Here is a 55,056-nt window from a genome sequence, read left to right as displayed (position 1 = left end):
GCGCCCGGGCGGAGGAGCACCTCCGCGCCCTCGTCGGACGCCCCGACGCCACCTTGTACGACGACCAGTGGGCCGCCATCGCCGCGCTGGTCGTCGACCGGCGCCGCGCCCTGGTCGTCCAGCGCACGGGGTGGGGCAAGTCCGCGGTCTACTTCGTGGCGACCCTGCTGTTGCGCGAGCAGGGCAGCGGGCCGACGGTGATCATCTCGCCGCTGCTGGCGCTGATGCGCAACCAGATCGCGGCGGCGGAGCGGGCGGGGATCCGGGCGGTCACGGTCAACTCGACGAACATGGAGCAGTGGGACGAGGTCCACCGTGCGATCGCGGCGGGCGAGGTCGACGTGCTCCTGGTCAGCCCCGAGCGGCTCAACAACCCGGGCTTCCGCGACGAGGTGCTGCCCCGGTTGGCGGCGACCTGCGGGCTGCTGGTCGTCGACGAGGCGCACTGCATCTCCGACTGGGGCCACGACTTCCGGCCCGACTACCGCCGGATCCGGACCCTGCTGCGTGAGCTCCCCGACGGCATCCCGGTGCTCGCCACCACCGCCACCGCCAACCAGCGCGTCACCGACGACGTCGCCGACCAGCTGAACTCGGTGGTCGAGGTGCGAGGAGCGCCAGCGACGAGCCTCGAGACCCTCGTCCTGCGCGGCTCCCTCGACCGGGCGTCGCTGCGCCTCGGCGTGGTGCGGCTGACGACCGCGGAGCAGCGGCTGGCCTGGCTGGCCGACCACCTCGCCGAGCAGCCCGGCAGCGGCATCGTCTACTGCCTGACCGTGGCGGCCACCCAGGAGGTCGCCGACTACCTGCGTTCGCGGGGGCACCGGGTGGCGGCGTACTCCGGCCAGACCGAGCAGACCGAGCGGCTCGCGCTCGAGCAGGCGCTGGTCGCCGGGGAGGTCAAGGCGTTGGTGGCGACCAGCGCGCTCGGGATGGGCTTCGACGCGGCGCTCGGGTTCGTCGTCAACCTCGGCGCGCCCAACAGCCCCGTCGCCTACTACCAGCAGGTCGGCCGCGCGGGCCGCGGCACCGTCGACGACGCCACCGTGGTGCTGCTGCCGGCCACCGAGGACCGCGACATCTGGGCCTACTTCGCCTCGCTCGCGTTCCCGCGTGAGGAGCTGGTCCGCGAGACCCTCGCGGTGCTGGCCGAGGCGGGCCGCGCGCTGAGCACCGCTGCGCTCGAGCCGCGGGTCGACCTGTCTCGCAACCGGCTCGAGACGATGCTCAAGGTGCTCGACGTCGACGGCGCCGTGCGCCGGGTCAAGGGCGGATGGGAGTCCACCGGTCAGCCGTGGTCGTACGACGCCGAGCGCTACGAGCGGGTCGCCGCGGCCCGCCAGGCCGAGCAGCAGGCGATGCTCGACTACCTGCGCAGCGACGAGTGCAGGATGCGTTACCTCCGGCGCCAGCTCGACGACCCGGCGGTGCTGGCCGACCCGGAGTGGCGCTGTGGCCGGTGCGACAACTGCGGGGGTCTCGGGTTGTCGACCGAGGTGTCCGCCGCCGCGGTCGAGGAGGCCGCCGACCGGATCGCCCGCCCCGGCGTCCCGATCGAGCCCCGCAAGCTGTGGCCGAGTGGCCTCGCGGCGATCGGGGTCAGCCGGTCGGGGCGGATCAAGCAGCCCGCCGAGGAGGGCCGGGCCGTCGCCCGGCTCACCGACCTCGGCCACGGGGCGGCGCTGCGCGGACTGTTCGCGGTCGACGCCCCCGACGGGCCGGTGCCCGACTCGCTGGCCCGGGCGATGGTCACGATGCTGCGCGACTGGCAGCCGCGGGTCGACGCGATCGTGGTCGCCGAGTCCGAGCGGAAGCCCGCCCTGACCGCCGACCTCGCCAGCGGCCTGTCCCGCTTCCTGCAGGTCCCGGTGGTCGGCCGCTGGGCCGTGGTCGACCTGTCGGTGGGGCCCGACCGGGGTGCCACCAACTCGGCCCAGCGGGTCGCCGCGGTGAGCCGCCGGTGCGCGCTCCAGCTCGACGACCCGGCCGCGGTCGACGGGCGCCGGGTGCTGCTCGTCGACGACCGGGTGGTCACCGGGTGGTCGCTCACCCTGGCGGCGGAGGCGCTGCACGCAGCCGGCGCCGCGGGCGTCGTACCGCTCGTGCTGGGGGTGAACGGGTAGTTCGCCCGCGCGTCCGCCTCCCGCGATCGGGCGCCTGGCGCCCCTAGAGTCCGAACCATGACCGACGACGCTCCCGCGAACGGCACCCCCGAGCAGCCCGCCGACGGGCCGCCCCCGCCGCCCCCGCCGCCGGGGTCCTCGGCGCCCGAGACCGTCATCCGCCCGCCGGCCTCGGCGATCGTCACCGACCCGGACGACACGGATGCGACGGCCACCGACGACCGTGGGTCCGCCCAGCCGCCCCCGCCGCCGGTCGGCGCCGGCGTGCCGGGCCCCATCGAGCCGGGGGACCCGACCCGTGCCGCGCGAGCGGGTACGACGGCCGGCCTGGTCGCGCTCGGCGCCGGCCTGCTCGGCGCCGCCGTCCTCATCGCGGCGTTCCGCAGCCGCAGCGGCGACGACGGGCTCGACTGGTCCAACTACGGCGTCGGCCTCGGCGCCACCGCCGTGCTGTTCGTGATCGCGATCCTCGGCGCGCTGGCCGCTCGTCGTACCGGCGGCCGGGCGCGCGAGGAGGTCGTCACCTGGCCGGGCGTGGCCGGGATCCTCGCCACGGGCCTGATGATCGCCGTCGGGATCGACCGCGGCGACAGCTGGGTCGCCTACCTGGTCGGCGGCGTGATGGTCGCGCTCGCGGTGATCGGGTACCTCGCCGCGCGCCGCGCCGCCTTCGTGGTGGTCGCCATCCTCGGCCTGGCGCTCGTCTACGGCGTCGCGTTCGACGATGTCGTCGCCGACAGCCTCGGCGACGACCACCCGCAGGTGATCACCGCGGTCCTGGTCGCGCTCTTCGTCGTCGTCGTCACCCTCGTCGGCTGGGCGCTGCCGAGCCGGGCGGTGTCGGGGGTCGTGGTCGGGGCGTTCGGCCTGGTCGGAATCCTCGCGACCCTGGCTTCCTTCGCGGTGATGCGCTTCCTGGGCGGGATCCTCGACGGGTTCTTCGGTGGGATGTCATCGGGGTTCGACGCTGCGTCCGACGATGGCGCGACGTTCGGGTGGGTCAGCGTGTCGCCCGGGTTCCGGGAGGACGACGTGTGGTGGGTGGTCGTCCTCGGCGGCATCCTCGCCGTGCTCTGGGCGCTGGCCGCCACGGTCTCGGGCCACTCCGGGTTCTCCGTGCTCGCGATCGCGATGCCGGCGCTCGGCGTCCCGCTCGCCTCGGTCGCCCTGGCGGCCGAGCACCCGACCTGGTGGGCGGCGATCACCGCGACGGCCGGCGGCGTGCTGCTGCTCGGCGGTGTGGCGCTGGCCCGGCTGCGTGGTCGTCGTGTCGGCCCCACCGGCTAGCGTCCCCATGTGAGCTTCGTTCCCGTCTCCGGACCCGCGACCTTCCGGCCCGGGGATCCCGCGACGATCGAGTTCACCGATGCGGCCGGCGACCGCCGGATCGCCCTGCCCGTCAGTGCCGCGCTGCCGGTGCTGAGCAGGTCGCGCACCGCCGACGACGCCCACCCCAGCGTGCGCCTGCTCAGCGGTGCGGCGCTGCTCGGGCTGCGCCTGGTCGCCGCCGGCAAGGTCGCTCCCGACGCGGGCGGCCGCGCCTGGCGGGTCGAGGGGCTCGACCCGCGCGACCAGGACGCGGTCGAGCGCCTCGCCCGCTCCTTCGATGCCGACGACGAGCTGGTCCGCGAGATGCTCGACGCGGTCGCCGACACCCTGCCGCGCGCGGCGCCGAGCGCGCCACGCAGCCCCGCCCCGGTGGCCGCCGGCACCCCGGAGGAGTTCGCCGAGCGGGTACGACGCCGGCTGGCCGAGCGGCGCGACGACGCCGTGCTGCCCGAGCTGGTCCGGATCTCGCTGCGGGTCGAGGCCGACGAGGAGGAGCTGGTCGCGGGCACGGTGCGGCTGGTGCTGCAGGTCCACGACGAGCGCGACCCGCTCCACGTGTGCGACGCCGCGCTGCTGTGGACCGGCGGAGCGGCCGAGCACGGCTTCGGGCGCCGGGCCCGGGTGCACGCGAGCATCGCGCTGCGGGCGGCTGCCGACGCGTGGCCGGTGCTCGACCGGCTGCTCGGCCTCGCCGTCCCCGACCAGCTGACCCTCGACGGCGCCGAGATCGGGAGCCTGCTCGAGCACGTCGGTGCCCTGCGCGACGCCCGCGTCGACGTGCACTGGCCGCGCGCGCTCGGCCCCGAGCTGACCACCCGCGCGGTACTCGACCGGCGCCGCGAGCGCGGCGGCCCGGCCCGTGGGGAGGAGCTGCCGCTGCAGGACAGCCCGTTCTCGACCGAGGGCCTGTTCTCGTTCTCGTGGCAGGTCTCGCTGCACGGCGAGGCCCTCACCAGCGACGAGATGGCGGAGCTCGCGAAGGCGGCCAGCCCGGTCATCAAGCTGCGCGGCGCCTGGACCGTCGTCGACCCGACCACCGCCGAGCGCGCCCGCAGGCGCCTGATTCGCAAGGCCAGCGGCGCGCAGGCGCTGGCCGCCGCGCTGACCGGCGTCACCGAGCTGCCCACCGCCGGCGACGAGCAGCCCGACACCACCGAAGTCGTCGTCGGCGCGAGCCTGCTGAAGGTCCGTGAGCAGATCCTCGCGGCCGCGACCCGCGCGCCGGTCGCCGAGCCGGCCGGTCTCGCCGCCCACCTGCGCGACTACCAGCGTCACGGCCTGACCTGGCTCGCCGACCTCACCGGCCTCGGCCTCGGGGCCTGCCTCGCCGACGACATGGGCCTCGGCAAGACGATCACGCTGATCTCGCTCCACCTGCACCGCCTCGAGCAGGGCCGCTCCGACGGCGGGCCGACGCTCGTCGTGTGCCCGGCCAGCCTGCTCGGCAACTGGGAGGCCGAGGTCGAGCGGTTCGCGCCCGGCGTTCCCGTCCGCCGCTTCCACGGTGGCGCGCGCTCCCTCGAGGGGCTCGACAGGCCCGGCCAGCGCGGTGGCGGCTTCGTGCTCACCACCTACGGCACCCTGCGCCGCGACGCCGAGACCCTGGCCGGCGTGGCCTGGGACCTCGTGGTCGCCGACGAGGCCCAGCACGTCAAGAACTCCCGTACGTCGACCGCCCGGGCGTTGCGCCGTCTGCCCGCTCGGGCGCGGGTGGCCCTGACCGGCACCCCCGTCGAGAACGACCTCACCGAGCTGTGGTCGATCCTCGACTGGTGCGTGCCCGGGCTGCTCGGCAGCCGGCAGGCCTTCCGCCGCGTGTGGGGTGCGCCGATCGAGTCGGGCGCCGAACCGACGAAGGCGCGGCAGTTCGCCGACCTGATCGGCCCGTTCCTGCTGCGCCGCCGCAAGTCCGACCCCGGCATCGCGCCCGAGCTCCCGCCGAAGACCGAGACCGACCACCTGCTCGGCCTGACCCGCGAGCAGGTCGTCCTCTACGAGGCGTTCGTCAAGGACACCATGGAGCGGATCGAGCGCGCCGACGAGGAGACCCGACGCGGCCTCGTGCTCGCGCTGCTCACCGGCCTCAAGCAGATCTGCAACCACCCCGCCCAGTTCCTCAAGCAGTCCGGCGCGGTCCGCCTCACCGGCCGCTCCGAGAAGCTCGAGCTGCTCGACGAGCTGGTCGCGACCGTGCTCGCCGAGGACGGCGCGGTCCTGGTGTTCACGCAGTACGTCGCCCTGGCCCGCCTCGTCGAGCAGCACCTCACCGCGCTGGGGGTCCCCCACCAGTTCCTGCACGGCGGCACGCCCGTCGCCCAGCGCGAGGCGATGGTGCGCCGGTTCCAGGCGGCGGAGGTCCCCGTGTTCCTGCTCTCGCTCAAGGCGGGCGGCACCGGCCTCAACCTGACCCGCGCCGACCACGTCGTCCACTTCGACCGCTGGTGGAACCCGGCCGTGGAGGAGCAGGCGACCGACCGGGCCTACCGGATCGGCCAGACCCGGCCGGTGCAGGTGCACCGGATGGTCACCCGCGGCACGATCGAGGAGCGCGTCGCCCAGCTGCTCGACCGCAAGCGCCAGCTGGCCGACGCCGTCCTGGCCCGCGGCGACGCCGCGCTCACCGAGCTCAGCAACGAGGAGCTGCGCGACCTGGTCACCCTGCGCCGCCAGGCGCGGGAGGCCGTCGACGCGGAGGTGGGTGACTGATGCGCACCACCTTCACCCGCCAGACCCAGCCGACGCGCGGCGTCCGCTCGTGGTGGGGCAAGGCGTGGCAGCGGGCGGTGGAGGAGGCGGCGTACTCCGACGCCGAGCTGCGCCCCGGCCGCGCCCACGCGCGTCGCGGCGACGTCGGCGCGATCAGCGTCGAGCCGGGCGTCCTGCTCGCCGCCTGCCGCGACGGCGACGACGCGTGGACGGTCCAGGTCGGCGTCCCCCTCCTCGAGGAGGCCGCCCGCACCGCCCTGGTCGAGGCCGTCGCCGCCGAGTCCGGCCGGATCGCCGAGCTGCTCGCCGGCAACCTGCCCCATGACCTGGTCGAGCACGCCGAGGAGGTCGGCGTCGAGCTGCTGCCGTACGGCGGCGAGCTGAGCGCCACCTGCACCTGCCCCCACTACCTCGACCCGTGCCCGCACGCCATCGCGGTGCTGATCCAGGCAGGCTGGCTGGTCGACGCCGACCCGCTGGTGCTCTTCGCGCTGCGCGGCGTGGAGCGCGACCAGCTGCTCGCCGACCTGCACGCACGGACCGCGTCGGTGGCGACCTCGGCGACCGGGTCCGCGGGGCCGCCGAGCACCGCCGACCTGGCCGACGACGTGGAGCTGGTCGTCGACGCCGCCGTGCGTGCCCAGCGGCTGATCGCGCTCTTCGAGGCCGGCGCCGAGCTCCCCGACGGGCTGCTCTGAGCGCGGTGACTCCTAGCGCGGGGTGAAGGCCAGCGCGCGCAGCTCGTCCTGGTAGCCGGCGTACGTCGTCCGCATCGCCGCCGCCGGCCACCCGGCGGGAAGCAGGGCGGCCGGCAGCAGCGGGTCGGTGGCGAGGTGGCGGACCAGGTGCGCGGCGACCGCGAGCCGGGGCGCCGGCGCGGCGGTGCGCTCGAACCGCTCCAGCAGCGCCCGGCCCTCCCCGGCCCAGCCGGCGAGGTCCCACAGCCGGGAGGCGAGGTCGGCGGGGTCCTCGTCGGGCGTCGCCGCGAACGTGCTCAGCACCGCCTCGTCGGCGTACTCCCGCGGGCGGCGGAGGTTGGCGGGCCGGGTCCAGACGCCTTCGCGCAGCTCCGCCATCCGGTACGACGACAGCCGGTCGCGCAACGCCGCCCGCTCGGCTCCGGTGCGGCCCGCGACCACGACGACCGCCATCTCCCAGCTGCCGTCCCAGCCGGTCTCGGCGTCGAGCACGGCCTCGTCCTGTCGGCGCTGGCGGGCGGCGAGGCGGTCCCCGAGGACGTAGTGGGAGTCGTCCGGGGTGCGCCGCAGGTCGCCCGCGGCGACCGCGCGGGTCAGCGCGACCCGGGCGGTGGCGGGCGGGACGCCGAAGTGCTCACCGGCGCGCACCAGCTCGGCCGCCGACATCCGGTCGGGGTGCGAGCCGAGCAGCAGGCTCAGCATCACCGAGCGCGCCGAGAGCGGTGCGAGGTCCTCCACGAGCGACGATGCTACACATCTGGACACGGTTGTCGAGAAAATCGTAACATCGAGGCATGGCTACGCACGAGGTCGTCAACCAGGTCCCGCCGCTCGTCGGCCACGACACCTCCGCCGACCCGGCGCTGCTCGAGGGCATCGAGCGTGAGGGTGCCGGCTGGGCGCTCCCCGAGATCCGTGAGGTCGGCCGCCTCGCCGGCACGCCCGAGGCGATGGACTGGGGCCGGCTCGCGGAGCGGGTGCCGCCGCGGCTGCACACCCACGACCGCTACGGCCGCCGCGTCGACGAGGTGGAGTACGTCCCGGCGTACCACCAGCTCATGGACACCGCCGTCACCCACGGCATCCACGCGGCTCCCTGGGCCGACGACCGGCCCGGCGCCCACGTCGCGCGGGCGGCGAAGTTCTACGCCTGGAACGTCGACGCCGGCCACGGCTGCCCGATCTCGATGACCTACGCCGTGGTCCCGGCCCTGCGCGCCAACCCCGAGCTCGCCGCCCGCTTCGAGCCGCTGCTGACCAACCGGGCCTACGACTTCGGCCTGCGCGACCCCGCCACCAAGCGCGGCCTGATCGCCGGCATGTCGATGACCGAGAAGCAGGGCGGCTCCGACGTGCGCGCCAACACGACGACCGCGACCCCGGTCGCCGGCGAGCCGGGCAGCTACCGCATCGTCGGCCACAAGTGGTTCACCTCGGCGCCGATGTCCGACATGTTCCTCACCCTCGCCCAGGCCCCGGGCGGGCTGTCCTGCTTCCTGCTCCCGCGGGTGCTGCCCGGCGGGGAGGCCAACCCGATCCGGTTCCAGCGGCTCAAGGACAAGCTCGGCAACAAGTCCAACGCGTCGTCCGAGATCGAGTACGACAACGCGATCGGCTGGCTGGTCGGCGAGGAGGGCAAGGGCGTCAAGACCATCGTCGAGATGGTCAACATGACCCGCCTCGACTGCGTGATCGGCAGTGCCTCCGGCATGCGCAGCGCGCTGGTCCAGGCCGCCCACCACGCCCGCCACCGCGCCGCCTTCGGCAAGCTGCTCATCGACCAGCCGCTGATGCGCAACGTGCTCGCCGACCTCGCGGTCGAGTCCGAGGCCGCGACGACGGCGATGATGCGCCTCGCCGGCGCCAACGACCGCGCGATCCACGGCGACGCCGGCGAGGCCGCGCTGCGCCGCCTCGCGCTGGCCGCGACCAAGTACTACGTCTGCAAGCGCGGCCCGGTCCTCGCCAACGAGGCGCTCGAGTGCCTCGGCGGCAACGGCTATGTCGAGGACTTCGACCTGGCGCGGATCTACCGCGAGCTGCCGCTGCTGTCGATCTGGGAGGGCTCCGGCAACGTCGCCGCCCTCGACGCGCTGCGCGCCATCGGCCGCGAGCCCGAGTCCCTTGACGCGTTCTTCGCCGAGGCCGAGCTCGCCGTCGGCACCGACCAGCGCTACGACGACGCGCTGACCTCGCTCAAGAAGGAGCTGACCGACTTCGGCGACATCGAGCTGCGCGCGCGCCGCCTGGTCGAGCAGATCGCGGTGCTCTTCCAGGCCGGCCTGCTGATCCGCTACGCCCCGCCGGCCGTCGCCGACGCGTTCTGCGCGAGCCGCCTGGCCCGCGACTGGGGCAGCGCCTTCGGCACCCTGCCCGCCGGTCTCGACCTCGCCCCGATCCTGGAGCGCACCGAGCCCGGGTTCTGATCACTACCGCACCCCATGCGAACTGGTCGCGATTCGGGCCGAGTCACGACCAAACTGCATGGGGTGCGATGCCGAGTGCGCCGAGCGCCATCGAGGCCAGCAGGTCGCGCAGCGCGGCGTCGGGAATCCCGTGGCCGGCGCGGGGCGTGGAGTTGAGCAGCCCGAACGCGGCCTGGGCGGCGGCGTGGGCGCGGGGCTTGTCGAGGTCGGGCCGCAGGGTGCGCAGCTGGTCGGCCCACAGGTCGACGTAGGCACGCTGCAGCCGACGTACCTGCTCCCGGGCGTCCTCGGGCAGCGACTCCCAGTCGCGGTCCTGGACGATGATCAGCGGTCGGTGGCCGAGGGCGAACTCGACGTGCCAGTCGACCAGCCCGCGCAGCGCGGCGGCCGGGTCCCCGGCGCCGGCGGCCACCCGCTCGCGCCCGACCTCGAGCAGCCGCTCGCTGATCGAGGTGAGCATCTCGGCGAGCACGGCCTGCTTGGAGGCGAAGTGCTTGTAGAGCGCCGGACCGGAGATGCCGCAGGCCGCGCCGAGGTCGGCGACCGAGACGCCGTGGAAGCCGCGCGCAGCGAACAGGTCGGCGGCGGTCGTCAGGATCTGCTCGCGACGGGTCGGTTCGGTCGCGCTCACCCCCGAAGGCTAGGACACGGTGCGCTTTCGTGGGCGGGTACCCACGATGGGGCATGACGCTGCCGGTCCGCCGCTGCTAGGCAGGAGAACGGTGCGGCGCGCGCCACGGACCCGAGGAGCAGACCATGGGCAAGGCAGCGATCAGGATCGGTACGGCGGTGGCGGCGTTCGCCCTCGCAGCGACCGGAGCCCCCGCGGTGGCGGGCGCGACCGGCGGTGCGTCCGGCGGTGAGTCCGGCGACGGATCAGGCGGCGGAAGGGCCGAACCGCGGGTGGTCGCGCCCCTCGACGGTCCTCGCGGCGTCGACGCGCTCGGCCGCGGCCGGACCCTCGTCACGGAGACCGGCGGCGACTTCAGCCTGGTGGTGGAGCGCAGGCACAAGCCGGCCCGGGTGGTTCCGCTCGGGAACCTCCCCACGGACTTCCCGCCCGCGATCGCGAAGGGACGCCACGGCGCCATCTTCTTGCTGACCGGCGCCTCCGGTCCGCCGCCGGAGGAGCGCTCGGCGAACCTGCGCGGCGCGGCTGCCCCGGCTCCCGCGGCCACGCTGTTCAAGTGGAAGCGCGGCTGGCCGGCGCCGAAGCCGGTCGTCGACATCGGCGCCTACCAGGTGACCGACCCGGACCCGTGGGACCAGGAGAACCTGCCCGCGGACAGCAACCCGTTCGGCCTGGTGGCGCTCGACGACGGCACCCTGCTGGTCTCCGACGCGGCCGGCAACGACCTGCTGCGGGTCTGGCCGCGCAGCGGGAAGATCCGGACCGTCGCCCGCCTGATGCCGCGCACCGTGCCGGTCCCGGCCGGGCTGCCCGACGTGCCCCCGCCGATGGGGCCGCTCCCGCCCGCCGGCACCGCGATCGTCTCCGAGGCGGTCGCGACGTCGGTGACGGTCGGTGACGACGGCTACTGGTACGTCGGCGAGCTGCGCGGCTTCCCGGCCACCCCGGGCACCTCGCAGGTGTGGCGGATCAAGCCGGGTACGACGAACGCGACCTGCGACCCGGACCACCCGCGGCGCGGCAAGTGCAAGCGGTTCGCCGACGGGTTCACCTCGATCACGGACCTGGCTGCCGGCCGGAAGGGGATCTACGCCCTCGAGCTGTCGAAGATGAGCTGGCTCGCCTTCGAGCTCGGTCTGCCCGGTGCGCAGGAGGGCGGTCTGTTCCTGATCCGCCACCGCGGTGCCAAGGCGCGGGTGCGTGAGCTGGCCGCGGGGAAGCTGATGAACCCGGGTGGCGTCGACGTCAGCGACCACGTCTACGTGGTCGGGCCGCTGTTCGGTCCGGGATCGCTGCTCAAGCTGCGCTAGGAGACAGGGGATTGCGCGAACAGGTTAATGATCATTAACCTGTTCGCGTGTCCCAGACTTCCGAGCCCACCCTCCGGGACCTGGCTGCCGACCTGCGCGAGCGCCTCGCGCGCGTGCGCCAGGGCGGCAGCGAGGCAGCCCGCACCAAGCACACCGACCGCGGCAAGCTGCTCGCCCGCGACCGGGTCGACCGGCTGCTCGACCCCGGCAGCCCGTTCCTGGAGCTGGCCCCGCTGGCGGCGTACGGGATGTACGGCAAGCCGGGCCCGGCCACCAGCGACGACGCCGACTACGCCGTCCCGGCGGCCGGCGTCGTTGCGGGCATCGGCCGGATCGAGGGTCGCAACTGCATGGTCGTCGCCAACGACGCGACCGTGAAGGGCGGCACCTACTACCCGATGACGGTCAAGAAGCACCTGCGGGCGCAGACCGTCGCCGCCGAGAACGACCTGCCGTGCCTCTACCTCGTCGACTCCGGCGGCGCCTTCTTGCCGATGCAGGACGAGGTGTTCCCCGACAAGGAGCACTTCGGCCGGATCTTCTTCAACCAGGCCAACATGTCCGCGCGCGGGATCCCCCAGCTCGCTGCGGTGATGGGCTCGTGCACCGCCGGCGGCGCCTACGTCCCGGCGATGTCCGACGAGACCGTGATCGTCAAGAACCAGGGCACCATCTTCCTCGGCGGGCCACCGCTGGTGAAGGCCGCGACCGGTGAGGTCGTGAGCGCCGAGGACCTCGGCGGCGGTGACGTGCACGCCCGCAAGTCCGGTGTCGTCGACCACCTCGCCGACGACGACGCCCACGCCCTGCGCATCCTGCGCGGCATCGTCGACACGCTCCCGGCCCCGGTGCCGACGCCCGTCGCCGACGTGGAGGACCCGCTCGAGCCGCCGGAGAGCATCTACGACGTCGTGCCGGTCAGCACCCGCACGCCGTACGACGTCCGCGAGGTGATCCGCCGCCTGGTCGACGGCAGCCGGCTGCAGGAGTTCAAGCAGCTGTACGGCGAGACGCTGGTCTGCGGCTTCGCCCGCATCCACGGCCACCCGGTCGGCATCGTCGCCAACAACGGCATCCTGTTCAGCGAGTCCGCGCTCAAGGGCGCGCACTTCGTCGAGCTGTGCAACCAGCGCGGCATCCCGCTGCTGTTCTTGCAGAACATCTCCGGCTTCATGGTCGGGCGCGAGTACGAGAACCGCGGGATCGCCCGCGACGGCGCCAAGCTGGTCACCGCGGTCGCCTGCTCGGTCGTGCCGAAGCTGACCGTCGTCATCGGCGGCTCGTTCGGCGCCGGCAACTACGGCATGTGCGGGCGGGCCTACGACCCGCGCTTCTTGTGGATGTGGCCGAACTCCCGGATCTCCGTGATGGGCGGCGACCAGGCGGCCAACGTGCTCGCCACCGTCGCCGGCCGCGAGGACGACCCCGATGTGGAGGAGTTCAAGCAGCCGATCAAGGACCAGTACGAGACCCAGGGCTCGCCGTACTACGCCTCCGCGCGGCTCTGGGACGACGGCGTGATCGACCCCGCCGACACCCGCCGGGTGCTCGGCATGGCGCTCGAGGTGGTCTCCGCCGTACCGGTGCCCGCCCCCAACTACGGCATCTTCCGGATGTAGGGGCGCTGCGCGCATGAAGGACATCGAGCGGCTTCGCCGCACTCATCGCTGTTCCGACCAACCAGGCTCGCTTCGCTCGCGGTTGGTCGGGCAAACACTCGCAAGCTCGCGTTTGCAAAGGGGTTGATCCCATGACCATCCAGACCCTCCTCGTCGCCAACCGCGGCGAGATCGCCCGGCGGGTGTTCCGCACCTGCCGCGACCTCGGCATCCGCACGGTCGCCGTCCACACCGACCTCGACGCCGACGCGCTGCACGTCCGCGACGCCGACGTAGCGGTCCGGGTGCCCACCTACCTCGACGGCGACGCGCTCCTCGCCGCGGCCAAGGAGACCGGCGCCGACGCGATCCACCCCGGCTACGGCTTCCTCTCCGAGAACGCCTCCTTCGCCGCCGCCGTCACCGACGCGGGCATCGCCTGGGTCGGGCCGAGCCCGAAGGTGATCGAGCAGATGGGCCGCAAGGACGCCGCCCGCGACCTGGCCGTCGCCGCGGGCGTGCCGGTCGTGCCGTCGTACGCCGTCGACGCGGACCCGGCCACCTTCGCCTACCCGGTGCTGGTCAAGGCCGCCGCCGGCGGTGGCGGCAAGGGCATGCGCGTCGTGCGCGCGGCCGCCGACTTCGACGCCGCCGTCGCGGCCGCGAAGCGCGAGGCCGCCGGCGCCTTCGGCGACGACACGATCCTCGTCGAGAAGTACGTCGAGCGCGGCCGCCACATCGAGGTGCAGGTGCTCGGCGACAGCCACGGCACCGTCGTCCACCTCGGCACCCGCGAGTGCTCGGTGCAGCGCCGCCACCAGAAGGTGCTCGAGGAGGCGCCCGCGCCCGCGCTCGACGACGAACTGCGGGAGCGGCTGCACCAGGCGTCGGTTGCACTCGGACGGTCCGTGGGCTATGAGAACGCCGGCACCATCGAGTACCTCCTCGACGCCAGCACCGGCGACTTCTACTTCCTGGAGATGAACACCCGCCTCCAGGTCGAGCACCCGGTGACCGAGATCCACAGCGGGACCGACCTCGTCGCGCTCCAGATCGCCGTTGCGGCGGGCGACCCGCTGCCGTTCGACCAGTCCGGGATCCGCTTCCGCGACCACGCGATCGAGGTCCGCATCTACGCTGAGGACGCCTTCGGCGGCTTCCTCCCGCAGGCCGGTACGGCGACCGTCGTGTCCTGGCCCGTGACCGCCCGGGTCGACCACGCGCTCGAGTCCGGTCAGGTCGTGAGCACGTCGTACGACCCGATGCTCGGCAAGGTCATCGTCTCCGGGCGCGACCGTGAGGCTGCGCGCCGCGCCCTCGTGGCCGCGCTCGACGACACCGCGATCCTCGGACTCACCACCAACACCGGCTTCCTGCGGGTGCTGGCGGCGGGCGAGGAGTTCGCCGTCCCCGGCGGCATCGACACCGCGTGGCTCGACCGCCACGACGTCCCGGCCCCCGATCCCACGCCGGCGCGGACGATCGCGGCCCGGCTCTGGCTCGACGCCAACACCGCCGCGAGCGGCCCGTTCGCCGCCGACGGCTTCCGCGCGGGTGCCCCCGCCGCCCCCGCCGTCGTCGAGTTCACCGACGGGACCGTGGTGCTGCCCGGATCCCCTCAGATCGTTCGATCGAACGATCTGAGGACCCCGCCGGTCGCTCGGGTGACCCGCCACCACGTCGAGCTCGCCCACCAGGGCCAGCGCTACGTGTTCCACCGCCCCGACGCCAGCGCCGACCACGGCGCGGCGGCGGGGGACGGCACCGTGGTGGCGCCGATGCCGGGCACCGTCCTCGACGTGCGGGTCGCGGTCGGTGACACGGTCGCCGAGGGCGACGTGCTCGGTGTCGTGGAGGCGATGAAGATGGAGCTCGCGCTCAAGGCGCCGTACGCCGGCACCGTCACCGCGGTCGGTGCGAGCACCGGCCAGCAGGTGGCGCTCGGGGCGGAGCTGTTCGTGGTCGAGACCGAGGAGGCGTGATGTCCGCCCTGCCGATGGTGGTGCCCGAGCCGGGACTGCCGAGCAAGGTCACGATCTACGAGGTCGGGCCGCGCGACGGCCTGCAGAACGAGAAGTCCGTCGTGCCCACCGACGTCAAGGCGGCCTTCGTGAAGCGGCTGCTCGACGCCGGGCTGCCGGTCGTGGAGGCCACCAGCTTCGTGCACCCGGACTGGGTGCCCCAGCTGGCCGACGCGGCCGACCTGATGACCGGCCTGACCGCCGACCTCGGCGACGCTGCCCGCCAGCTGCCGGTGCTCGTCCCCAACCGGCGCGGCCTGGACCGGGCCGTCGAGCTCGGCCTGCGCCACGTCGCGGTCTTCGCCTCGGCCACCGAGACCTTCGCCGGCAAGAACCTGAACCGGACCCTCGCGTCCCAGTTCGAGATGTTCGAGCCGACCATCGAGGCCGCCCTGGCGGCCGGCATGGACGTCCGCGGCTATGTGTCGATGTGCTTCGGCGACCCCTGGGAGGGCGCGGTCCCGGTCGAGCAGGTCGTGGCCGTCGGCAAGCGGCTGCTCGACCTGGGCGTCGGCCAGCTCAGCCTGGGCGACACGATCGGCGTGGCCACCGCCGGCCACGTACGGGCGCTGGTCGCCGGGTTCGCCGAGGCCGGGATGGGCTGCGAGCGGCTCGCGCTGCACTTCCACGACACCTACGGCCAGGCGCTCACCAACGTCCACGCGGGGCTCCAGGCCGGCGTCACGACGTACGACGCCTCCGCCGGTGGCCTCGGCGGCTGTCCGTACGCCAAGAGCGCCACCGGGAACCTCGCCACCGAGGACCTGGTCTGGTTCCTCACCGGTCTCGGCATCGAGCACGGCGTCGACCTCGACGCGGTCGTCGGTGCCAGCGTGTGGATGGCGCAGCAGCTCGGCCGGCCCAGTCCCTCGGCCGTGGTCCGGGCCCTCAGCGGCGCGTGATCGGCTCCGCACCCCATGCGTTCCGGTCGTGAATTCACCGGATCGACGACCAGAACGCATGGGGTGCGGTCGCCCGGTCCGATGCCCTGGCGGGCGCCGGTTCCTGACCTCCCTCTAACGTGGGGCCATGAGTGGTCGAGGACGCGCCTGGGGGTGGGTGGCCGCGTTGCGGGCCGGGGCGACGACACCGTGGCTCGACTGGCCGGCCGACGGCTCGGGTGAGGGCGCCGCGCTCGCCGCGGAGCTGCCCGGGGCGCAGCAGCTCGCGCTGCTGCGCCGGCTCAACGCCCATGCCGCCGCGAGCGGCCGCACCGTCCCGGCGGCCACCGCCGAGCGGGTGTTGGCGGCCGGTGTCTCCGGGCGCGGCCGCAGCGAGCTGGCCCTCGTCGGCGTCGCCGAGGCCGGGGAGTCGGGTCAGTTCGGCCCGCGTCCCGTCGATCCTGACGCCCTGGCCGACGACGAGCTGCTGCGGGTCGCCAGCGCGCTGATCGCCGACGACATCGCGGCCGTGGCCGCCGTGCCTCGGCCGGCGCCGGGGATCGTCGACCGGGTCCGTGCCGTGCGCCGGCCGTGGGTGCGTTCGTTCGTGGTCGTCGGGATGCCCTGGCGCGCCGACGCCGTCCGCGCCGACCTCACCGCGCAGGGCCATCGTCCGGGCGGGCGCCGGCCGACGGCGTACCTCCTCGCCGACGACCTCGAGACCGTGCTCGTCCAGGCCTGGACGGCCCGCAGCTTCGACCAGGGCGGCGCGTCCTGGCGCGGGTTCGTGCGCGCCAACGCCGGTGCCGGGCACCTGCCGCCCCGCGCCGACCTCGCGCGGATGGCGCGCTCGGCCGCCTACAAGTACGGCGCCGAGCGGGTCCGCGTCGTCCTCGACGACCGGCTGATGGCCGAGGAGCTCGGCGTGCACCGCCTGGGCGGTCCGCCGCGCCTGGGTGTCCACGCCGTCGACCTGGTCCGCCGGGTCGGCGAGCCGCTCGGCCTGCTCGTTCCCTCCGCGGACCGCCCCCAGCTGCTCCGCGACACCCTCGGCACCCGCCTCGACGGCCTCGGCGGGCCGGCCCCGACCTTGCCGCCGCGGTGGGACGCCTGGTTGAGCACGCAGGCCGAACGCACCCGCCACGACCTCGCCGCCGCTCGCTACCCTGTGCTCGGCGACCTCGACCGGTTGCTGCCGCGCCCCCTCGGGGAGCAGGCAGGCTCCGTGGCTCCGGTCGACGCCGAGGTGCTGGCCCTCGCGCTGGGGTTGCTCCTCGACCCCGTCACCGTGCCCGCGAGGGTCAAGGCCAAGGAGAGATCGTGAGTCGGCGAGTCCTGCTCCACGTCGGCACGCCCAAGACCGGGACGTCGTACCTCCAAGACGTCCTCTACAAGAACCGCAACCGGCTGCTGAAGGACGGCATCCTCTACCCGGCCGACCGGTTCGACGCCCACTTCCTCGCCGCGCTCGACCTGATGCGGCTGCGCTGGGGCGGGCTCGAGGCGGAGGCCGTCGGCGCGTGGGAGAAGCTCGCCGCCGAGGTCCGTGCCCACGACGGCACCGCGATCATCAGCCACGAGATCTTCGCCTCCGCCTCGCGCAGCCAGGTCGCCCGGGCGCTGGCCGCGCTCGGCCACCAGCCGGGTGGCGACACCAGCAACGGCGGCACCGAGATCCACCTGGTCCTCTCCGTGCGCGACCTGGTCCGCCAGATCCCCGCGGAGTGGCAGGAGAACGTCAAGCACCGCGCCCGCTTCGGGTACGGCCGCTTCCTCGAGCTGATCCAGGACCCGGAGCGCGCCCACCGTGTGGGGGCGTGGTTCTGGGGTGTCCAGGAGATCCCCGACATCTTGGACCGGTGGGGCGCCGACATCCCGCCCGAGCGGATCCACCTGGTCACCGTCCCGCCCTCCGGAGGATCGCCCGACCTGCTCTGGGACCGGTTCAGCACCACCTTCGGGCTCGACGGCCTCGACCTCAAGCTCACCACCCGCCGCGCCAACCCGAGCCTCGGCGTCCCCGAGTCCGCGCTGATCCGGCGGATCAACCGGGTCGCCGCGCGGGACCTGCCGCCCCAGCACTACCGGCCGCTGGTCCGCGAGCTGCTCGCTCACCGCACCCTCTCCAAGCGCACCAAGTCGGCCCGCCTGGGCCTGCCGCCGGACCAGTATCCGTGGGTGCACGAGCTCACCGAGAGCTGGATCGCCGAGCTGTCCCGGCGTGGGTACCACGTCGTCGGCGACCTCGAGGACCTGCGCGGTGCTCCCGCTCCCAGCGGCAAGTGGGTCGACCCCGACCACCCGCCGGAGCGCCAGGTCGCCGCGGCCGCGGTCGAGGCGATCAAGGCCCTCCTGCTCGACAACGCCGAGGCGCACGCCGAGAACGACCGGCTGCGCCGCAAGCTCGAGGATGCGCGCCGCGAGCTGGTCCGCGCCCGGACGCCGCGCCTGATGCGGTCGATGGAATGGACCGTGCAGAAGCTGGAGGGCAGCGGCAAGGGCCGCCAGGCGCTCGACGTCTACCGCAAGGCACGCAAGCGCGCGCCCCGTTGAGCCGAGCTCAGGGCCGGCGCGCGGGCAGGAACTCCCGAGCCGCGTAGCGCCCCACCCGGAACGTGCTCCATCCGTCGGCCACCGCGCCGACGGCACCGCCGACGAGCGGCACCTTCTTGCCGACGGTGGTCACGACCCGCTTGCCGAGCACCCGGCTGACCAGCTCGCCGGCCAGCACCGTCGACACGGTCCGGTCCAGGCCGGGGTCGTGCTGGGGGGCGGTCGCGATCGCCATCGGGGGCGCCGGCAGCTGGCGCCGCTTGACCATCGTCGTGACCGTGTCCTCGCCGAGCACGCAGACCAGGATCGCGTTGCGCACCCGCGGGTCGTCGAGGTCGTGGCCGCGCAGGTGCACGATGCCCGCCACCAGCCGGCACTGGATCAGCGCCAGTCCGGTGATGCTCGCCGGCGCCACGATCGCCGCCGTGACCAGGCCGCCCAGGTTGGTCGTGAGGCCCTCGACCGTGGCGTAGGCGACGTGGTTCTCGATCAGCTCCCGCACGGCCTTGTCGACGTCGCCGTGCTGCTCGTGCAGCTGCGCCATCGCCGCCTCGGCCGCCGGCGGCAGTGGTCCGACGCCCACCAGCGCCCGGTGCAGGGCCTCGCGCACGAACGACTGGGTCAGGCCCGGCGCGAGCTGGGTGACCTTCGGCGCGAGCTGCTGCGCGGTGCGCAGCGCCAGGCCCTTCTTGAGCGAAGCCATGCCTGCGAGCCTAGACGGGGGGACCAGCGCCTACGCTCGGCTCGTGCCTGTCGAGCCCGAGCCCAGCCCGTGGGTCTTCCCGAGCCGCGCGGAGCTCGCCGCGCTGCCGGTCCTCGACGACCCCGATGACCTCGACGACCCCGACGACCCCGGATTCGCCGAGGACCAGGACGGCGAGCCGGACGACGGCACCCACGACGGCAGCGACCTGGTCGCGGTCGGCGCCGACCTCGCGCCGGGCACCCTGCTGGCGGCGTACCGGCACGGCCTGTTCCCGATGCCCGAGGGCCGCTCGATCGGCTGGTGGAGCCCGGCCTACCGCGGGATCCTCCAGCTCGACGAGCTGCGCGTGTCCCGTTCGCTGCGCCGCTCGGCGCGCGACTTCGAGGTCCGTGTCGACACGGCCTTCGACGCCGTGGTCGCCGCGTGCGCCGACCCGCGGCGCCCGCACGGCTGGATCGACGCCCGGATCGCCCGTGCGTACGGCGACCTGCACCGCCTCGGCTGGGCGCACTCCGTGGAGACCTGGCGAGACGGCCGCCTCGTCGGGGGCCTGTACGGCGTCGCGATCGGCGGCCTGTTCGCCGGTGAGTCGATGTTCCACCACGTCACCGACGCGTCGAAGGTCGCGCTGGTGGGGCTCGTCGAGGGGCTCCGGTCCGACCCGGACGGCGCCGCGGGCAACCGGTTGGTCGACGTCCAGTGGGCCACCCGCCACCTGGCGAGCCTCGGGGTGCGCGAGGTGCCGCGGGCGTCGTACCTCGCCGCCCTGGAGGGCCTGCTCGCGGTCCCGACGGCCGCCTTCTGGGAGCGCTGAGCCTGCCGGCGCGGCGCGCCGGTCATCGGCGCGCAACCTGACGTTCGCCGAACCTGTGAATAGTCTGAGCCCGGTGGGGCAGGGTGGCCGCGTGGTCGCCCGCTCGGCCGCGCCCTGACCTGGGGCGCGCCGACGAGCCCCAACCCTTGAGGAAAGGAAACGACATGACCCCGTTCAAGCGCCCGCTGGCCGGTGCCGGCGTTGCCGTGCTGCTGGGCCTCTCCCTGACTGCCTGCGGCGGCTACCCGACCGACGCGTCGAAGAAGGACTTCTGCGGCGGTGTCGAGGACGTGATCACCTCCACGAGCTCCGTCTCCGGCGAGGAGCCGACCGAGGCCGAGTGGAAGAAGCTGCAGAAGGCCTACGGCGACCTCGGCGACATCGGCACGCCGAAGGACATCAGCGACGCGGAGCGCAACGGCTTCGAGGTCATCGTCGACACGATCACCGACCTCGACTACGACGAGGCCAAGAAGTCCTTCGGCGACAACGACGGTGAGGACAGCATCCCGGGCGTCTCCAAGAACGACGAGAAGGACGCCGAGAAGTTCTTCACGTACAGCTCGAAGACCTGCGCCGACCAGCTCGGCGGCTGACCCACCCCCACCTGTAGCTGCACCGAAAGGAACCCCTGAATGCTGCACCTGAAGCGCCCGCTGGCCTCCGCCGGCGCCGCCGTCCTGCTCGCCCTGTCCCTCACCGCCTGCGGCGGCGGCGCGCCGAGCGACGCCTCGACCAAGGACTTCTGCAAGATCGCCAACGACACCGGCGACGAGGAGTTCTTCAAGGCCCTGCAGGAGGAGGACTACGACAAGCTCGCCGACCTCTTCCACGAGCAGGCGAAGGAGGCCGAGAAGGTCGGCACGCCGAAGGGCATCCCGGACGACGCGCGCGAGGGCTTCGAGATCCAGATCGACGCCCTCAAGGACATCGACGGCGCCACCGTCAAGAAGGGCTTCGAGACCAAGGACGCGGACAAGTTCGAGGACGAGCTGCTCTCGAAGGACGAGCAGAAGAAGGTTGAGGCCTTCTCCAAGTACCAGGAGAAGAAGTGCGCCGGTGCGGCGGTCCCCGAGTCCGACGACCTGCCGACGGACCTGCCGACGGACCTGCCGACGGACCTGCCGACCGACCTGCCGACCGACCTGCCGACGGATTTCCCGACGTCGCCGGAGGACATCGAGAGCCTGCTCTCCGACCTGCCGAGCGACCTGTCGAGCCTGCTCTCCGACGTGCCCACGCAGTGACGCGACGCTGAGCCCAGCACGACGACGGCCCCGCTGCCCGGGATTCCGGGCAGCGGGGCCGTCGTGTCGTCGGGGGAGGGCCGGGTCACACGACGTACGCCGGCTGGTCGCCGTCGGCGGTCATCGGCCGGCCCGCGCGCTCCCAGCCGAGCATGCCGTCGACGAGGTTGACCACGTCGTAGCCCTGCTGGGCGAGGTAGGCCACGGCCCGCGCCGAGCGCCCGCCGCCCTTGCAGACCACGAGCGTCTGCGGCGCCTCGAGCTCCACGAACTCACCCAGCCGCGCGGGCAGCTCCATCAGCGGGATGTGCACCGCCCCGTCGATGTGGCCGGCGGTCCACTCGTCGACCTCGCGGACGTCGAGCACCACCAGGCCCTCGGGCAGCGGGTCCGGGACGGCGTCGATCTCGACCTGGGGGATCATGGCTCCACTCTAGGCGTGGCGGTGTGGAGGGCTGCCGCCACCGCCTCGACCGCGGGCGTGCGCGCCTGCCGGGTCAGCAAGAACACCTCCCGGCCGAGCGGTCCCTCGGCGAGTGGGCGCACGGCGACGCCGGCGTCGCGTCCGTCGAGGGCGAGCTCGGGGAGCAGCGCGCCCGCGCCGGCGGTGCGCACCATCTCCAGCAGGATCAGGAAGTCGTCGGAGCTGTAGCGCAGGTCGGGCTCGAAGCGGCCGTACTCGCGGCACACCCGCAGATGCATCGCGCGTTGGCCGGTGCCGGGCTGGCAGGCCGCCCAGGCCAGGCCGGCGAGCCGGGTGATCGGGACCCGGGCCGAGCCGGCCTCGGGATGGTCGGCAGGGAGCACGAGGTGCAGCCGCTCGCGCAGCAGCCGCTCGCGGCGCAGGTCGGCGTGGACCAGGCGCGGCTGGTCGTCGTACTCGTCGCCGAGGACGAGGTCGTACTGGTGCAGCCGCAGGCCGGGCGCGGCCTGCTCGACCTCGCGTTCGGCGACCTCGACCCGGACGTCGGGGTGGCTGGTCGCGAGCGCGCGGACGGCGGGGGCGACGATCCGCAGCAGCGCGGACTGGAAGGCCGCCACCCGCACCACGCCCGCCACCCGTCCGGCGGCGAGGGTCGCGAGATCGGCCTCGGCCGCCTCGACGCCCTCGAGCAGGCCGATCGCGTGGGTGACCAGCACCTGGCCGGCCGCGGTCAGCCGGACGTTGCGGCCGGTCCGCTCGAGCAGCGGGGTGCCGGCCTCCCGCTCGAGGACGGCGAGCTGCTGGGACACCGCGCTGGGGGAGTAGCCGAGTGCGGCGGCGGCGGCGTGCACGGTGCCGCGCCCGTGGACCTCGCGCAGCAGGCGGAGGCGGTGCAGGTCCAGCATTCGTTCAGATTATCTGAACAAACGGGACCACGAAGCCGAGATGGACGTGAACGGTCGCCCGAGTCACCCTGGAGTCGTGGGTGCCCTGTCCTGCTTGCTGTCCGCCGCCGGCTTCGGCCTGATGGCCGTCTTCGCCAAGTCGGCCTACGACGAGGGCGTCTCGGTCCCGGCGTTGCTCCTGGTGCGCTTCGGCCTGGCAGCCGCCGTGCTGCTGGCGATCGCCGCGAGCCGGGGCGCGCTGCGCGGGCTCACCGTGCGGGCCGTCCTCGTCGGGCTGGCGATGGGCGTCTTCGGGTACGCCGTGCAGGCGAGCCTCTACTTCTCCGCCCTGCAGCACCTCGACGCCTCGCTGGTCGCCCTGGTCTTCTACGTCTACCCCGTCACCGTCATGCTCGCCGCGGTCGCGGTCGGCCGCGAGCGGGCCTCCGCCCGCCGGGTCGTCGCGCTGCTGGTCGCCCTCGGCGGCATCGGCCTGGTCCTCGCCGGTGCGGCGTCCGGGCAGTTCGACGCCCTCGGCGTGGTGCTCGCGCTCGGCGCGGCCGCGACCTACACGGGCTACATCGTGATCGGCGAGCGCGTCACGGCCGGCATCGCGCCGCTCGCCCTCGCCGCCCTCGTCTGCACCGGCGCCACCGGCGCGCTGCTCACCGTCGACTCCGTGCGCGGCCTGCCCGACCTGGGCTTCAGCGCCGCCGGCTGGGGCTGGCTGGTCGCGCTGGTCCTGATCAGCACCGTCGGCTCGGTGCTCCTCTTCTTCGCCGGGCTGGCGAAGGTCGGCCCGTCCACCGCCGCGATCCTTTCGATCCTCGAGCCGGTCGTGACCGTGCTCAGCGTGGCCGTGCTCTTCGGTGAGGTGCTGACCGGGACGCAGTGGCTCGGTGGGCTGCTCGTGCTCGGCGCCGTGGTCCTGGTGCAGGTCCCGGCCGGGCTGCTGGCCCGGGTCGGCCTCCTCGCGCCGGCGCGCCGAGAGACGCCGGTCAGGGTGCCCGCATGACCCCGACGCTCTCCGGCGCGAAGCCGGGGAACACCTGTGCCGACGACGCCCCCAGCCGGCTCACCACCACCTCGGACAGCACGCTGCGGTAGTCGGTCGTCACCCGCAGGTCGGCGTCGACGGTGTCGACCAGGCCCGGCCAGGTGCCGTGGTAGCCGCCCTTCACCCCGGCGCCGAGCAGCAGCATCACGTTGCCGTGGCCGTGGTCCAGGCCCCAGCTCGCGTTCTCCCGGGTACGGCGGCCGAACTCCGACAGCGTCACGACGGTGACCTTCCCGGCGAGTGGCCCGAGGTCGGTGAGGAAGGCGGCCAGCGCCGCGGCGAGCTCCTTCGTCATCCGCTGCAGGTGTCCCCACTCGAGGGTGCCCAGGTTGACGTGGTGGTCCCAGCTCCCCGAGTCGATGGTGATCACCTCGGCGCCGACGTCGCCGCGGATGGTGCGGGCGGCCGCCGCCAGGCTCTCGCCGAGGTCGCCCTGCGGGTAGACCGCCCCGTTGGCCGGCGTCGCGCTCGACGTACGCACGGGCGCGAAGTCGGTGACCGCCTGCATCGCCGCGCGTGCGCCGGCCCCCAGCGGACCGGGGACGTCGGTCCACATCGTCGTCATCGACCGGGGCCGCCGGCCGGCGGGGTCCCAGCGGTCGGCACCGGAGAGCACCATCGCCTCGACCGAGTCGACGGCGACGGCGGGCTGCGGCCCGAGGAGGGCCGCCGGCAGCACGGACTCGCCGAGCTGGATCGCCTGGAGCGGACTGGTGGTCGTGTCGCGACCGATCAGCCGGTTCAACCAGCCGACCCGCTCCGAGGAGCCCGGGTCGGCGTCCTCGACGGCCTCGATCGCCGCGAAGTGCGAGCGGTTCGGCGCCGGGAGCCCGGTCGCGTGGACGGCGGCCATGGCGCCGGCGTCCCACCACGGCAGCAGCGGCGCCAGGTCGGGGTGCAGTCCGAAGAACCCGTCCTTGGCGAGCAGCCGGCTCGCGGGGATCGCGATCCGCGGGCGGGCCGCGTAGTAGACCGGGTCCGCGTGCGGGACGACCAGGCTCATCCCGTCGACCGCGCCGCGCATCGACAGCACGACGAGCACCGCGGGAGCCGTCGGCGTGGCGGCGTACGAGGTGGACATGAAGGCTCCGCCGATGGTGGTCGTGGTCGTCAGGGCCGCAGCGGTGCCGACCAGGCCGCGGAGCAGGCCGCGCCGGGAGAGGGTGGCGAACTCCTCGCACGAGCACGGGGACGTGCCGGGGGACGGGCTGGAGGAGGTCATCGGCACCTCACCGGGTCAGGTGGAGGGGGGAGTCGAGCAGGACGGTGAGCAGGCGCGGCATCTCCCAGGCGACAACCGGGTGGTCGTGGGTGATCACGTCGGTGGGAGCGCAGCCGACCGCCTCGCCGGCCGCCTGCAGCATGGTCGCCTCGACCGGGCGGCCGAGCATGGTGCGACACAGGTGGTCGACCAGCGCGTCGAAGCGGATGCTCGTCACCGGCACCTCGGGCGGTGTCGGCGGCGGTGTCGGCGGCGGTGTGACCGGCGGTGTCGGCGGGGCGGGCGGCAGGGGCGTCGGCACGGGCGCCGGATGCCGCTTCTTCTTCTTCTTCTTTTTCTTGTGCTTCTTGTCCTTCTTCGGGCGCCCGGCGACGAGCTCCTCGGCCGCCGAGGGTGCAGGGGGAGGGGCGGCGGCAGCGGCCGGGGCGGCGGGCGTCGTCGGCAGCCACGCGAGCGGGTCGCGGTAGCGGACGCCCTCGCTGGGCCACCAGCCGCCGCTCATCGTGTAGTGGACGTCGAGGGAGGCCAGGAAGCGGGAGGTCGAGGACCAGGCGAGCGCAGTGTCCGGCCGGCCGTCGGGGCGCGGCCAGTCGAACGGCATCGCGCCGATCCCCTGGGCCTGCCAGAGCAGCGCGTTCGCCGCGCACTCGTCGTCGTGCCCGGCCGGCGCGGCGGTGAGCTCGGCGCCCAGCGCCCGGTAGGTCGCGATCACGTCCTCCGCCGGGGTGCGGACCTTGGTGTCGGTCGCGGCCCGGTACTCCGCGGAGGCGACCAGCGCCCGCAGCACCGCCCGTAGGTCGGTGTCGTGGGCGAGGTAGACCGCGGCGAGGTCGTCGACCAGGACCTCCGACGGGGTGTCGGAGACGAACCGGACCGCGAGCCGGTGGGCGACCCGCCGGGCCGTCGCGGGGTGCGTCGCGAGGTAGCGGAGGTACGCCGACAGGGCCGGTCGTCCGTCGGGGTCGCTGTTGGGGTGGCTGAACCCCATCACCTGGACCGGCCCGGTCCAGTGCGCCGCCGGGTCGTAGGAGGTGGCCCAGGTCGTCCAGACCCCCACCCGGAAGCCGGTCAGCAGGCGCGCGGAGTCCTTGACGTCGGCCTCGTCGTACTGCCCGATCCCGACGGTGTGCAGCTCGAGCAGCTCGCGACCGAGGTTCTCGTTGGGGGCGGACTTGTGGGAGTTCGCGTTGCCCAGGTAGACGCTCATCGCGGGGTGGGTGGTCGCCGCCTCGAGCAGGTCGGCGAACCTCCCCAGCGCGTGCCGACGGATGGTCTTGCCGTACGACGCCCGGAACGGCCCCACCTCGCCGAGCGCGGGCACGTGCAGGTGGTGCTCCCACAGCTCGGCCATCGCTTCCAGCACCTGCCGCTGCGAGCCGAGGCGGCGGACCATCGCCCACCTCTGGTAGCTCGCGTCGGCCCACCACAGCGACTCCACGCCCGAACGGTCGCGTTGCCACACGGTCGCGTCGTCGGCGTTGATCGAGACCCACCACTGTGCGGTCCGGTCGAACCACGCGTCGTCGTACGAGCCGTCGAGCTGGCCCTCGAACCACGCGTCGAAGCCGCCGGCCGCCTCGACCTGGGCGCGCAGGGCGGGCGTGTAGCCGGCGGTGAACCGGCGGATCCCGTGCCAGGTCGCCGCGTCCGGGACCGGTGTCGCGCCCATGGGAGCCCCGATCGGCCGGCGCGGGGGTTACTTGAGCAGCTTGCTCATCCGGCGGTCGGCCAGGGGCTTGCCGCCGGTCTGGCAGGTGGGGCAGTACTGCAGGCTGGAGTCGGCGAAGGACACCTCGCGGACGATGTCGCCGCACACCGGGCAGGGCCGGCCGGTCTGCCCGTGCACCGCGAGGTGGGACTTCTTCTCGGCCTTGAGCTCGCTCGCGGCCAGCCCGCGGGAGCGCTCGACCGCGTCGCCGAGGGTGTCGCGGACGGCGGCGTACAGCGTCGCCAGCTCGGTCTCGTCGAGGCTGTCGGCGGGTTTGAACGGCGACATCCGGGCCGCGTGGAGGATCTCGTCGGAGTAGGCGTTGCCGATCCCGGCGATGGTCCCCTGGTGGCGCAGCACGCCCTTGAGCTGCTTGCGGCCGGCATCGGCCAGGATGCCGGCGAGCCGCTCCGGCGTGAAGTCGTCGCTCAGCGGGTCGGGGCCGAGGCTGGCGACGCCGGGGACGTCGAGCGGGTCGCGCACCAGGTAGAGCGCCAGCGACTTCTTGGTGCCGGCCTCGGTGACGTCGAGGCCCGGCGTGACGCCGTCCTGCTCGTCGAGCACGATCCGCACCGCGAGCGTCGACTTGGTGCTCGGCCGCGGCGGCGCTGCCGGGACCTCGTCCTTCCAGCGCACCCACCCGGCGCGGGCCAGGTGGAGCACCAGGTGCAGGCCGCTGGCCTCGATGTCGAGGAACTTGCCGTGGCGTCGTACGTCGTCGACGAGGGTGCCCTCGATCGCCGACAGCGGCGGGTCGTAGGTCTTGAGGGCGCTGAACGCCGCGACGTGGACACGGGTGATGGCGCGCCCCGCCAGCCGGCCCCGCAGGTCGAGGGCCAGGGCTTCCACCTCGGGCAGCTCGGGCACGCGCCCAGCCTAGGACGTGGGGCCGACGGAACCAGGGGAGCCGGGACTTCGTCCTGATTCCGTTTCGTCGCCATGACCCCGCCGCCGTGGCCGCGTTGGTCGTGCATCGGCGCCGCTCGGGAGCCCCCCGAAGCCCCGTTCCGGAAGGGCCCCTCCCATGCACAGCAGGCACCTCACCCTCGGTTCGCTCGCCCTCGTGGCGGTCATCGGCATCGGATCCGGCCTCCTCCCGGCCGCGGCCGCCGCGCCCGGGGACCCGGGGCTACCGGGCGACCCGCGCGGTTGCGGCCAGCCCGAGATCCCCGCCCAGTGGGGTTCGATCGAGCACCCGGCCGTGACGCGGCTCGTCCCGGCCCTCACCCGCTCGGAATGGCGCTGGCAGCGGAGCACCACCGTCCTCGAGCGGGAGTACGTCCGCGAAAGCGCCGCGGCCGTCGTCCTCGTGCACTGGACCCGCACGAGCGACCAGGTCGAGCGTGAGTACGCCTGGACCGTCGTCGACCGGCCCGCCGAGCCCGGCTCGCCCGAGCAGGGCCACACCGAGACCCGGGTCGTGACGCCCGCGGTCACCGTTGTCGAGATGGAGTACGTCCAGCAGCAGAACGGCACCACCCGGTGGGAGCGCGAGGGCTGGAACGCCGGCGACAAGGGCAAGGGCTGGACGCCGACCGGCCTCACCCGCACGGTCGAGGTGAAGCCCGCCGTCACCGAGGAGGTCTGGGTCGTCGACCGGGCCGCCGTCCCGGCCGAGCCCGAGCAGTCCTACGTCGAGACCGCCTGGGTCGCCGACGGTACGACGCCGCCCGCCGCCTCGGCCCCGACCAGCCGCAGCCGGGTCGCCTCGTCGAGCACCGAGGAGCAGGACCTGCCGGTCGGCCAGCGGCCCGCCGGCACCGGTTGGGTGGAGGGCGCGACCTTCGAGATCTCCGCCGCGGAGGAGGAGCGGATCTGGCTGCCCGAGGGCGCCGCGCCCGCCGCCGGCTTCACCGCGACCGGAGCGACCCGGTCGGGGACGCCGGTCGTCGAGACCACCGCCGCCACCTCCGCCCTGCCGCCCGCCGGCGAGGGGTGGACCGCGCTTGCCGGCTCCGCCATCCAGGTGGTGGTCGAGGCCGCGCACGAGGTCGTCGTCAAGCCCGCCTGGGTCGAGGACTTCATCGTGGTCCCCGCCCAGCCCGTCACGCCCGCCTGCTCCGAGCCCGGCAACGGCCCCGTGCTGCCGATCGACGAGGGCGTGGACCCGCCGGTCGTCGTCCCGATGCTGCCGGAGGGTCCCGTCCCGTCCGGCGTGCTCGGGACGACGGAGGTGAACCCGATAGTGGAGCAGGTCGTCGTCACGGACGGTGCCGTCGCGCCCGCCACGGCCGGTGGGCCGAGCAGCGCGTTGCCGTCGACCGGCGCCTGAGCCTGCGCCCGCCGGGAGCGGTCGCAGACCGACGATGCGACACGCTAGGCGAATCTAGGAACGCCGCTAGAGACCTCGATAGCGTCGGATCATGGACCCGATCCGCAACCCGTACGCCCCCGGCGCCGGGCAGCGCCCGCCCGAGCTCGCCGGTCGCGACGAGCAGCTGACGGCCTTCGACGTCGTCCTCGAGCGGGTCGCGCGGGGGCGCCCGGAGCGCTCGCTGGTGCTGACCGGGCTGCGCGGGGTCGGCAAGACGGTCCTGCTCAACGCGCTGCGCTCGGCCGCGGTCCGCAAGGGCTGGGGGACGGGCAAGCTGGAGGCCCGCCCCGACCAGTCGCTGCGCCGGCCGCTGTCCTCGGCGCTGCACCAGGCGGTCCGCGAGCTCGGACCGGTCGCGGGGGGACCCGCCTCCGCCGACAGCGTCACCCACGTGCTCGGCGTGATCCGCTCCTTCGCCCAGCGCGAGGCCGGCACCGACGCCAAGCTGCGCGACAAGTGGTCGCCCGGCATCGACGCCCCCGCCGTCCGCGGCCGCGCCGACTCCGGCGACGTCGAGATCGACCTGGTCGAGCTGCTCACCGACGTCGGTGGGCTCGCCGCCGACGCCGGCAAGGGCGTGGCGGTGTTCATCGACGAGATGCAGGACCTCGGCGCCGCCGACGTCTCCGCCCTCTGCGCCGCCTGCCACGAGCTGAGCCAGAACGGCCTGCCGGTGATCGTCGTGGGCGCCGGGCTGCCGCACCTGCCGGCCGTGCTGTCGGCCAGCAAGTCCTACTCCGAGCGCCTCTTCTCCTACCAGCGCATCGACCGCCTCTCCCGCGACGCCGCCGACCGCGCCCTCGTCGCACCGGCCGCCGAGGAGGACGCCGAGTTCACCCCCGAGGCCCTCGCCGCGATGTACGACGCCACGCGCGGCTACCCGTACTTCATCCAGGCCTACGGTCGCTCGGTGTGGGACCTCGCCCCCCGCACTCCGATCACCGCCGCCGACGTCGCCGTCGCCGGACCCGAGGCCGAGACCGAGCTGGCCGTCGGCTTCTTCGGCTCCCGCTACGAGCGCGCCACCCCCGCGGAGCGCGACTACCTGCGGGCGATGGCCGACGCCGCGGTCGCCGACGCCGAGGACGGCGTCGAGGACCCGGTCGGCTCGGTCGCCACCGCCGACGTCGCCGCCGTGCTCGGCAAGAAGCCCCAGTCGCTCTCGCCCGCCCGCGACTCGCTTCTGAAGAAGGGGCTGATCTACTCCGGCGAGCGGGGCCGGATCGCGTTCACGGTGCCGCACTTCGGGCGCTATCTGCGCACCCAGGCCTGAAACCGGACCTACGCTGTCGCCATGACCGTCGCTCCTCGGGACGTGCCGCGGCCGCCGTCCCTGCTCCGCAGCATGCTGCCGCCGGTGCTCTTCTTGCTGGTCTGCGGCATCGTCGGCCCGATCTTCTGGGTCATGGGCCTCGCCACGGGCGACGAGCCCGGCGCCGGCTGGCTGCTCCCGACCGGCATCGCGATCACGGTCCTCGACCTGGTCATCGGCGTCCTCATCGGTCGCGGCCGCTACCGCTCCGCGCAGAAGCTCCACCGGCTGCGCAGCAACGGCCGTCCCGCCCGCGCCCAGGTGCTCTCCTTCGACCCCACCAACGTCCGGATCAACGACCAGCCCCTCCTCAAGCTGCGTCTGCGCATCCACGGCGCCGACCTCGCGCCGTTCGAGGTCGAGAGCCGCACCGTCGTCTCCGACTTCCGGATGCCGCTCCTCTACGCCGGTGACCTCCCCGTCCTCGTCGACCCGGAGTCGCAGGAGTGGGAGTTCGACTGGGACGCCGCCGACCCGATCACGCCGGTCGTGCCGAGCGCCGCGGTCCTCCCGCCCGCGGCCGCCGCGAAGACCCCCGCCGAACGGCTCGCCGAGCTCGACGACCTGCTCGCGAAGGACCTCGTCACCCGCGACGAGTACGACGCCACGCGGGCCCGGATCCTCGACGGGATCTGAGCCGCCGACCGCCAGCGGCGGCGGCTGGTGTCACCTGGTGGCACCAGAGGCCGCCGATGTGTCCGGCAGGGAGGTGCATCGGGGGCAGACGGTGGGCTCGCCCTGCCAGCCCCGGGCCTGCAGCAGCCGGCCGAGCTTCGCCGCGGTCGAGCACGGGCGCCCGAGGACCTGCCCGTAGCCGAGGCGCACCGTGTCGACCAGCTCCAGCGCCGCGTCGAGGTCCCGCTCGAGATCGCGGTCGCGAGCCGAGGCCGAGTCGTGGAACAGGCGTCCGTCGAGCTCGACGTACTGGCGCCACGGCGGCCGCTTGCCGCCGTACACGACGTCTCTGAACAGCGAGCGACCCCGGTCGTCGCGGGCAGCGACCTGACGGAGTCCGCGGGGCAGGCCGTGCGCGCGCTCGACCTCGGTCAGGTAGGCATGCTCGAGCACCGAGCAGGTGCCGTCGGCGATGTCGCGCAGGACCGACGCCAGCCAGGCGCGTCGGGCGAGCCGTGGGGTGACGGCGAGCCGGTCCGCGAGTCGAGCGGCCGTGGTTCGGCGCGAGCCGCACGCCTCGGCGAGCACCCCGATGGCGCGAAGGTCGTCCGGGGCGCGGACCGCGAGCTGGAGGACGGCGTCGTCGTACCGGAGCCGGGGTGGGTTGAGGTGCAGCTGCGCGCACTCGGCGAACCTCCGGGAGGTGCGGACACGGACGCCGGGCATGGCGCTGGGTTTGCGTCCGTGCGCGACGACGACCTCGATCACGTCGTCGTCGTGCCCGCGCCGCTCCGGTCCCTCGTGGGCACGCAGGGCGGAACGCCCGTCGAGGGCCGCGGGCGCGTGGGCGAGGACGCCCGCCCACGCACGCTGGCGCCACGTCAGGGGGCCGGTGTGGTTGACGTAGACGCCGGGGTGCACGACGACCCAGGTGCGGTTCCTCAACCTCTTTCGCATCGTGCTCGCGGTCTCGCCGGCGCACAGCGCCTGCTGCCGCGTGATGACACCGTCCTGGAGGGCGAGGAGCTCGTCGACCTGATCCATGCTGGCCCCGTCCCCTGACCAGGTCGGTGCGACACCCGGGCGCTGACGGCCTGTGGAGGAGCGCCGCTCAATTCGGTCGCGCCCGCGCCCACCCGGCCCGTAGGCTCGACCCATCATGCTGATCCTCGCCTGACCCGACTCGCGCCCGCGGCCGTTGCTGAGTCCCACCGACCAGCGCCCGGCGAGTCCGCCCTCGTCACCGAACGGATCAGCCATGTCAGCGCCCGCCTCCGCCTCCCTCGCCCCGCTCGTCGTCCGCGACCTCACGGTCGCCTTCGGCCGCCGTACCGTCCTCGACGGGATCGACCTGCTCGCCCAGCCGGGCCGCCGGATCGGCCTGATCGGCGAGAACGGCGCGGGCAAGTCGACCCTGCTGCGTGCGGTCACCGGCGACCTGCCCGCGTCCGCGCACGTCACCGGGAGCATCGAGCGTCCCGCCGACCTGGCGTTCCTCACCCAGGAGCCGCCGTTCCGTGACGGTGACACGGTGGCCGACGTGCTCGCGACGGCGCTGCGCCCGCTGCGCGACGCCGTCGCCGCGGTCGAGCGGCTGGCCGACCGGCTCGACGACCCGGAGGTCGCCGACGAGTACGCCGCCGCGCTCGATCTGGCGCTCGCCCACGACGCCTGGGACGCCGACCGTCGCGCGCTCCTGGCCGCCGAGCAGCTCGGCCTCGACCATCTCGCCCCGCAGCGCCGGGTCGGCAGCCTCTCCGGCGGCCAGCGCACCCGGCTCGCGCTCGCGACGCTGATGACCCGACGCCCCCAGTGCCTGCTGCTCGACGAGCCGACCAACCACCTCGACGACGAGGCGGTCGCGCTCCTGGTGGCCTTCCTGCGCGACCTGCCGGGCGTCGTGGTGCTGACCAGCCACGACCGCGTGCTGCTCGACGAGGTCTGCACCGACCTGGTCGACCTCGACCCGGTGGGGAGGGGGACCGACGGCCGCGGCGGCCGGCGCTACGGCGGCGGCTGGACGGCGTACGCCGAGGCGAGGGCCGCCGCCCGGCGCCGGTGGGAGGAGACCTTCGCCGCCCAGCAGGAGGAGCTCGAGCGGCTGCGGGAGGCGGCGCGGATCGACAAGTCCGCGATCGCGCCGGGCCGCGGGCCGCGTGACAACGACAAGTTCATCCACGCCTTCAAGGGAGCCAACGTCGAGCGCGCGCTGGCCCGGCGCAAGCGCGACGCCGAGCGGCGGCTGGAGGAGGCCGAGCGCGCCCAGGTCCGCAAGCCTCCCGCCCCGCTGCGCCTCGCCACCGGCCTGACCGCCGGTTCCGCGGGCAGTGGCCGGGTGCTCACGGTCCGCGGCCTCACCGTCGCCGGCCGCCTCGAGCTGCCCGTCCTCGACCTCGACGCCGGCGGCCACCTGCTGGTCACCGGGGCCAACGGCACCGGCAAGTCCACCCTGCTCGGCGTCCTCTCCGGCCGGGTCGCGCCGACCAGCGGGGTCGTCCAGGTCGGCGCCCAGCGCGTCGCCGAGCTCACCCAGGACCCGCTCCTCCCGGACCTCGCGGCCACCGCGCAGGCGACCTACGACGCCGCGGTCGGCCCCGAGCTCGCCGTACGCCGGCCGCTGCGCAGCCTCGGCCTGCTGCACCCGCGCGAGCACGCCAAGCCGGTCGTGCTGCTCTCCGTGGGGCAACGACGACGGCTCGCGCTGGCGGTCGCCGTCGCCACCGAACCGGACCTGCTGCTGCTCGACGAGCCCACCAACCATCTCTCGCTCTCGCTCGTCACCGAGCTGGAGGAGGCGATCGGGGCCAGCCCCGGCGCGGTGGTCGTGGCCTCGCACGACCGGTGGCTGCGGCGGCGGTGGGCGGGCGAGGAGCTCAGCCTGGGAGCCGGCCGCTGACGGCGGTCGCCTCGCGCTCGTCGTCGTGGTGCGCGGCCGCCAGCAGACCGGCCGCCGCGAACACGTCGGCCGCGACGGCAGCCTGGTCGAGGGACACCTCCGAGAACAGCGCCCCGCCGGGACGGAGCCAGGCGGGGGCGAGGGTGGCGACCCGGCGGAGCAGGTCGAGACCGTCGGTGCCGCCGTCGACGGTGCCGCGGGGCTCGTGGTCCCGGGACTCGGGCGGCATCAGCGCCACGGCGGCGCTCGGGACGTAGGGCACGTTCGCGACGATCACCGCCGCGGTGCCCCGCAGCGACGCCGGCAGTGCGTCGGTGAGGTCGCCGGCGAGGGCCGTCCCGCCGACCGGAGCGAGGTTGCGGGCCGCGCAGGCCACGGCCACCGGGTCGATGTCGGCGGCGTGGACGACCACGCCGGGGACCCGCCGGGCGAGGGCGAGTCCCAGGGCGCCGCTCCCGCAGCACAGGTCGAGGACCGTGTCCCCGGCCCTCAGCAGGGGCGCCGCCAGCTCCACCAGGTACGCCGTGCGCTGGCGCGGGACGAAGACGCCGGGGTCCACCGTGACCCGGCCGCCGTCGAAGTCGACCCAGCCGAGGACCTGCTCGAGGGGGTCCCCGGCGACCCGGCGGACGACCAGCTCCTCGAGGTGGGCCGACGAGGTCGCCGCCGCCTCGAGCAGGGCGGCCTCCTCCTCGGCGAACACGCAGCCGGCAGCGCGCAGGCGCGCGACGAGGTCGGGGGAGGACACCGGCTCAGGGTAGGTGCTCAGCCGCGGGGCATCAGCCACCAGCCGGCGAGGTACAGCAGGATCGCGGCGCCACCGGTGAAGACGGTCGCGGCGACCATCAGCAGCCGGACGACGGTGACGTCGACGCCGAGGTGCGCGGCGACACCGGAGCAGACGCCGGCGATCATCTTGTCCTGCTGGCGGCGGGTCAGCCGCCGGGGCGCGGAGGGGGAGTGCGGGGCGGAGTAGCTGTCGTAGTTGCTCATGCCTCAACGGTGCCGCGGCGGGCGCCGCGACACATCGGGGAACGACCCCGGTCCGACCCCGAGCCCGACCCTGAGCCACAATCGTCCCGTGCCCACCGTCCGTCCCCAGGTGGTCGCCCATCGCGGCGCCAGTCACGAGCTCGCCGAGCACACCTTGGGTGCCTACCTCGAGGCCCTCGACATCGGCGCCGGCGGCCTCGAGTGCGACGTCCGGCTCACCGCCGACGGGCACCTCGTGTGCGTGCACGACCGCGACCTGCGTCGTACCGCCGCCAACAAGGGCATCGTGTCGACGATGGAGCTCTCCGACCTCTCCGAGCTCGACTTCGCGGCGTGGAAGAACCCGTGGTCCGACCTCGACGACGAGGCGCCCGACGAGGACGAGAACCTGCGCGGCGTCCTCACCCTGCGCAAGCTGCTCGAGACCGTCGCCGACTACGACCGCCGGGTCGAGGTCGCGATCGAGACCAAGCACCCGACGCGGTACGGCGGCCTCGTCGAGAAGCGCCTCGTCGACATGCTGCGCGACTTCGGCTGGGACCGGGCAGGAGCCCCGGTGCGGGTGATGAGCTTCTCGTTCACCGCGCTGCAGCGGGTCGAGCGGCTCGCGCCCGAGGTCCAGCTGGTCCAGCTGCTCGACAAGCCGGCCTCCTGGCCGATGCTGCGCCGCGTCATCGGCCGCGACTGGATCGTCGGTCCGGGCATCAAGATGCTGCGCGACCACCCGCGGGTCGCCGAGTCGATCACCCGCTCCGGGCGCGACATCCACGTGTGGACGGTCAACAAGGAGAAGGACCTCGACCGCTGCCTCGCCCTCGGCGTGAAGGCCGTGATCAGCGACCGGCCGGCGCTCATGCTCGACCTGCTGGAGCAGCGGTTCGGCCCCGCCGAGTAGGTTTCCGCGCATGGCGAAGAAGAACCGCACCAAGGCCCAGGCCGACACCCCCGCCGGCGAGGTCGGCCCCCGCCAGCCCTGCCCCTGCGGCTCCGGCAAGCGCTACAAGGCCTGCCACGGCGCGCCCGGTGGCGGCCAGGTCTTCGTCAAGCGCCCCTTCGAGGGCATGGCGTCCGAGTGCGACGTCGTCGCGCTGCGCGAGCTGGTGCCGGCCGCGACCGCGCCGCTCACCCTCCAGGGCGAGTACGCCGACCGCGTGGTCAAGCTCTGCACCCTGCTCCCGATGGCGGCCCCCGCGCTCGTCCGCGACAGCGGCGAGATCTGGCTCGGCCTCCAGGTCCAGCACAACTTCGGCGACCCGGCCCGCGACCTGGGTGCCGTCCTGCTCGAGGCGCTCGCCGCCGAGCCCGGCGCCGGCATGGTCGGCCTGACCGCGCCCCCGGGCCCCGGCCCGCGGCTGCAGGACCTCGTCGTCGACGGTGACCTCGCCGTCGAGGTGCACGAGGGCTTCGACTACTGGGTGGCCGACATGGACGCCAGCTCCGAGCTCGCCCAGGCGCTCGAGCAGGCCGAGGGCGCGGCCGCGCCCACCGCGCGGCTGACCAGCGTGACCGCGGCGTACTGGACCCGGATGGGCGCCAAGGAGCACCTGCGCTGGGTGATGCCCGAGCCCGAGGACGCCCTCCTCGACGCGCTCGCCCGGCTGCACGTCTCCGGCGACGACGTCCTCGTCCCCGACGCCCGCTTCGTCGGCATGTTCCGCGCCCACGGTCTGCTCGCCCCGGTCTGGGACCTGCCGGTCGGCACCGGTCCCGAGCCGCTCGAGGAGGCCGCGACCGCGTTCAAGGCCAAGCTCGACGCGGCCCTCGCCGACACCAGCGACCTCACCACCGAGCAGCGCTCGGCGCGCAACGGCCTCGCCAACCGCCAGGTCACCATCCGCTGAGCCCGGCGCTCAGGCGGGCTGCAGAGCCCACACCTTGAGCCGGGAGTAGCCCTTCACCGACACCCGGCGCAGCCGCCGGAACCGGTAGGCCCCGGTGTGCTCGTCGGCGTCGTCGTCGGCGCGGCCGGTCAGCGCCTCGTAGGCGCCGATGTCGACGAGCACCGAGCTGGGCCGGGCCACCGACGTGAGGCGGGCGGCGATGTTGACGACGGGTCCGAACACGTCGCCCAGGCGGGTCACCACCTCGCCGTACGCGAGGCCGGCGCGCACGGCCGGGAACGGGTCGTCGGGGTCGGCGCCGCGGCGGGTGAGCTCGAGCGCGATGTCGGCCATCGCCTCCGGTGAGCTGGCGACGATGAGGAGCTCGTCGCCGATGTTCTTGATGATCCGGCCACCGCGGTCGACGGTCAGGCCGAGGACGGTGGACTCGAAGGACTCCAGCCAGGTCACCAGGTCGCGGTCGCTGAGGGTGCGCGAGCGGGACGTGTAGCCGACGATGTCGACGAAGCAGACGGCCAGGGTCGCGGTCGGGCCGGAGGTCTGCTCGGCCAGCAACCGCGAGCTGGCGCTGAGCAGGTGGCGGCGCCAGACGTAGCTCTGCAGCTCCTGCACCCGTGGCAGCGCCTCGTCGGAGATCGCCAGCAGACCCTCGGTGGGGTCGGCCCCGACGTCGGCGGCGACCGACGCCAGCAGCGCCACCTGCCAGTCGGCGAGCCGGGCGAAGCTGCGGCCCCAGGTCCGGACCAGGCCGTCCTGCCGCTCCTGGCTGAGGATCCCGAGCCGGATCAGGTCGCTGGTCAGCTGCAGTGCGCGCACGTCGGCGGTCGTGAACGCCGCCTCGTCGTCGGGGACGTGGGCGAAGCCCAGCAGGTGCCACAGCTCGTTGGCGACCTCGAGGGGTACGCCGGCCCGCTCGGCCACCTGCACCTGGGTCAGCCACGGCGTCTCGCCGAGCAGGTGCTCCTCGAGCGCAGCGACGACCCCGCCGTCATCGGTGCCGTCATCGGTGCCGTCGGTGCCGTCGTCGGTCCCGTCGGCAGCGGGACGGTCGTCAGCGTCGCTCACGACCGTCTCGGACCACTCAGGCGTGGTCGCCGAGGCGCGCCTGCGCGACCTCGACGAGTGCGTCGTGGAACGCGGGCCACTCGGCGTCGAGCTGGCGCAGGGTCTCGTCGGTGAGGTGGATCGTGTCGAGGGGGGTGAGCGCCACGACGGTGGCGTTGCGCAGCTTGTGGCCGACGATCGCGGCCTCGCCGACGATGTCGCCGGCGCCGAGCTGGGCGATCTCGGTGCCGTCACGGCGCACCGAGACGGTGCCGTCGAGGATGATGTACGCCTTGTCGGCGGGGGTGTCCTCCCAGATCGGCGACCAGCCCTCGGGGAGCTTCACCCGGCGCCCGGTCGCGCTGATCCGCGCGATCTCCTGAGGCGAGAAGTGCTCGAAGAACGTTGCCATGCTGACCCTTTCGCTGTGCCCGGCGCGGGGCGCCCGGCTCACCTGCTCTTCCCCCGGCTGTCACCGCTGACCCTAGTGCGCTCGACGACGGTGCGGGGACACCTGTCACAACGTGTCCGGGACACCTGCGTTATCCCGGGAGGATCAGCCCCGGAACGGGTCGGCCGGGTAGACGCCGAGCACCTTGATGTCGGTGGTGAAGAACCGGAGCTCCTCCAGGGCCCGCTTGAGGCCCGGGTCGTCGGGATGCCCGTCGACCTCGGCGAGGAACTGGGTGGCGGCGAAGTGGCCGCCCACCATGTAGCTCTCCAGCTTGGTCATGTTGATCCCGTTGGTCGCGAACCCACCGAGCGCCTTGTAGAGCGCCGAGGGCAGGTTGCGGACGTTGAACACGAAGCTGGTCACGACGGGGCCGTTGCCCTGCGGTGCCATCACGAAGTCCGGGGAGAGCAGGACGAACCGGGTGGTGTTGTGCTCCTCGTCCTCGACGTCGCGGCGCAGGATCTCCAGACCGTAGATCTCGGCGGCGAGCGGCGGCGCGATGGCGGCCTGGGTCGGGTCGCCGGCCTCGGCGATCTCCCGGGCGGCGCCGGCCGTGTCGCCGGAGATGACCGGGGTCAGCCCGAGCTCCCGGATCACCTTGCGGCACTGGCCGAGGGCATGGACGTGGCTGTGCACGGTCCGCAGGGTCTCGACGGTCGCGCCCGGGACCACCATGAGGTGGAACTGGATGCGCAGGAAGTGCTCGGCGATGATGTGCAGCCCCGAGTCGGGCAGGAAGTGGTGGATGTCCGCGACCCGACCCGCGATCGAGTTGTCGATCGGGATCAGCGCGAGGTCGCAGTCGCCGCTCGTCACGGCCGCGAAGACGTCCTCGAACGAGGCGCACGCGACGGCCTCGGCGTCCGGGTAGTGCTGCTTGCACACGATGTGCGAGTTGGCGCCGGGTTCCCCCTGGTACGCGATACGGACCATGCGCCCAGGGTAGTGGCGGCGGGTGGCCGCTCCTCGCCGCGTCTCGTTGACTACCGTCGCCCCATGGCCGTCGTCCTCGCCCTCCTCGCCCTGCTCGTGGCCGGTGCCGCCCTCGCCGTGGCGCTCCGCAACGGACGGGCGAGCGGTACGGCGCCCGCGGACGACCTGCCCGCCGACACTGCCGGCCTGCGCCGCGAGGTCGCCGCCCTGCGGGCCGAGGCGGTCGGTGCGCTGCGCCACCTCGCCGTCGTCCGCTACGACGCCTTCGACGAGATGGGCGGGCGGCTGTCCTGGTCGCTCGCGCTGCTCGACGACGCCGGCGACGGCGTCGTCCTCACCTCGATCCGCGGCCGCAACGAGGCCCGCACCTACGCCAAGTCGGTCGCCGGTTGGAGCAGCGACCAGGAGCTGTCGCCGGAGGAGTCCGAGGCGGTCGCCCACGCGCGGCTGGCCCGGAGCTGACGGCACCCCATGCGATCTGGTCGGGGATCGGGCTGATCACGTACCAATGCGCATGGGGTGCGGTTCACACTGTCCGCGGGACCCGCACCAGCACCCGGCCGTGGATGCACTCCATCCGCAGCTCCGAGCCCAGCCCGATGGTGTCGCCGTCGAGCTGGCGCGGCACCTCGCCCGACGCGCGTACGACGACCTTGCGGCCGGTCATCCGGGCGACCGACTCGCCGGCGTTGTGCTCGCGACGGGTCAGCACGCGCAGCACCAGAGGGATCCAGCTGAGGAAGCGCCGGGGGTAGAGCAGCACGACGTCGAGCAGGCCGTCGTCGATGGCGGCATCGGGGAGCAGGTTCATCCCGCCCTGCAGGCTGCCGACGTTGCCGATCACGCAGGTGCGGGCGCGGTGCTTGGTGAACGGCATGTCGTCGACCGAGATCTCCAGCTTCATCGCCGGGAACATCAAGCCCTTGAGCCCGGACACCACGTAGGCGAGCCAGCCGACCTTCTTCTTCAGGTCCTCGTTGACGCCCTCCATGATCGCGGCGTCGAAGCCCATGCCGGCCATCACCATGAAGTGGGTGGGCTCGAGGCCGTCGCCGTCGACCTCGACCATGTCGATGGCCCGGTCCTGGCCGGTGAGCGCGATGTCGATGGCGGCGCGGATGAACAGCGGGACCGCCAGGTTGCGGGCCAGCAGGTTGCCGGTTCCGGCGGGGACGACGCCCACCGGGATGCCGGTGCCGGCGAGCTCGGCACACACCTCGCGGACGGTGCCGTCACCGCCGCACACGATGACCAGGTCGGCGCCGTCGACGGCGGCCTGCTCGGCCTGGCCGGTGCCGGAGTCCTCGACGGTGGTGAGGTACCAGCGCGGCTCGTTCCAGCCCGACTCGATCGCCATCTGGGTCACCAGGGTCTGGAACTGCTCGACCGACTCGACCTTGATCGGGTTGAGGACCACGGCCAGCCGGCGTGCCGACGGGTACGCCTCAGGCAGCGGCTCGGCCTTGAGCGCGTGGCTGCGGGGGAGCGGGTTGTAGAGCGCGACCCCGAGCAGCAGTACGCCGAGGCCGAGCAGGGTGCCGCCGACCACGTCGCTCGGGTAGTGCCGGCCGAGCAGGATGCGGTCGGCGGCGACCACCGCCCACGTCAGCACCCCGAGCGTCGAGACCAGGCGACGGATACCGGGTCGACGGACGAGCATGACGGCGAGCAGCACCACGAGACCGGCGAACGCGGCGGCCGACGAGGTGTGGCCGGAGGGGAACGCGTTGGAGTGCAGGAAGTACTCCGGGTCCTGCCACACGGGCCGGCCGCGGCCGACGAAGACCTTGGTGACGTAGGTCAGCAGGGCGGTGGCCGCCATCACGGCCGCGACCAGGATCGCGGCCCGGCGGTGACCCTTCACGAACAGCGCGAGCGTGAGGACCGTGGTGACCGCGGTCATGCTGGCGGTGCCGAAGGCGAGCTCGATGGCGCGCAGCGGCTCGCGCAACCAGGCCCGCTCGCCGGCCCAGTCGCGCGCGGCCTCGCCGTGGCTGTCGAGGTCCATCACCCAGGCCCACTCGGCGGCGACGGCGCCAGCCACTGCCACGAACAGTGCCAGCAGGATCAGCGAGGCCAGCAGCGGGGTCCGGCGGGGTCGGTCGAGCACCCCCGGAGGATAACGTCGAGCCATGACCGTCCCCGCTTCCGTGACCCTCGGCCGCTCCGGCCTCGTCGTGTCCCGCATCGGCCTCGGCTGCAACAACCTCGGCCGACCCGGCACCGCCACGGAGTCGCAGGAGGGCACCGACCGCGTGGTCGGCGCGGCGATCGACGCCGGGATCACCTTCTTCGACGTCGCCGACACGTACGGCGCGACGCCCGGTCTGTCCGAGGAGCGGCTCGGAGCGGCCCTGGGCTCGCGCCGGGCCGACGTGATCGTGGCCACGAAGTTCGGCATGGACATGCGCGGCGCCAACGGCCCCGACTTCGGCGCCCGCGGCTCGCGCCGTTACGTCCGCACCGCGGTCGAGGCGTCCCTGCGCCGGCTCGGCACGGACTGGATCGACCTCTTCCAGTTCCACACCCCCGACCCGCGCACGCCGATCGAGGAGACGATGTCGGCCCTCGACGACCTGGTCCGCGAGGGCAAGGTCCGCTACCTCGGCCACTCCAACCGGGCCGGCTGGCAGATCGCGCAGGCCGAGTACGTCGCCCGCGACCTCGGCGTCGAGCGCTTCGTCTCCGCGCAGAACCACTACAACCTCACCGACCGGCGCGCCGAGCTCGAGGTGCTGCCCGCCGCCCGCGCGTTCGGGATCGGCGTGCTGCCGTACTTCCCGCTCGCCAACGGTCTGCTCACCGGCAAGTACGCCTCCGGCGCGGCCCCCGCCGGTACCCGGCTGTCCCACACCCGCCAGCACCTCCTCGAGGACGCCGTCTCCCCGACGCTGAGGGCCTACTCCGAGTTCGCCCGCGACCGCGGCGTCTCCGAGGTCACCGTCGCCATCGGCTGGCTGCTCGCCCAGGCGCCCGTCGCGTCCGTGATCGCCGGTGCCACCCGGCCCGAGCAGGTGGTCGCCAACGCGGCCGCCGGTTCCTGGGTGCCCACGCCCGAGGACCTCGCCGGGCTCGACGCGCTCTTCCCCTCGCCCGAGCCCATCGCGCCGTACTGAGGGGTGCAGGGATCCCCGGATGTCCGGGGATCCCTGCGCTTGTCAGGGGTTGCAACACCTGACAAGCGCATGCAATCCCTGATATCCGGGGATTCATGCAGCCGGGCCACCGGCGAAACCGATGCGCGGCGAGTCCGACCCGACGGATAGCCTGAGCCGCATGATCGACCCGCGCATCCTCCGCGACGAGCCCGACCGCATCCGCGCCTCGCAGGCCAAGCGCGGGGCGTCTCCCGACGTGGTCGACCGTGCGCTCGAGGCCGACGCCGTCCGCCGCGCCGCGATCGCCGCCTTCGAGGAGAAGCGCGCCGCGCAGAAGACCTTCGGCAAGCAGGTGGCGCAGGCGCAGGGCGAGGAGAAGCAGGCGCTGCTCGCGCAGGTGAAGCAGCTGGCCGCCGAGGTCAAGGACCTCGAGGCGGAGCAGGCCAGCGCCGACGAGGCCTGGACCACCGCCCTCAAGGCGATCCCCAACGTCGTCGCGGAGCAGACGCCGACCGGGGGCGAGGACGACTTCGTGGTCCTCGAGGAGGTCGGTACGCCGCGCGACTTCGCCGCCGAGGGCTTCGAGCCGCGCGACCACATCGAGCTCGGGCGGATGCTCGGCGCGATCGACCTCGAGCGTGGCGCCAAGGTCAGCGGCAGCCGCTTCTACTTCCTGACCGGGGTCGGTGCCCAGCTCGAGCTGGCGTTGGTCAACCTCGCCATGGAGCAGGCGCGCAACGCCGGCTTCACCCAGGTGATCGCACCGTCCTTGGTGCGCACCGAGGCGATGGAGGGCACCGGCTACCTCGACCAGGGCGGCGGCGAGGACATCTACCGCATCGAGGGCGAGGACCTCTACCTGGTCGGCACCTCCGAGGTGCCGATGGCGGCGTACCACTCCAAGGAGATCCTGGACGTCGAGAGCCTGCCGCGCCGCTACGCGTCGTTCAGCCCCTGCTTCCGCAAGGAGGCCGGCTCGCACGGCAAGGACACCAAGGGGATCATCCGGGTCCACTGGTTCGACAAGGTCGAGATGTTCGTCTACACCACCCTCGAGGACGCCGAGGCCGAGCACCAGCGCCTGCTGGCGTGGGAGAAGGAGTTCCTCGACAAGCTCGAACTGGCCTACCGGGTCGTCGACATCGCGGCCGGCGACCTCGGCGGCAGCGCGATCCGCAAGTTCGACTGCGAGGCGTGGATCCCCACCCAGGGCAAGTACCGCGAGCTCACCTCGACCTCCAACTGCACCGACTTCCAGACCCGCCGCCTCGACACCCGCGGCCGGTTCCCGTCGACAGGCTCGGGACAGGCCGGACCGATCGGGCCGATCGCCACCCTCAACGGCACCCTGACCGCCATCACCCGCGCCATCGTCGCCGTCCTCGAGACCCACCAGCAGGCCGACGGCTCGGTCCGGGTCCCGAAGGCGCTGCAGCCGTTCCTGGGCGGTCTCGAGCTGCTGGAGCCCGTGAGCCGATGACCGGGCCCGCCCCCGACTGGCAGCCCCGCCTCGTCGCGCTCGACATCGACGGCACCCTGCTCAAGTGGGTGACGGGGCTCGGCATGAGCCACGAGGAGGTCACGCCGGCGGTGCACGACGCGGTCCAGCGGGTCCTCGACGCGGGCGCCCACGTCGTGCTGTCCTCGGGGCGCGCGCCCCACAACATGACGATCGTCGCCGACAAGCTCGACCTCCACGGCCACGGTGAGCGGCTCTGGATCATCGCGGCCAACGGCGCCGTCGTGCTGCGCTACCCGCCCGCCGAGGTCGTCCACGAGGTCACCTTCGACGCCCGCCCGGCCGTCGCCGCCGTCCTCGCGCAGCACCCCGAGGCGCTGGTCGCGGTCGAGGAGCGCGGGATCGGCTACCGCGTGTCCGGACCCTTCCCCGACGGCGAGCTCGGGGGTACGACGATCATCGCCGACGTCGACGACATGGTCGCCCAGCCCGTCAGCCGTGTCATCATCCGCGACCCGAAGGCGACAGCCGAGGACTTCGTCGCCCTCGCCGCCAACCTCGGGCTCCAGGGCACCGACTACGTCGTCGGATGGACGGCGTGGCTCGACCTGGCCCCGGTCGGGATCTCCAAGGCCTCCGGCCTCGAGTACGTCGCCCAGCAGCTCGGCGTCGACCGCGCCGACGTGCTCGCGATCGGCGACGGTCGCAACGACATCGAGATGCTGCAGTGGGCCGGCCGCGGCGTGGCCATGGGCCAGGCCGTCGACGAGGTGAAGGAGAAGGCCGACGCGGTCACCCACTCCGTCGACGACGACGGCGCCGCCGTCGAGATCGGCCGCTGGTTCCCTGCCGTCGGATCTGGTGGGATGGGGCGGTGAGGTCTCCCCGTCTGGTTCGTGCCGCCCTGCTGGCGGTGCCGGTGGCGCTGGTCGCGCTGCCCGGCGCCGCGGCCGGTTCCTCCAGCGGGCTGCCGGCCGACTGCACGCCGGTCGACATCACCAACGAGGCGGCGCTCGACCAGCGGGCCGCGGCCGCCGACGACGTCTTCGTGGGCCGCGTCGAGGCGGCCGCGCCGGTCACCGGTTCGGGTCGGGTCGGCTACGGCGTGAGCGTCCAGCGTGTCTGGCTCGGTGACGTCGCCCAGGGCCAGCAGGCCGCGGTGACCGTCGACTGGCCGGTCGGCGCGCAGCCGGGCGTGGCCCAGGGGACGTCGTACCTCTTCTTCACCGACGACACCGTCGACGGCATGGTGGCCGACCCCTGCGACGGCACGGTGCCGCTGCCCAAGGGACTGACGCCGAAGCTCGCGGCGATGCTCGAGCAGTACCTCGCGACCGTCGAGCCGCCGCCCCTGCCGATCCCGACCCCGGCTCCGGTGACCTTCCACCAGCCCACCGACCCGCTGGGCGAGCCGCCCGAGATCGGGCGGGTGCTGGCGTCGGGCGGCGCGATCAGCCTGATCGGCGTGCTCGGTCTGCTGCTGGTGTCGCGGCTGGGCCGCCGGCGCTGACGGCAGGCTCCTAGAGGTACATCCCGCCGCTCGTCGGCTGCTCGCCGCTCGCCTGCTCGGCCGCCGGCTGGCCCTCCGCGTGGCCGGGGTGGCCGCCGGGCCCGCCGCCGGGCCCGGCGAGGCTCATCCCCGGGGGCAGGGCGCGGCGGATCTGCTCGAACTGGGCGCGGGCCGCCATCTGCTGGGCGTAGATGGCGGTCTGGATGCCGTGGAACAGACCCTCGAGCCAGCCGACCAGCTGGGCCTGGGCGATCCGCAGCTCCGCCTCGGACGGGGTGGAGTCCTCGGAGAACGGGAGGGAGAGCCGCTCGAGCTCCTCGACCAGCTCGGGGGCGAGGCCCTGCTCGAGCTCGGCGATCGACGAGCGGTGGATGGCCGCGAGTCGGCTGCGGCTCGCCTCGTCGAGCGGAGCCGCCTTCACCTCCTCGAGGAGCTGGCGGATCATGCTGCCGATCCGCATCACCTTCGCCGGCTGCTCGACCAGGTCGGTCAGCGCGCGCTCGCCGTCGTCGCCGTCCTCGTCGTGTGCGGCGGCTTCGGCCTGCTGGACCTCCGACGCCGGGACGGTGCCGATCGGCTGCCCGTCGGGGCCGACGACGAGGATCTGCTCTTCGCTCCCGGAGGCGTTATCGCTCATGCCCCCAACTTACCGGCAGCCCACCGGCAGCCCCCGGGACACCGGGCGCCGGATCTTCCCCCCGTTGGGTGATGGCAGTACGCGCGGCGCGGCGTAGGTTGCCGATGGGCCCGGCCGGGGCCCGGTGTGTGGCTGCCTCGACCGGCTCTGTGGACATCCACGTCCGATCCGACGACCGAGGAGCAGCACATGTTCATCCAGATGATCCAGGCCGCCTGCACCCGGCAGGACGAGGCCAACGCCATGCTCGAGGAGTGGCGCCGCGACCTGGCGCCCGGCGCGCCCGGTTGGCTGGGCGGTACCTACGGCTTCACCGACGACGACCAGCTGATGGCCGTGGTCCGGTTCGCGTCCCGTGAGGAGGCGATGGCCAACTCCGCACGCCCGGAGCAGAGCGCCTGGGCCGAGCGCTTCATGGCCCTCATGGACGGCCCGGCCGAGTTCCACGACTGCGACGACGTCACGATGTTCATGGACGGCGGCTCCGACGACGCCGGCTTCGTCCAGATCATCCGCGGCAAGGTCGACGACCCGAGCCGGCTCAAGGCGATGCTGGCCGACACCGCGTCGCTGCACGACATGCGCCCCGACATCCTCGGCGGCACCCTCGCGGTCGAGCCCGACGGCAGCTTCATCGAGACCGTCGCCTTCACCACCGAGGCCGCGGCCCGGGAAGGCGAGAAGGTCGAGCCGCCGACCGAGGTACGCCAGGAGCTGGAGTACGCCATGCACGGAGCGACCTTCCACGACCTGCACCACCCGCACTTCCAGAGCGCCTGAGGAGGGGCCGCGATGCTGCTGGAGGAGTGCACGGTCTCGGCCAACATCCCGACCGCGGACCTCGACCGCGCCCGGAAGTTCTACGCCGACACGCTCGGCCTCACGCCCGCCGACGAGAACCCGGGAGGCCTGGTCTACCGCGCCGGTGGGACGGACTTCTTCCTCTACGAGACGGAGTACGCCGGCCAGGCGGGACACACCATCGCCCAGTTCCACGTCCCCGACGTACGCCCCGTGGTCGACGAGCTCCGCACCCGCGGACTGACGTTCGAGCACTACGACATGCCCGGTGTCACGTGGGACGGCGACATCGCCGGGATGGGCGGCATGGGCCACGCCGCGTGGTTCAAGGACAGCGAGGACAACATCTTGTGCCTCGACGACCGTAGGACCGACTGACGTCGGCGGCCCGGATCAGGGGGTGAGCAGCACCTTGCCGACGGCGTCGCCGGACTCGATCATCCGGTGCGCCTCGGCGACGTCGTCGAGGGGGAGCACGGCGGAGACGACCGGCTGGATCGTCCCGTCGGCCACGAGCGGCCACACGTGCTCGACGACCGACGCGCAGATCCGGGCCTTCCCCTCGACCGGACGTGACCGGAGCGCGGTCGCGATCACCGCACCCCGCTTCGCCAGCAGCCGGCCCAGGTCGAGCTCGGCGCGGGTGCCGCCCTGCATGCCGATCACGACCAGGCGGCCCTCGTCGGCGAGCACGTCGACGTTGCGGGCGAGGTACTTGGCGCCCATGTTGTCGAGCACGACGTCGGCGCCCGCGCCGCCGGTGTTGGCGCGCACCACCTCGACGAAGTCCTCCTCGCGGTAGTTGATCCCCACCTCGGCGCCGAGCTCGCGGCAGCGGGCAAGCTTGTCCGCGCTGCCCGCGGTGGTGAACACCCGGGCACCGGACGCGGCGGCGAGCTGGATCGCGAAGGTGCCGATCCCACCGCCCCCGCCGTGCACCAAGAAGACGTCGCCGGGCCGCAGCCCGGCGATCATGAACACGTTGGACCACACCGTGCAGGCCACCTCGGGCAGCGCCGCGGCGCTGACCAGGTCGACGCCGTCCGGCACGGGCATCACCTGTCCCGCCGGTACGACGACCCGGCTCGCGTAGCCGCCGCCGGCCAGCAGCGCGCAGACCCGGTCGCCGACCACCCATTGCGTGACGCCCTCGCCGAGCGCGGCGACGGTGCCGCTGCACTCCAGGCCGATGATGTCCGAGGCGCCGGGGGGCGGCGGGTAGAACCCCTGCCGCTGCAGCAGGTCGGCCCGGTTGACCGCGGTCGCGGCCACGTCGAGGAGCACCTCGCCGGGCCCCGGGACCGGGTCGGGCAGCTCGGTGACGGCGAGGGTCTCGGGCCCGCCCGGGGCGGACTGGGTGACGGCACGCATGGGACCAGTGTGTCGGGTGGCCGGCACACCATGCGTTCTGGTCGGGGATTCGGCCTTCACGCGACCCATTCGCATGGGGTCCGGAAGTCAGACCAGCGAGTCCTCGTCGGAGTAGTCGGCGTCCGCGAGCTCCTCGAAGGCGACGTCCGCATCGTCCTCGTCGGCCGCACCCGCGGGCCGGTCCCACGACTCGGCGAGCCCCTGCGCCTTCGCGGCGAGCCGCTCGACGGCGTCCGGGTCGGCACCCTGCTCGCCGGCGGCGAACCCGAGGAGGAAGGCGGTCACGAGCCCCGCGGCCGGGTGGACGTTCTCGACCGCGATCCCGGCGAGGTCGACGAGCAGGCCCTCGTCAGCCTCGGCTTCGATGTCCAGGGCGTCGCACAACTCATCGATCCAGTCGTGGAGGTTCACCCGTCCAGAGTGACCCGCGGGTCTCGCGGGTGCAAGGTTTTCCAGACACCCCGGGGCCAGTCCAGATCAGTACGGGCCGGCGTCCCCGTCGGCCTCGCCGGCGATGTCGCGCAGGTCGCTCCAGGTGTCGATGTCCCGGGCCTCGTCGCCCAGGGGGGCGACCTCGACCAGGTCGAGCGGCTCGAGCAGCGCCCGGATCGACAGGCCATGCTGACCCTCGTGGTCCGGGCGTACGGCGTCCAGCCGGGCGGTCTCCACGACGAACGCGAGCTGGCGGCGACCGTCGGCGTCGGCGAGCACCGCGCCCTCGTGGCCCACAGCGGCCTCCTGCAGCCGCCGGAAGGTGCCGGGCGCGAGCCGCGGCATGTCGACGGCGAGCACCGCGATCGTCGGGAACGAGCGCAGCAGCATGTCGCGCCCGGTCAGCAGCCCGGCCGCCGGGCCGCCGAACCGCGGCTCCTCCCGCACGAAGGTCACCGGCCGGTCCGTCGGCACCTGGTGCCCGACCACCACCACCTCGCTCGCGTCGAGCACCGCGTCGAGGGCATGCTCGAGCAGCGGGCGACCGTCGACCTCGATCGAGGCCTTGTCGACCCCACCGAGCCGCGACCCCTGCCCGCCGGCCAGCACGATCGCCGCGAATCCGGCCAGTCCGAGCTCGATCACCACCCCTGGATCCTCCCAAAGGACTCGTAGGCTGGCACCGTGAGCAGCCCCACAGCCCCCACGCTCCGCCTCGCGCTGGTGCAGGCCGCGGCGGCGCTCGACCCCGCGGTCAACCGCGACGCGGTCGCGAAGCTGACCGCGGAGCACGCGGGAGACGCCGACCTCGTCGTCTTCCCCGAGGTCTTCGCCCGCGACTTCGGCGAGGCCGGGTCCGACGTCAGCGCGTACGCTGAGCCGGTCGACGGCCCGTTCGGCACGGCCCTCGCCGAGGCGGCGGCCGCGCACGGCACCACGCTCGTGGCCGGCATGTTCGAGCAGGGGCCGGACCCGGCGCGGCCGTGGAACACCCTGCTCGTGCGCGGCGAGGTGACGGCGTCGTACCGCAAGATCCACCTCTACGACTCCTTCGGCTACCGCGAGTCCGACCGCCTCACGGCCGGACCGGTCGATCCGGTGGTCGTCGAGCTGCACGGGTGGAAGGTCGGGCTGATGACCTGCTACGACCTGCGCTTCCCCGAGCTGGCCCGGGCGCTGGTCGACCGCGGCGCCGAGCTGATCGTGGTCCCCGCCGCCTGGGTGGCCGGTCCCCGCAAGGTCCACCACTGGCGGACCCTGCTGCTCGCCCGGGCGATCGAGAACACCGTGTACGTCGCCGCCGTCGGCCAGCCCGCCGGCCGCTACTGCGGCCACTCCCTGGTCGTCGACCCGTACGGCGAGGTGCTGGTCGAGGCCGGTCCCGGTGGTCCCGAGCAGCCGGAGGTGGTCCGCGCCGTGATCGAGCGCACGGTGCTCGAGGAGGCCCGTCGCCTCAATCCGTCCCTGCTCAACAGGCGAATGTAGGCTGCCTCTCCGTGTCCCGCGCCCCCTCCCGTGTCCCGCTCGAGCAGCGCATCGGAGAGTTCGGGGCGTCGCGCGCGCCGCTGACCATCTGGTTCGTCGTGGTCGTGCTCAGCGCGGCCGCCCTGGTCTGCGCGATGGTGCCGGTCGGGCCGGACTGGCTCGGCACCGCCGGCTCGGTCGCCGTGGCGACCGCGTTCACCTGGGGTCTGGCGGCGCGGACGGGCGGTCGCCCGTTCGTGTTCGCCCCGTTGGCGCTGGTGTGCGGCCTGGTCGCGGTGCTGACCGACCAGGACCTGCTGCTGACCGGTGCCGCGGTCGGCACCTCCGCCGTCGCCGCCGTGCTCGGCGTGATGATCACCGTGCCCGCGGCGGGGATCGCCACCGCCGCCCGGGAGTGCGTGGTCGGCCTGGTCGTCGCCGGGATCGGCGCGATGGCCACCGTCGGCTTCGAGCCGGCGATCCACAAGGAGCGCTTCGAGTACGTCGGGCTCGGGCTCGCCTTCCTCGGCGCCATCGTCCTCGTGCACCGCCTGGGTGCTGGCTTCCACGGCCTCGGCAGGCGTGGCCTGATCATCGTCGCGATCGGCGTGCTCGTGCTCGCCGTGACGCTGCTGTACGCCGAGATGCTGCGCCGCTACGGCTCGACCGGCCTGGTCGACCAGCTGCTCGACTGGGTCGCGTGGAGCCGTGACCACCTCGGCGCCTTCCCGCGCCCGATCGCCACCGTCCTCGGCGTCCCCGCCCTCGCCTACGGCTGCCACATGCGGGCCCGGCGCCGGCAGGGCTGGTGGGTCTGCGCCTTCGGTGTCGCCGCCACCTCGCCCACCGCCACCGCCCTCGCCAACCCGGCCGTCTCGGTCACCGAGGCCGCGCTGTCGGTGGTCTACGGCCTGGCTGTCGGCCTGGTCCTCGGCTGGTTCCTGATCCGCCTCGACCTGGCCCTCACCGGCAACCGCGGCCGGCGCAGCCGCGTGGCCGAGCAGGCGGCCGCCGTACGCCCGGAGCCGGGGCGGTTCGCGCCGCTCCTGTGAGCGTGCGACCCGGGCCGGCCGGCTCGGGGCGATCTGCAGAGAGGGCGGGATTCGAACCCGCGGTAGGTCTCCCTACGACCGCTTTCAAGGCGGTTCCGATCGGCCACTCCGGCACCTCTCCCGGACCCGGTACGACGCGCGCGTCGGCCGGGCACCGGGTCGAGTCTAGTGGGGGCGCGTGCGCCGCTTTGGCCGGTCCGCGAGGGGCGCAGGACAATGCGGCCATGAGCAGCGCGCAGCCGAACCGGGTCACCGACTACCGCCTCGCCCCGCCGGTGGCGGCCCGCTTCGTCGGCGCCTACCTGGTGCTGCTGGCGCTGGTGCTGCTCGCGATCACCGCCGTCGTGGCCGCCGCCGACCTCAACGCCGACCTGCTGGTCCTCGTGCTCGGCCTCGGCGTCCTCGGCCTGATCGCCCTCGGCTGGTGGCTGCGCACCCGGCTGGTCGTCGTCCGTCTCACCGAGGCCGGCTACCGGGTCCGGATGATCCGCGCGGTCGGCGCGAGCGAGGCTCGCTGGACCGAGGTCGAGGACGCCGTCGCCGCCGCCCCGTCCGGGATCGAGTGCCTGGTGCTGCGTCTGCGCGACGGACGGAGCACGACCATCCCGGTGCAGCTCGTGGCCGGCGACAAGGACGACTTCGCCCGCGACGTACGCGCCCACCTCCAGCGCGCCGCCGGCTGAACCTGTCCGCGCCCCGGGATCCGGACGGCCCGATTGGGACGCGCGCATCGCGTCCTAGTAGCCTGGGGACGCTGGCCGGTCCCTGACCGGCGCAGTGGAGGAGGCGTCGCCTAGTCCGGTCTATGGCGCCGCACTGCTAATGCGGTTTGGGTTTATCGCCCATCGAGGGTTCAAATCCCTCCGCCTCCGCCGCAGGACGAGACCCCCGGCAGCCACTGCCGGGGGTCTCGCATATTCACGCTCATTGGTGAAAGATGTTTGGTGACGCCGACAGGGGGGCAGGCGTCAGCGGTTCGGGTGCATCCGCAGGACGGGCTCGGCCGACCACCAATGAGGGGAATGCTCATGAAGAAGCTCGCTCGCAAGACCGCTTACGGTCTGGCCGCGCTGATCACGGCGACCGTCATCATCTCCATCCCGACCGCCGCCGAGGCCGACACCGGCTGGGGCTGGAGGGTCTTCAACCACGCCCGCCGCTGACCCGGCGGACCCCCGCCGCGATCAGGACGACCTGACGTCGTCGTCCTGACCGGCGATGCCCAACGTCCCCATCGTGTAACCCAGCTGGAAGCGCGTCTCGGCGTCGTACTCCTCCTTGAGCTCGGCGACGTAGCCGGCGTAGGTGCGCGGGCTGACGCCGAGCCGCTTCGCGCTGACCGCGTCGGCGTGTCCCTCGATGAGCATCCGGATCGTCATCGAGCGCTGCTCCGAGGCGATCTCCTTCGTCACGCTCTGCCCCGCGCTCGCGAACGGGCGCCCGCGCGCGAAGGCGCGCTCGAACACGTCGACCAGGTAGGCCACGATCGCCGGCTCCCGCACGACGACGGCGGTCGCCAGGCTGTCGGCGGCCGGGATCAGCGCGACTCGGCGGTCGACCACGATCATCCGGTTGAAGAACTCGTCGAGCGTGCGGACCTCGGCGCCGTGCTCGGTCACCGTCGCGACGTACTTGTGCGTGGCCGGGTGCCGTCGGGCGCTGTGCTGGTAGAGCGTGCGCATCGCCAGGCCCCGCCGGAGCGCCTCGACGTCGCGCGCACTCGCCTCGGCGACCGTCTTCGCGCTGCGCGTCGCCTGCGGCTGGGCGGTCAGCAGCTCCTCCTGGGCCTCGCTGACCAGCGTGGTGAGGTAGGGGTTGATCGCCTCGCCGTGCAGGTAGAGGAACGGGCCCGACTCGCTCGCAGCCGGGGACCGGCGCCAGCTCTGCGCCAGGTGCGCGAACGCCGACGCCCAGCGCGCCGACTCCTCGAGCAGGCGCGCCCCCTCGTTGCCGAGCGGCGTCACGACCCGCGACTGCGCGTTGCTCGGCTCGAGCGGGCGCCAGGTCTTGCGGGAGGCGTCGAGCTGCAGCAGGCCCAGCTCGACCAGCAGGTCGAACGCACGACGGAGCGAGGAGCCCTCGACCAGGCGCGGGTCGTCCGCCGGCAGCCCGCCCTCGGCGAGCACCTGCTCGTACAGACCGATCGCCTCCGCCTCGAAAAGGGCCCGGTCCTCGGGCTGGTAGGCGGTCATGGCGTCATGCTTCCACACCGCCCGGCGCCGCGGCGGCGTCGTTGATTCGGCATCTGCGCGTCGCCTCGGCTATTCTCATTCGGTCGCCCAGCGACGGGCGCCTGTAGCTCAACGGATAGAGCATCTGACTACGGATCAGAAGGTTTGGGGTTCGAATCCCTACAGGCGCGCAGATGTCTTCGCAGGTCAGGCCCGGACTCCGGGCCTGACCTGCTGACATTTCCGGGCCCGCATCCCTACCGTCATCCCATTCTTGAGGGTTCTTGCGGCTCGACGTCTCGGGCCTGAGTCGTGTGCTGGCCGCCGCCAAATAGCCGCCGGCCGTCGCGGATCCGCATCGGCGGAGGAATCTCGACGCTGGCTCCTGTCAGTGATGGTCAACCGGAAACCGGTGGCTGAGCCTCGCCCCTCCGCGCCGGGGTTCGGCCGACGGGCCAGTCGAGGTGCTCGCAGACGTGGCTGGTCGGCGCTGATCGGTGCAGCCCGGCCGACGTCTAGGCTTGATTGCTGTACCAGTCCCTGTTCAGAAGGAGACGGCTTTGCTCGACCAGGAGTTGCAGCGCATCGTCTCCGAGCTTCGCCGACTGCCCTCGGAGACCACTTGGGTCGAGTTCAAGCAGAACAACTCCGCGCCTGAGGAGATCGGCGAGTACATCTCCGCGCTGGCCAACGCGGCTGCACTCGAGCGGGTCAGCGCCGGTTACGTGGTGTGGGGAATCGAGAATCAGACGCACAGGGTTGTGGGCACCAACTTCCAGCCGGCCACCAAGAAGGGGGCGGGTGAGGAAGACCTCATTCCGTGGCTGTCACGACTTCTCGACCCCGCCCCACACATCCAGTTCCAGGCGGGCGAGATCGACGGCCTCGCCGTCGTTCTTCTCGAGGTCGCCGCTGCGGAACACCGGCCGACTCAATGGAAGGGCGAAGAGTTCATCCGGGTGGGCTCCTATCGCAAGAAGCTCAAGAACCACCCGGAGCTCGAGAAGCGACTGTGGCTCACCTTCGAGTCGCGTTCGTTCGAAGCGCTGCCAGCCTTGACCCACGTGACGCCAGCGGACATCTTCCGCCTCCTAGACGTAGACGCCTACTTTAGTCTCACCGACATTCGCCCTCCGAGTAGCGAGCAGGAAACCCTTGCGCAGCTGGACGCTGCCGGCATGGTGGGCTGGAACGTCAGCGACGAGTGGACCATCACCAATCTCGGAGCGCTGTTGTTCGCACGGAACTTGAACGACTCTGGCGGCTTGTCGCGGAAGGCGCCGCGAGTGATCCACTACAAGGACCGAACGCGAGTGCACACCACCCGCGAGCAGATCGGCGAGCGTGGTTACGCCGCCGGCTTCCAAGGGCTCTTCACCTACACCTCCAACGCCCTACCCGCAGACGAAGTGATCGAAGGAGGTCTTCGCCGCCTCGAACCGGTGTATCCAGACCTGGCGGTCCGCGAGCTCATCGCAAACATGCTGATCCACCAGGACTTCAGCCAGAAGGGCACCGGACCGACGATCGAGATCTTCGATGATCGACTCGAGATCACGAATCCAGGCGTCCCTCTCATCGACACCAAGCGGTTCATCGACAGTCCGCCAGTTTCCAGAAACGAGCAACTCGCCCGTTCGATGCGTCAGATGCGCGTCTGCGAAGAGCGCGGCAGCGGCTGGGACAAAATCGTGTTCGAGATCGAGATCCACCAGTTGCCCGCCCCGCTCATCGAGACCACGGACACGCACACTCGAGTGGTCCTCTTCGGGCCGAGGAAGCTGACAGCGATGCAGCGCGACGACCGTCTACCTCCACGCCTGCCTCAAGTACGTCAACCGCGAGCAGGCAACTAACTCGTCGATCCGCGCTCGCTTCGGCCTGCCGGACTCCAGTGCCGCCACAGCCTCCAGGCTCTTGAAGGAGACGCTGGAGGCCGGTCTGATCGTTCCTTACGACCCAACCGCCGGGAAGCGTGCGATGAGTTACGTGCCCTACTGGGCGGCCTAGCACCTGGCTGTCGTAGTTGCTTGCCGGTTCTTTGACGCAATCACTAACGCTGACAGTTAGACGCCACCTGACCTGCGCAAACACAGGGCTAGTTCTTTGCTGGTTGTTTCAACAAGCAACCGAACCCGATAGTTACAACGATGTGATTCAGCCCTGATCCACCACGGGCGGCTGGTCAGGTGAGCGTGGCGTAGAACGAGAAATGCCCCTTGAGCAGGGACGATGTTGATTGCGACGTCAGCATCTGACCTACCCAAAGGGGCACCTCGTAAGTGAAACCTTCTCACACGATCCGACCTGTCTTCGATGAC

General features: G+C 73.2%; 53 protein-coding genes and 3 tRNA genes (1 of these 56 only partly in view). 35 read left to right on the top strand and 21 right to left on the bottom strand.

All coding sequences use genetic code 11. The features are described from left to right. The 4 genes in view from KU893_RS12525 to KU893_RS12510 are tightly spaced (at most 57 nt apart) and all read left to right on the top strand, a layout consistent with a single transcriptional unit that may run on beyond the window. Positions 1–2,123 carry the 3' portion of a RecQ family ATP-dependent DNA helicase gene (locus tag KU893_RS12525; RefSeq protein WP_218234705.1) on the top strand. 34 nt of this gene lie to the left of the window's left edge, so only the last 2,123 of its 2,157 coding nucleotides appear in the window; its start codon lies beyond the left edge, outside the window; the stop codon is at positions 2,121–2,123. Positions 2,124–2,180: 57 nt separating this feature from the next. Further along, the gene (locus KU893_RS12520; protein WP_218234704.1) at positions 2,181–3,410 is read left to right on the top strand and encodes a hypothetical protein; all 1,230 of its coding nucleotides are present in this window, start codon (positions 2,181–2,183) and stop codon (positions 3,408–3,410) included. 9 nt (positions 3,411–3,419) lie between these two features. Beyond that, entirely contained in the window at positions 3,420–6,158 is a 2,739-nt protein-coding gene (locus KU893_RS12515) for a DEAD/DEAH box helicase (protein WP_218234703.1), read from the top strand. After that, entirely contained in the window at positions 6,158–6,856 is a 699-nt protein-coding gene (locus KU893_RS12510) for an SWIM zinc finger family protein (protein WP_218234702.1), read from the top strand. Before KU893_RS12515 ends, KU893_RS12510 begins: the two co-directional genes overlap by 1 nt. Positions 6,857–6,868: 12 nt before the next feature. Here KU893_RS12510 and KU893_RS23610 read toward each other — a convergent pair whose 3' ends face one another. Further along, positions 6,869–7,594, bottom strand: coding sequence for a PaaX family transcriptional regulator C-terminal domain-containing protein (locus KU893_RS23610; RefSeq protein WP_257440804.1), 726 nt, complete (start codon positions 7,592–7,594; stop codon positions 6,869–6,871). A gap of 56 nt (positions 7,595–7,650) precedes the next feature. Between KU893_RS23610 and KU893_RS12500 the strand changes: the two genes are divergently transcribed. Beyond that, complete coding sequence (locus tag KU893_RS12500; RefSeq protein WP_218234701.1) at positions 7,651–9,282, top strand: acyl-CoA dehydrogenase family protein; 1,632 nt, start codon at positions 7,651–7,653, stop codon at positions 9,280–9,282. A gap of 43 nt (positions 9,283–9,325) precedes the next feature. Here KU893_RS12500 and KU893_RS12495 read toward each other — a convergent pair whose 3' ends face one another. After that, positions 9,326–9,913: an SACE_7040 family transcriptional regulator gene (locus KU893_RS12495; RefSeq protein ID WP_218234700.1), complete on the bottom strand. Its 588-nt coding sequence runs from the start codon at positions 9,911–9,913 to the stop codon at positions 9,326–9,328. A gap of 125 nt (positions 9,914–10,038) precedes the next feature. Here KU893_RS12495 and KU893_RS12490 point away from each other — a divergent pair, with 125 nt between their 5' ends. The 6 genes from KU893_RS12490 to KU893_RS12465 all read left to right on the top strand — a co-directional run bounded on the left by KU893_RS12490 (position 10,039) and on the right by KU893_RS12465 (position 18,276). After that, the gene (locus KU893_RS12490) at positions 10,039–11,223 is read left to right on the top strand and encodes a ScyD/ScyE family protein (protein ID WP_218234699.1); all 1,185 of its coding nucleotides are present in this window, start codon (positions 10,039–10,041) and stop codon (positions 11,221–11,223) included. 47 nt (positions 11,224–11,270) lie between these two features. Further along, a complete protein-coding gene (locus tag KU893_RS12485; protein WP_218234698.1) occupies positions 11,271–12,842 on the top strand; it encodes an acyl-CoA carboxylase subunit beta in 1,572 nt (523 codons plus the stop codon). 131 nt (positions 12,843–12,973) lie between these two features. Next, positions 12,974–14,803: an acetyl/propionyl/methylcrotonyl-CoA carboxylase subunit alpha gene (locus KU893_RS12480; RefSeq protein WP_218234697.1), complete on the top strand. Its 1,830-nt coding sequence runs from the start codon at positions 12,974–12,976 to the stop codon at positions 14,801–14,803. Beyond that, complete coding sequence (locus tag KU893_RS12475) at positions 14,803–15,744, top strand: hydroxymethylglutaryl-CoA lyase (RefSeq protein ID WP_218234696.1); 942 nt, start codon at positions 14,803–14,805, stop codon at positions 15,742–15,744. Before KU893_RS12480 ends, KU893_RS12475 begins: the two co-directional genes overlap by 1 nt. 127 nt (positions 15,745–15,871) lie before the next feature. Then, positions 15,872–17,047, top strand: coding sequence for a hypothetical protein (locus KU893_RS12470; protein WP_218234695.1), 1,176 nt, complete (start codon positions 15,872–15,874; stop codon positions 17,045–17,047). After that, positions 17,044–18,276, top strand: a complete 1,233-nt coding sequence (locus tag KU893_RS12465) for a hypothetical protein (RefSeq protein WP_218234694.1) — start codon at positions 17,044–17,046, stop codon at positions 18,274–18,276. Before KU893_RS12470 ends, KU893_RS12465 begins: the two co-directional genes overlap by 4 nt. A 7-nt stretch (positions 18,277–18,283) precedes the next feature. On the opposite strand, the gene KU893_RS12460 is transcribed toward KU893_RS12465, so the two are convergent. Continuing rightward, entirely contained in the window at positions 18,284–18,979 is a 696-nt protein-coding gene (locus KU893_RS12460; protein ID WP_218234693.1) for an EcsC family protein, read from the bottom strand. 43 nt (positions 18,980–19,022) lie between these two features. On the opposite strand from KU893_RS12460, the gene aat reads away from it, so the two are divergent. The 3 genes from aat to KU893_RS12445 all read left to right on the top strand — a co-directional run bounded on the left by aat (position 19,023) and on the right by KU893_RS12445 (position 21,043). Next, entirely contained in the window at positions 19,023–19,796 is a 774-nt protein-coding gene (gene aat, locus KU893_RS12455; RefSeq protein ID WP_308167220.1) for a leucyl/phenylalanyl-tRNA--protein transferase, read from the top strand. A gap of 164 nt (positions 19,797–19,960) precedes the next feature. After that, entirely contained in the window at positions 19,961–20,392 is a 432-nt protein-coding gene (locus KU893_RS12450; RefSeq protein WP_218234691.1) for a hypothetical protein, read from the top strand. 39 nt (positions 20,393–20,431) lie between these two features. Beyond that, on the top strand, positions 20,432–21,043 hold the full coding sequence (locus tag KU893_RS12445) for a PT domain-containing protein (protein WP_218234690.1): 612 nt from the start codon (positions 20,432–20,434) through the stop codon (positions 21,041–21,043). An 85-nt stretch (positions 21,044–21,128) separates the two neighbouring features. Here the strand turns inward: KU893_RS12445 and KU893_RS12440 are convergent, their stop codons facing one another. Both KU893_RS12440 and KU893_RS12435 read right to left on the bottom strand, forming a co-directional pair. After that, entirely contained in the window at positions 21,129–21,467 is a 339-nt protein-coding gene (locus tag KU893_RS12440) for a rhodanese-like domain-containing protein (RefSeq protein WP_218234689.1), read from the bottom strand. Continuing rightward, a complete protein-coding gene (locus tag KU893_RS12435) occupies positions 21,464–22,372 on the bottom strand; it encodes a LysR family transcriptional regulator (RefSeq protein WP_218234688.1) in 909 nt (302 codons plus the stop codon). Before KU893_RS12435 ends, KU893_RS12440 begins: the two co-directional genes overlap by 4 nt. Positions 22,373–22,448: 76 nt before the next feature. On the opposite strand from KU893_RS12435, the gene KU893_RS12430 reads away from it, so the two are divergent. Continuing rightward, positions 22,449–23,366 (top strand): DMT family transporter, encoded by a 918-nt coding sequence (locus KU893_RS12430; protein ID WP_218234687.1) that lies wholly within the window; start codon positions 22,449–22,451, stop codon positions 23,364–23,366. Here the strand turns inward: KU893_RS12430 and KU893_RS12425 are convergent. From KU893_RS12425 to KU893_RS12415, 3 genes are read right to left on the bottom strand one after another with little or no spacing between them, the layout of a single operon-like run. Continuing rightward, the gene (locus KU893_RS12425; protein WP_218234686.1) at positions 23,350–24,630 is read right to left on the bottom strand and encodes a DUF1501 domain-containing protein; all 1,281 of its coding nucleotides are present in this window, start codon (positions 24,628–24,630) and stop codon (positions 23,350–23,352) included. The genes KU893_RS12430 and KU893_RS12425 overlap by 17 nt on opposite strands. Before the next feature lie 7 nt (positions 24,631–24,637). Beyond that, positions 24,638–26,299, bottom strand: coding sequence for a DUF1800 domain-containing protein (locus KU893_RS12420; RefSeq protein ID WP_218234685.1), 1,662 nt, complete (start codon positions 26,297–26,299; stop codon positions 24,638–24,640). 27 nt (positions 26,300–26,326) lie between these two features. After that, positions 26,327–27,205: an Fpg/Nei family DNA glycosylase gene (locus KU893_RS12415; RefSeq protein WP_218234684.1), complete on the bottom strand. Its 879-nt coding sequence runs from the start codon at positions 27,203–27,205 to the stop codon at positions 26,327–26,329. Between the two features lie 157 nt (positions 27,206–27,362). Between KU893_RS12415 and KU893_RS12410 the strand changes: the two genes are divergently transcribed. The 3 genes from KU893_RS12410 to KU893_RS12400 all read left to right on the top strand — a co-directional run bounded on the left by KU893_RS12410 (position 27,363) and on the right by KU893_RS12400 (position 30,600). Further along, positions 27,363–28,610, top strand: coding sequence for a hypothetical protein (locus tag KU893_RS12410; RefSeq protein ID WP_218234683.1), 1,248 nt, complete (start codon positions 27,363–27,365; stop codon positions 28,608–28,610). A gap of 91 nt (positions 28,611–28,701) precedes the next feature. Then, positions 28,702–29,925 (top strand): ATP-binding protein, encoded by a 1,224-nt coding sequence (locus tag KU893_RS12405; protein ID WP_218234682.1) that lies wholly within the window; start codon positions 28,702–28,704, stop codon positions 29,923–29,925. Between the two features lie 21 nt (positions 29,926–29,946). Next, positions 29,947–30,600: an SHOCT domain-containing protein gene (locus tag KU893_RS12400; protein ID WP_218234681.1), complete on the top strand. Its 654-nt coding sequence runs from the start codon at positions 29,947–29,949 to the stop codon at positions 30,598–30,600. Between the two features lie 30 nt (positions 30,601–30,630). Here the strand turns inward: KU893_RS12400 and KU893_RS12395 are convergent, their stop codons facing one another. Continuing rightward, positions 30,631–31,623, bottom strand: a complete 993-nt coding sequence (locus KU893_RS12395) for a putative endonuclease domain-containing protein (RefSeq protein ID WP_218234680.1) — start codon at positions 31,621–31,623, stop codon at positions 30,631–30,633. Between the two features lie 214 nt (positions 31,624–31,837). On the opposite strand from KU893_RS12395, the gene KU893_RS12390 reads away from it, so the two are divergent. Further along, positions 31,838–33,475, top strand: coding sequence for an ABC-F family ATP-binding cassette domain-containing protein (locus KU893_RS12390; protein WP_218234679.1), 1,638 nt, complete (start codon positions 31,838–31,840; stop codon positions 33,473–33,475). On the opposite strand, the gene KU893_RS12385 is transcribed toward KU893_RS12390, so the two are convergent. Both KU893_RS12385 and KU893_RS12380 read right to left on the bottom strand, forming a co-directional pair. Continuing rightward, a complete protein-coding gene (locus KU893_RS12385) occupies positions 33,453–34,223 on the bottom strand; it encodes a putative protein N(5)-glutamine methyltransferase (protein ID WP_257441624.1) in 771 nt (256 codons plus the stop codon). The two genes, KU893_RS12390 and KU893_RS12385, sit on opposite strands and share 23 nt — an antisense overlap. A gap of 17 nt (positions 34,224–34,240) precedes the next feature. Then, the gene (locus tag KU893_RS12380) at positions 34,241–34,468 is read right to left on the bottom strand and encodes a PspC domain-containing protein (RefSeq protein WP_218234812.1); all 228 of its coding nucleotides are present in this window, start codon (positions 34,466–34,468) and stop codon (positions 34,241–34,243) included. An 88-nt stretch (positions 34,469–34,556) separates the two neighbouring features. Here KU893_RS12380 and KU893_RS12375 point away from each other — a divergent pair, with 88 nt between their 5' ends. Together KU893_RS12375 and KU893_RS12370 are read left to right on the top strand one after the other, a co-directional pair. Further along, the gene (locus tag KU893_RS12375) at positions 34,557–35,363 is read left to right on the top strand and encodes a glycerophosphodiester phosphodiesterase (RefSeq protein ID WP_257441625.1); all 807 of its coding nucleotides are present in this window, start codon (positions 34,557–34,559) and stop codon (positions 35,361–35,363) included. A gap of 10 nt (positions 35,364–35,373) precedes the next feature. Beyond that, positions 35,374–36,309, top strand: a complete 936-nt coding sequence (locus KU893_RS12370; RefSeq protein WP_218234677.1) for a DUF5926 family protein — start codon at positions 35,374–35,376, stop codon at positions 36,307–36,309. 9 nt (positions 36,310–36,318) lie between these two features. Here KU893_RS12370 and KU893_RS12365 read toward each other — a convergent pair whose 3' ends face one another. The 3 genes from KU893_RS12365 to KU893_RS12355 form a co-directional block, all read right to left on the bottom strand. After that, the gene (locus KU893_RS12365; RefSeq protein ID WP_218234676.1) at positions 36,319–37,374 is read right to left on the bottom strand and encodes an adenylate/guanylate cyclase domain-containing protein; all 1,056 of its coding nucleotides are present in this window, start codon (positions 37,372–37,374) and stop codon (positions 36,319–36,321) included. A gap of 16 nt (positions 37,375–37,390) precedes the next feature. Further along, a complete protein-coding gene (locus KU893_RS12360; protein WP_218234675.1) occupies positions 37,391–37,765 on the bottom strand; it encodes a Crp/Fnr family transcriptional regulator in 375 nt (124 codons plus the stop codon). Positions 37,766–37,909: 144 nt separating this feature from the next. Beyond that, positions 37,910–38,740, bottom strand: coding sequence for a prephenate dehydratase (locus tag KU893_RS12355; RefSeq protein WP_218234674.1), 831 nt, complete (start codon positions 38,738–38,740; stop codon positions 37,910–37,912). Between the two features lie 63 nt (positions 38,741–38,803). On the opposite strand from KU893_RS12355, the gene KU893_RS12350 reads away from it, so the two are divergent. After that, the gene (locus KU893_RS12350; RefSeq protein ID WP_218234673.1) at positions 38,804–39,202 is read left to right on the top strand and encodes a DUF4446 family protein; all 399 of its coding nucleotides are present in this window, start codon (positions 38,804–38,806) and stop codon (positions 39,200–39,202) included. 64 nt (positions 39,203–39,266) lie between these two features. Here KU893_RS12350 and KU893_RS12345 read toward each other — a convergent pair whose 3' ends face one another. Continuing rightward, positions 39,267–40,850, bottom strand: coding sequence for a bifunctional phosphatase PAP2/diacylglycerol kinase family protein (locus tag KU893_RS12345; protein WP_257441626.1), 1,584 nt, complete (start codon positions 40,848–40,850; stop codon positions 39,267–39,269). A gap of 22 nt (positions 40,851–40,872) precedes the next feature. Here KU893_RS12345 and KU893_RS12340 point away from each other — a divergent pair, with 22 nt between their 5' ends. The 4 genes from KU893_RS12340 to KU893_RS12325 all read left to right on the top strand — a co-directional run bounded on the left by KU893_RS12340 (position 40,873) and on the right by KU893_RS12325 (position 44,807). After that, positions 40,873–41,856: an aldo/keto reductase gene (locus tag KU893_RS12340; protein WP_218234671.1), complete on the top strand. Its 984-nt coding sequence runs from the start codon at positions 40,873–40,875 to the stop codon at positions 41,854–41,856. 160 nt (positions 41,857–42,016) lie between these two features. Beyond that, positions 42,017–43,318, top strand: coding sequence for a serine--tRNA ligase (gene serS, locus KU893_RS12335; protein ID WP_218234670.1), 1,302 nt, complete (start codon positions 42,017–42,019; stop codon positions 43,316–43,318). Next, a complete protein-coding gene (locus KU893_RS12330) occupies positions 43,315–44,175 on the top strand; it encodes an HAD family hydrolase (RefSeq protein WP_218234669.1) in 861 nt (286 codons plus the stop codon). The genes serS and KU893_RS12330 overlap by 4 nt, the downstream gene beginning before the upstream one ends. Further along, positions 44,172–44,807, top strand: coding sequence for a hypothetical protein (locus KU893_RS12325; protein WP_218234668.1), 636 nt, complete (start codon positions 44,172–44,174; stop codon positions 44,805–44,807). The genes KU893_RS12330 and KU893_RS12325 overlap by 4 nt, the downstream gene beginning before the upstream one ends. A gap of 10 nt (positions 44,808–44,817) precedes the next feature. Here the strand turns inward: KU893_RS12325 and KU893_RS12320 are convergent, their stop codons facing one another. Continuing rightward, positions 44,818–45,444, bottom strand: a complete 627-nt coding sequence (locus tag KU893_RS12320; RefSeq protein WP_218234667.1) for a bacterial proteasome activator family protein — start codon at positions 45,442–45,444, stop codon at positions 44,818–44,820. Between the two features lie 189 nt (positions 45,445–45,633). Here KU893_RS12320 and KU893_RS12315 point away from each other — a divergent pair, with 189 nt between their 5' ends. Continuing rightward, positions 45,634–46,224, top strand: coding sequence for a hypothetical protein (locus KU893_RS12315; protein WP_218234666.1), 591 nt, complete (start codon positions 45,634–45,636; stop codon positions 46,222–46,224). A 12-nt stretch (positions 46,225–46,236) separates the two neighbouring features. Beyond that, complete coding sequence (locus tag KU893_RS12310; protein ID WP_218234665.1) at positions 46,237–46,623, top strand: VOC family protein; 387 nt, start codon at positions 46,237–46,239, stop codon at positions 46,621–46,623. Between the two features lie 15 nt (positions 46,624–46,638). Here the strand turns inward: KU893_RS12310 and KU893_RS12305 are convergent, their stop codons facing one another. From KU893_RS12305 to mobA, 3 genes are all read right to left on the bottom strand, one after another. Next, a complete protein-coding gene (locus tag KU893_RS12305) occupies positions 46,639–47,616 on the bottom strand; it encodes an NAD(P)H-quinone oxidoreductase (protein WP_218234664.1) in 978 nt (325 codons plus the stop codon). Positions 47,617–47,703: 87 nt separating this feature from the next. Next, the gene (locus KU893_RS12300) at positions 47,704–48,027 is read right to left on the bottom strand and encodes a DUF6457 domain-containing protein (protein WP_218234663.1); all 324 of its coding nucleotides are present in this window, start codon (positions 48,025–48,027) and stop codon (positions 47,704–47,706) included. 66 nt (positions 48,028–48,093) lie between these two features. Then, positions 48,094–48,696: a molybdenum cofactor guanylyltransferase gene (gene mobA / locus KU893_RS12295; RefSeq protein ID WP_257441627.1), complete on the bottom strand. Its 603-nt coding sequence runs from the start codon at positions 48,694–48,696 to the stop codon at positions 48,094–48,096. A gap of 36 nt (positions 48,697–48,732) precedes the next feature. On the opposite strand from mobA, the gene KU893_RS12290 reads away from it, so the two are divergent. Then, positions 48,733–49,533, top strand: coding sequence for a carbon-nitrogen hydrolase family protein (locus KU893_RS12290; RefSeq protein WP_218234662.1), 801 nt, complete (start codon positions 48,733–48,735; stop codon positions 49,531–49,533). 11 nt (positions 49,534–49,544) lie between these two features. Further along, positions 49,545–50,564, top strand: coding sequence for a hypothetical protein (locus tag KU893_RS12285; protein ID WP_218234661.1), 1,020 nt, complete (start codon positions 49,545–49,547; stop codon positions 50,562–50,564). A gap of 36 nt (positions 50,565–50,600) precedes the next feature. On the opposite strand, the gene KU893_RS12280 is transcribed toward KU893_RS12285, so the two are convergent. After that, a tRNA-Ser gene (locus KU893_RS12280) sits at positions 50,601–50,685 on the bottom strand. A gap of 103 nt (positions 50,686–50,788) precedes the next feature. Between KU893_RS12280 and KU893_RS12275 the strand changes: the two genes are divergently transcribed. The 3 genes from KU893_RS12275 (at position 50,789) to KU893_RS23250 (ending at position 51,727) form a co-directional block, all read left to right on the top strand. Then, positions 50,789–51,247, top strand: coding sequence for a hypothetical protein (locus KU893_RS12275; RefSeq protein WP_218234660.1), 459 nt, complete (start codon positions 50,789–50,791; stop codon positions 51,245–51,247). A 99-nt stretch (positions 51,248–51,346) separates the two neighbouring features. After that, a tRNA-Ser gene (locus KU893_RS12270) sits at positions 51,347–51,436 on the top strand. A gap of 156 nt (positions 51,437–51,592) precedes the next feature. Further along, entirely contained in the window at positions 51,593–51,727 is a 135-nt protein-coding gene (locus KU893_RS23250) for a hypothetical protein (RefSeq protein WP_257441628.1), read from the top strand. A 21-nt stretch (positions 51,728–51,748) separates the two neighbouring features. Here KU893_RS23250 and KU893_RS12265 read toward each other — a convergent pair whose 3' ends face one another. After that, positions 51,749–52,756 carry a phospholipase D-like domain-containing protein gene (locus KU893_RS12265; protein ID WP_218234659.1) on the bottom strand — a complete coding sequence of 336 codons (1,008 nt, stop codon included), beginning with the start codon at positions 52,754–52,756 and terminating at the stop codon, positions 51,749–51,751. Positions 52,757–52,853: 97 nt separating this feature from the next. Here KU893_RS12265 and KU893_RS12260 point away from each other — a divergent pair. Then, positions 52,854–52,926, top strand: a tRNA-Arg gene (locus KU893_RS12260). A gap of 369 nt (positions 52,927–53,295) precedes the next feature. Next, entirely contained in the window at positions 53,296–54,591 is a 1,296-nt protein-coding gene (locus KU893_RS12255) for an ATP-binding protein (protein ID WP_218234658.1), read from the top strand. The last annotated feature ends 465 nt before the right edge of the window (positions 54,592–55,056 follow it).

This window comes from Nocardioides daeguensis, from assembly GCF_019192965.1.
GTDB classification, from domain to species: Bacteria; Actinomycetota; Actinomycetes; order Propionibacteriales; family Nocardioidaceae; genus Nocardioides; species Nocardioides daeguensis.
This window is presented reverse-complemented; position numbering and strand designations above follow the sequence as displayed.

What these genes read in the sequence shown, in the direction of transcription:
- KU893_RS12520 (WP_218234704.1), top strand. Translation starts at nt 2,181, where the DNA reads ATGACCGACGACGCTCCCGCGAACGGCACCCCCGAGCAGCCCGCCGAC.
- KU893_RS12510 (WP_218234702.1), top strand. Translation starts at nt 6,158, where the DNA reads ATGCGCACCACCTTCACCCGCCAGACCCAGCCGACGCGCGGCGTCCGC.
- KU893_RS12500 (WP_218234701.1), top strand. Translation starts at nt 7,651, where the DNA reads ATGGCTACGCACGAGGTCGTCAACCAGGTCCCGCCGCTCGTCGGCCAC.
- KU893_RS12490 (WP_218234699.1), top strand. Translation starts at nt 10,039, where the DNA reads ATGGGCAAGGCAGCGATCAGGATCGGTACGGCGGTGGCGGCGTTCGCC.
- KU893_RS12480 (WP_218234697.1), top strand. Translation starts at nt 12,974, where the DNA reads ATGACCATCCAGACCCTCCTCGTCGCCAACCGCGGCGAGATCGCCCGG.
- KU893_RS12475 (WP_218234696.1), top strand. Translation starts at nt 14,803, where the DNA reads ATGTCCGCCCTGCCGATGGTGGTGCCCGAGCCGGGACTGCCGAGCAAG.
- KU893_RS12470 (WP_218234695.1), top strand. Translation starts at nt 15,872, where the DNA reads ATGAGTGGTCGAGGACGCGCCTGGGGGTGGGTGGCCGCGTTGCGGGCC.
- KU893_RS12460 (WP_218234693.1), bottom strand. Translation starts at nt 18,979, where the DNA reads ATGGCTTCGCTCAAGAAGGGCCTGGCGCTGCGCACCGCGCAGCAGCTC.
- KU893_RS12450 (WP_218234691.1), top strand. Translation starts at nt 19,961, where the DNA reads ATGACCCCGTTCAAGCGCCCGCTGGCCGGTGCCGGCGTTGCCGTGCTG.
- KU893_RS12445 (WP_218234690.1), top strand. Translation starts at nt 20,432, where the DNA reads ATGCTGCACCTGAAGCGCCCGCTGGCCTCCGCCGGCGCCGCCGTCCTG.
- KU893_RS12440 (WP_218234689.1), bottom strand. Translation starts at nt 21,467, where the DNA reads ATGATCCCCCAGGTCGAGATCGACGCCGTCCCGGACCCGCTGCCCGAG.
- KU893_RS12435 (WP_218234688.1), bottom strand. Translation starts at nt 22,372, where the DNA reads ATGCTGGACCTGCACCGCCTCCGCCTGCTGCGCGAGGTCCACGGGCGC.
- KU893_RS12425 (WP_218234686.1), bottom strand. Translation starts at nt 24,630, where the DNA reads ATGACCTCCTCCAGCCCGTCCCCCGGCACGTCCCCGTGCTCGTGCGAG.
- KU893_RS12420 (WP_218234685.1), bottom strand. Translation starts at nt 26,299, where the DNA reads ATGGGCGCGACACCGGTCCCGGACGCGGCGACCTGGCACGGGATCCGC.
- KU893_RS12410 (WP_218234683.1), top strand. Translation starts at nt 27,363, where the DNA reads ATGCACAGCAGGCACCTCACCCTCGGTTCGCTCGCCCTCGTGGCGGTC.
- KU893_RS12405 (WP_218234682.1), top strand. Translation starts at nt 28,702, where the DNA reads ATGGACCCGATCCGCAACCCGTACGCCCCCGGCGCCGGGCAGCGCCCG.
- KU893_RS12400 (WP_218234681.1), top strand. Translation starts at nt 29,947, where the DNA reads ATGACCGTCGCTCCTCGGGACGTGCCGCGGCCGCCGTCCCTGCTCCGC.
- KU893_RS12395 (WP_218234680.1), bottom strand. Translation starts at nt 31,623, where the DNA reads ATGGATCAGGTCGACGAGCTCCTCGCCCTCCAGGACGGTGTCATCACG.
- KU893_RS12390 (WP_218234679.1), top strand. Translation starts at nt 31,838, where the DNA reads ATGTCAGCGCCCGCCTCCGCCTCCCTCGCCCCGCTCGTCGTCCGCGAC.
- KU893_RS12380 (WP_218234812.1), bottom strand. Translation starts at nt 34,468, where the DNA reads ATGAGCAACTACGACAGCTACTCCGCCCCGCACTCCCCCTCCGCGCCC.
- KU893_RS12370 (WP_218234677.1), top strand. Translation starts at nt 35,374, where the DNA reads ATGGCGAAGAAGAACCGCACCAAGGCCCAGGCCGACACCCCCGCCGGC.
- KU893_RS12360 (WP_218234675.1), bottom strand. Translation starts at nt 37,765, where the DNA reads ATGGCAACGTTCTTCGAGCACTTCTCGCCTCAGGAGATCGCGCGGATC.
- KU893_RS12355 (WP_218234674.1), bottom strand. Translation starts at nt 38,740, where the DNA reads ATGGTCCGTATCGCGTACCAGGGGGAACCCGGCGCCAACTCGCACATC.
- KU893_RS12350 (WP_218234673.1), top strand. Translation starts at nt 38,804, where the DNA reads ATGGCCGTCGTCCTCGCCCTCCTCGCCCTGCTCGTGGCCGGTGCCGCC.
- KU893_RS12340 (WP_218234671.1), top strand. Translation starts at nt 40,873, where the DNA reads ATGACCGTCCCCGCTTCCGTGACCCTCGGCCGCTCCGGCCTCGTCGTG.
- serS (WP_218234670.1), top strand. Translation starts at nt 42,017, where the DNA reads ATGATCGACCCGCGCATCCTCCGCGACGAGCCCGACCGCATCCGCGCC.
- KU893_RS12330 (WP_218234669.1), top strand. Translation starts at nt 43,315, where the DNA reads ATGACCGGGCCCGCCCCCGACTGGCAGCCCCGCCTCGTCGCGCTCGAC.
- KU893_RS12320 (WP_218234667.1), bottom strand. Translation starts at nt 45,444, where the DNA reads ATGAGCGATAACGCCTCCGGGAGCGAAGAGCAGATCCTCGTCGTCGGC.
- KU893_RS12315 (WP_218234666.1), top strand. Translation starts at nt 45,634, where the DNA reads ATGTTCATCCAGATGATCCAGGCCGCCTGCACCCGGCAGGACGAGGCC.
- KU893_RS12310 (WP_218234665.1), top strand. Translation starts at nt 46,237, where the DNA reads ATGCTGCTGGAGGAGTGCACGGTCTCGGCCAACATCCCGACCGCGGAC.
- KU893_RS12305 (WP_218234664.1), bottom strand. Translation starts at nt 47,616, where the DNA reads ATGCGTGCCGTCACCCAGTCCGCCCCGGGCGGGCCCGAGACCCTCGCC.
- KU893_RS12275 (WP_218234660.1), top strand. Translation starts at nt 50,789, where the DNA reads ATGAGCAGCGCGCAGCCGAACCGGGTCACCGACTACCGCCTCGCCCCG.
- KU893_RS23250 (WP_257441628.1), top strand. Translation starts at nt 51,593, where the DNA reads ATGAAGAAGCTCGCTCGCAAGACCGCTTACGGTCTGGCCGCGCTGATC.
- KU893_RS12265 (WP_218234659.1), bottom strand. Translation starts at nt 52,756, where the DNA reads ATGACCGCCTACCAGCCCGAGGACCGGGCCCTTTTCGAGGCGGAGGCG.